The 54,952-nt window shown below is 32.4% G+C and carries 42 protein-coding genes and 1 pseudogene; 26 read left to right on the top strand and 17 right to left on the bottom strand.

Going from position 1 to position 54,952, the window contains the following annotated elements:
- Positions 1-332: 332 nt before the first annotated feature.
- Positions 333-1,049 (bottom strand): DUF4294 domain-containing protein, encoded by a 717-nt coding sequence (locus U0D62_RS25275; RefSeq protein ID WP_322290152.1) that lies wholly within the window; start codon positions 1,047-1,049, stop codon positions 333-335.
- Between the two features lie 110 nt (positions 1,050-1,159).
- Here U0D62_RS25275 and U0D62_RS25270 point away from each other — a divergent pair, with 110 nt between their 5' ends.
- The 3 genes from U0D62_RS25270 (at position 1,160) to U0D62_RS25260 (ending at position 6,523) form a co-directional block, all read left to right on the top strand.
- Complete coding sequence (locus U0D62_RS25270) at positions 1,160-2,251, top strand: M42 family metallopeptidase (RefSeq protein ID WP_322290151.1); 1,092 nt, start codon at positions 1,160-1,162, stop codon at positions 2,249-2,251.
- 104 nt (positions 2,252-2,355) lie between these two features.
- Positions 2,356-4,275 carry a transglutaminase-like domain-containing protein gene (locus tag U0D62_RS25265; protein WP_322290150.1) on the top strand — a complete coding sequence of 640 codons (1,920 nt, stop codon included), beginning with the start codon at positions 2,356-2,358 and terminating at the stop codon, positions 4,273-4,275.
- A 19-nt stretch (positions 4,276-4,294) separates the two neighbouring features.
- Positions 4,295-6,523 (top strand): hypothetical protein, encoded by a 2,229-nt coding sequence (locus tag U0D62_RS25260; RefSeq protein ID WP_322290149.1) that lies wholly within the window; start codon positions 4,295-4,297, stop codon positions 6,521-6,523.
- 61 nt (positions 6,524-6,584) lie between these two features.
- On the opposite strand, the gene U0D62_RS25255 is transcribed toward U0D62_RS25260, so the two are convergent.
- Positions 6,585-8,378: a sodium:solute symporter family protein gene (locus U0D62_RS25255; protein WP_322290148.1), complete on the bottom strand. Its 1,794-nt coding sequence runs from the start codon at positions 8,376-8,378 to the stop codon at positions 6,585-6,587.
- A gap of 7 nt (positions 8,379-8,385) precedes the next feature.
- The gene (locus tag U0D62_RS25250; protein ID WP_322290147.1) at positions 8,386-8,670 is read right to left on the bottom strand and encodes a DUF4212 domain-containing protein; all 285 of its coding nucleotides are present in this window, start codon (positions 8,668-8,670) and stop codon (positions 8,386-8,388) included.
- 156 nt (positions 8,671-8,826) lie between these two features.
- Between U0D62_RS25250 and U0D62_RS25245 the strand changes: the two genes are divergently transcribed.
- From U0D62_RS25245 to U0D62_RS25235, 3 genes are all read left to right on the top strand, one after another.
- Positions 8,827-9,381, top strand: a complete 555-nt coding sequence (locus U0D62_RS25245; protein WP_322290146.1) for an NUDIX hydrolase — start codon at positions 8,827-8,829, stop codon at positions 9,379-9,381.
- A 94-nt stretch (positions 9,382-9,475) separates the two neighbouring features.
- A complete protein-coding gene (locus U0D62_RS25240; protein ID WP_322290145.1) occupies positions 9,476-9,928 on the top strand; it encodes a Dps family protein in 453 nt (150 codons plus the stop codon).
- On the top strand, positions 9,906-10,781 hold the full coding sequence (locus U0D62_RS25235; RefSeq protein ID WP_322290144.1) for a hypothetical protein: 876 nt from the start codon (positions 9,906-9,908) through the stop codon (positions 10,779-10,781). The genes U0D62_RS25240 and U0D62_RS25235 overlap by 23 nt, the downstream gene beginning before the upstream one ends.
- 4 nt (positions 10,782-10,785) lie before the next feature.
- Here the strand turns inward: U0D62_RS25235 and U0D62_RS25230 are convergent, their stop codons facing one another.
- On the bottom strand, positions 10,786-11,331 hold the full coding sequence (locus tag U0D62_RS25230) for a GNAT family N-acetyltransferase (protein WP_322290143.1): 546 nt from the start codon (positions 11,329-11,331) through the stop codon (positions 10,786-10,788).
- 284 nt (positions 11,332-11,615) lie between these two features.
- Between U0D62_RS25230 and U0D62_RS25225 the strand changes: the two genes are divergently transcribed.
- On the top strand, positions 11,616-11,936 hold the full coding sequence (locus tag U0D62_RS25225; protein WP_322290142.1) for a hypothetical protein: 321 nt from the start codon (positions 11,616-11,618) through the stop codon (positions 11,934-11,936).
- Positions 11,937-11,964: 28 nt separating this feature from the next.
- On the opposite strand, the gene U0D62_RS25220 is transcribed toward U0D62_RS25225, so the two are convergent.
- Positions 11,965-15,669: a metallophosphoesterase gene (locus U0D62_RS25220; protein WP_322290141.1), complete on the bottom strand. Its 3,705-nt coding sequence runs from the start codon at positions 15,667-15,669 to the stop codon at positions 11,965-11,967.
- 56 nt (positions 15,670-15,725) lie between these two features.
- Here U0D62_RS25220 and U0D62_RS25215 point away from each other — a divergent pair, with 56 nt between their 5' ends.
- Entirely contained in the window at positions 15,726-16,907 is a 1,182-nt protein-coding gene (locus tag U0D62_RS25215; protein WP_322290140.1) for a Pycsar system effector family protein, read from the top strand.
- Positions 16,908-17,019: 112 nt separating this feature from the next.
- Here the strand turns inward: U0D62_RS25215 and U0D62_RS25210 are convergent, their stop codons facing one another.
- A complete protein-coding gene (locus U0D62_RS25210; protein WP_322290139.1) occupies positions 17,020-19,380 on the bottom strand; it encodes a GAF domain-containing protein in 2,361 nt (786 codons plus the stop codon).
- Positions 19,381-19,750: 370 nt separating this feature from the next.
- Between U0D62_RS25210 and U0D62_RS25205 the strand changes: the two genes are divergently transcribed.
- Complete coding sequence (locus tag U0D62_RS25205; protein WP_322290138.1) at positions 19,751-20,887, top strand: TlpA disulfide reductase family protein; 1,137 nt, start codon at positions 19,751-19,753, stop codon at positions 20,885-20,887.
- A 59-nt stretch (positions 20,888-20,946) separates the two neighbouring features.
- Here U0D62_RS25205 and U0D62_RS25200 read toward each other — a convergent pair whose 3' ends face one another.
- The gene (locus U0D62_RS25200) at positions 20,947-21,597 is read right to left on the bottom strand and encodes a rhomboid family intramembrane serine protease (protein ID WP_322290137.1); all 651 of its coding nucleotides are present in this window, start codon (positions 21,595-21,597) and stop codon (positions 20,947-20,949) included.
- A gap of 133 nt (positions 21,598-21,730) precedes the next feature.
- Here U0D62_RS25200 and U0D62_RS25195 point away from each other — a divergent pair, with 133 nt between their 5' ends.
- The 3 genes and pseudogenes from U0D62_RS25195 (at position 21,731) to U0D62_RS25185 (ending at position 24,673) form a co-directional block, all read left to right on the top strand.
- Positions 21,731-22,630 carry a lysophospholipid acyltransferase family protein gene (locus tag U0D62_RS25195; RefSeq protein ID WP_322290136.1) on the top strand — a complete coding sequence of 300 codons (900 nt, stop codon included), beginning with the start codon at positions 21,731-21,733 and terminating at the stop codon, positions 22,628-22,630.
- A gap of 111 nt (positions 22,631-22,741) precedes the next feature.
- Positions 22,742-23,656, top strand: a pseudogene (locus U0D62_RS25190) (lysophospholipid acyltransferase family protein); the annotation flags it as partial.
- 117 nt (positions 23,657-23,773) lie between these two features.
- A complete protein-coding gene (locus tag U0D62_RS25185; protein ID WP_322290135.1) occupies positions 23,774-24,673 on the top strand; it encodes a lysophospholipid acyltransferase family protein in 900 nt (299 codons plus the stop codon).
- Between the two features lie 48 nt (positions 24,674-24,721).
- Here U0D62_RS25185 and glmM read toward each other — a convergent pair whose 3' ends face one another.
- Positions 24,722-26,110, bottom strand: a complete 1,389-nt coding sequence (gene glmM / locus U0D62_RS25180; protein ID WP_322290134.1) for a phosphoglucosamine mutase — start codon at positions 26,108-26,110, stop codon at positions 24,722-24,724.
- A gap of 109 nt (positions 26,111-26,219) precedes the next feature.
- Positions 26,220-27,032: an SMP-30/gluconolactonase/LRE family protein gene (locus U0D62_RS25175; protein WP_322290133.1), complete on the bottom strand. Its 813-nt coding sequence runs from the start codon at positions 27,030-27,032 to the stop codon at positions 26,220-26,222.
- Between the two features lie 387 nt (positions 27,033-27,419).
- On the opposite strand from U0D62_RS25175, the gene U0D62_RS25170 reads away from it, so the two are divergent.
- The 3 genes from U0D62_RS25170 to U0D62_RS25160 are packed head-to-tail and all read left to right on the top strand — an operon-like array spanning position 27,420 to position 30,446.
- Positions 27,420-28,004: an acyl carrier protein phosphodiesterase gene (locus U0D62_RS25170; RefSeq protein WP_322290132.1), complete on the top strand. Its 585-nt coding sequence runs from the start codon at positions 27,420-27,422 to the stop codon at positions 28,002-28,004.
- Positions 28,001-29,716 carry a gamma-glutamyltransferase gene (gene ggt, locus U0D62_RS25165; RefSeq protein ID WP_322290131.1) on the top strand — a complete coding sequence of 572 codons (1,716 nt, stop codon included), beginning with the start codon at positions 28,001-28,003 and terminating at the stop codon, positions 29,714-29,716. The genes U0D62_RS25170 and ggt overlap by 4 nt, the downstream gene beginning before the upstream one ends.
- Positions 29,717-29,765: 49 nt before the next feature.
- Entirely contained in the window at positions 29,766-30,446 is a 681-nt protein-coding gene (locus U0D62_RS25160) for a DNA alkylation repair protein (RefSeq protein WP_322290130.1), read from the top strand.
- A 28-nt stretch (positions 30,447-30,474) separates the two neighbouring features.
- Here U0D62_RS25160 and U0D62_RS25155 read toward each other — a convergent pair whose 3' ends face one another.
- Together U0D62_RS25155 and dnaK are read right to left on the bottom strand one after the other, a co-directional pair.
- The gene (locus U0D62_RS25155; RefSeq protein ID WP_322290129.1) at positions 30,475-31,776 is read right to left on the bottom strand and encodes a phenylacetate--CoA ligase family protein; all 1,302 of its coding nucleotides are present in this window, start codon (positions 31,774-31,776) and stop codon (positions 30,475-30,477) included.
- Positions 31,777-31,978: 202 nt separating this feature from the next.
- On the bottom strand, positions 31,979-33,889 hold the full coding sequence (gene dnaK, locus U0D62_RS25150; RefSeq protein WP_322290128.1) for a molecular chaperone DnaK: 1,911 nt from the start codon (positions 33,887-33,889) through the stop codon (positions 31,979-31,981).
- A 232-nt stretch (positions 33,890-34,121) separates the two neighbouring features.
- Here dnaK and U0D62_RS25145 point away from each other — a divergent pair, with 232 nt between their 5' ends.
- Together U0D62_RS25145 and U0D62_RS25140 are read left to right on the top strand one after the other, a co-directional pair.
- Positions 34,122-35,546 carry an L-serine ammonia-lyase gene (locus tag U0D62_RS25145; protein WP_322290127.1) on the top strand — a complete coding sequence of 475 codons (1,425 nt, stop codon included), beginning with the start codon at positions 34,122-34,124 and terminating at the stop codon, positions 35,544-35,546.
- A 6-nt stretch (positions 35,547-35,552) separates the two neighbouring features.
- A complete protein-coding gene (locus U0D62_RS25140) occupies positions 35,553-36,224 on the top strand; it encodes a CPBP family glutamic-type intramembrane protease (protein ID WP_322290126.1) in 672 nt (223 codons plus the stop codon).
- Here the strand turns inward: U0D62_RS25140 and U0D62_RS25135 are convergent.
- Positions 36,221-36,700 carry a nuclear transport factor 2 family protein gene (locus U0D62_RS25135; protein WP_322290125.1) on the bottom strand — a complete coding sequence of 160 codons (480 nt, stop codon included), beginning with the start codon at positions 36,698-36,700 and terminating at the stop codon, positions 36,221-36,223. The two genes, U0D62_RS25140 and U0D62_RS25135, sit on opposite strands and share 4 nt — an antisense overlap.
- A 143-nt stretch (positions 36,701-36,843) precedes the next feature.
- On the opposite strand from U0D62_RS25135, the gene panB reads away from it, so the two are divergent.
- Both panB and U0D62_RS25125 read left to right on the top strand, forming a co-directional pair.
- Positions 36,844-37,662: a 3-methyl-2-oxobutanoate hydroxymethyltransferase gene (gene panB, locus U0D62_RS25130; RefSeq protein WP_322290124.1), complete on the top strand. Its 819-nt coding sequence runs from the start codon at positions 36,844-36,846 to the stop codon at positions 37,660-37,662.
- Between the two features lie 25 nt (positions 37,663-37,687).
- Positions 37,688-38,383 (top strand): RluA family pseudouridine synthase, encoded by a 696-nt coding sequence (locus U0D62_RS25125; protein WP_322290123.1) that lies wholly within the window; start codon positions 37,688-37,690, stop codon positions 38,381-38,383.
- On the opposite strand, the gene U0D62_RS25120 is transcribed toward U0D62_RS25125, so the two are convergent.
- The 4 genes from U0D62_RS25120 to U0D62_RS25105 all read right to left on the bottom strand — a co-directional run bounded on the left by U0D62_RS25120 (position 38,384) and on the right by U0D62_RS25105 (position 44,503).
- The gene (locus U0D62_RS25120; protein ID WP_322290122.1) at positions 38,384-38,827 is read right to left on the bottom strand and encodes a DinB family protein; all 444 of its coding nucleotides are present in this window, start codon (positions 38,825-38,827) and stop codon (positions 38,384-38,386) included.
- 12 nt (positions 38,828-38,839) lie between these two features.
- Positions 38,840-39,697 carry a DMT family transporter gene (locus U0D62_RS25115; RefSeq protein WP_322290121.1) on the bottom strand — a complete coding sequence of 286 codons (858 nt, stop codon included), beginning with the start codon at positions 39,695-39,697 and terminating at the stop codon, positions 38,840-38,842.
- Between the two features lie 6 nt (positions 39,698-39,703).
- On the bottom strand, positions 39,704-42,799 hold the full coding sequence (locus tag U0D62_RS25110) for a choice-of-anchor L domain-containing protein (protein ID WP_322290120.1): 3,096 nt from the start codon (positions 42,797-42,799) through the stop codon (positions 39,704-39,706).
- Between the two features lie 159 nt (positions 42,800-42,958).
- Positions 42,959-44,503, bottom strand: coding sequence for a hypothetical protein (locus tag U0D62_RS25105; protein ID WP_322290119.1), 1,545 nt, complete (start codon positions 44,501-44,503; stop codon positions 42,959-42,961).
- 204 nt (positions 44,504-44,707) lie between these two features.
- On the opposite strand from U0D62_RS25105, the gene U0D62_RS25100 reads away from it, so the two are divergent.
- From U0D62_RS25100 to leuB, 4 genes are all read left to right on the top strand, one after another.
- The gene (locus U0D62_RS25100; RefSeq protein WP_322290118.1) at positions 44,708-45,880 is read left to right on the top strand and encodes a 2-isopropylmalate synthase; all 1,173 of its coding nucleotides are present in this window, start codon (positions 44,708-44,710) and stop codon (positions 45,878-45,880) included.
- An 81-nt stretch (positions 45,881-45,961) separates the two neighbouring features.
- Complete coding sequence (gene leuC / locus U0D62_RS25095) at positions 45,962-47,341, top strand: 3-isopropylmalate dehydratase large subunit (protein ID WP_322290117.1); 1,380 nt, start codon at positions 45,962-45,964, stop codon at positions 47,339-47,341.
- Positions 47,341-47,928 (top strand): 3-isopropylmalate dehydratase small subunit, encoded by a 588-nt coding sequence (gene leuD, locus U0D62_RS25090; protein ID WP_322290116.1) that lies wholly within the window; start codon positions 47,341-47,343, stop codon positions 47,926-47,928. The genes leuC and leuD overlap by 1 nt, the downstream gene beginning before the upstream one ends.
- Positions 47,929-47,951: 23 nt before the next feature.
- Positions 47,952-49,067: a 3-isopropylmalate dehydrogenase gene (leuB, locus tag U0D62_RS25085; RefSeq protein ID WP_322290115.1), complete on the top strand. Its 1,116-nt coding sequence runs from the start codon at positions 47,952-47,954 to the stop codon at positions 49,065-49,067.
- Between the two features lie 62 nt (positions 49,068-49,129).
- Here leuB and U0D62_RS25080 read toward each other — a convergent pair whose 3' ends face one another.
- Positions 49,130-49,930, bottom strand: a complete 801-nt coding sequence (locus U0D62_RS25080) for a class I SAM-dependent methyltransferase (RefSeq protein WP_322290114.1) — start codon at positions 49,928-49,930, stop codon at positions 49,130-49,132.
- A 317-nt stretch (positions 49,931-50,247) separates the two neighbouring features.
- Here U0D62_RS25080 and U0D62_RS25075 point away from each other — a divergent pair, with 317 nt between their 5' ends.
- The 3 genes from U0D62_RS25075 to U0D62_RS25065 all read left to right on the top strand — a co-directional run.
- Entirely contained in the window at positions 50,248-51,480 is a 1,233-nt protein-coding gene (locus tag U0D62_RS25075) for a tail fiber protein (RefSeq protein ID WP_322290113.1), read from the top strand.
- 20 nt (positions 51,481-51,500) lie between these two features.
- Positions 51,501-54,743, top strand: a complete 3,243-nt coding sequence (locus U0D62_RS25070) for an RHS repeat domain-containing protein (RefSeq protein ID WP_322290112.1) — start codon at positions 51,501-51,503, stop codon at positions 54,741-54,743.
- Positions 54,744-54,748: 5 nt separating this feature from the next.
- Positions 54,749-54,952, top strand: a 204-nt coding sequence (locus U0D62_RS25065; RefSeq protein WP_322290111.1) for a hypothetical protein, incomplete at its 3' end; no start/stop codon positions are given.

Below are 54,952 nucleotides of genomic sequence, written 5' to 3'. Positions count from 1 at the left end.
ATTACATACTCCTCAATGAACTATCGCAAAAACCAATCCTCATATAAAACCTCATCCGTTTTGCGGGTGCAAACATATAACCATTTATTAAACTAACAATAACTTTTTTAAAGTATTTTTTAAGATAATAACAAAGCCTCTGATTTTAAAAAAGATAGAAAACGAAGATAAGAAAATTAATCAAAATAAAATCAAAAAGTTTTTAACAGTTTAAAAGCTCTTTTTAAACAAAGAATCCACCTAACACATTGACAATAAAATAATTGATTGTTTTTACCGCAAAGTTTAAATTAGATCGACATTAATACATAACTATATTCACAAGAATGAAATTACTTTTTCAAAGAAGATGTTTTAGTTGTATCAGACCACTTATTTCTTAAATCATAAAAACTAAAATCCAATGCTGTCTTTTGTTCATCTAGAATATTAGACTGAAAACTACGTTGCAAAATATCCTCGATCCAATAATCTTCTTCTACATTAATTGGATCATATTTTTCTTTTAAGGAGATACTAAACAGTTTTGCTGTATTATTATACCAGAAAGCTCTCCATCCACTCCTATATTCTTTTACAAGTTCAAACATCGTTTTTGCTGTTTGACGATGTATTAACTTTACTAGTATCTGTCCTTCTGTTCTTGTGAGTTTTTTTAATTCTACAGTAAACTCTTCTTCCATATACTTTTGAAGTATCTTAACGTACTTTTTACGTGCTCTCTTAGATTGGATTTTTTCTAATCTGTCATTTAAAGAAGTTAATCGATCCGCTGCCAATTTTGCATAAGGATAGACTTTTCTGGTTTTACGTCTTAGTATCAAATACTTTCTTCTGGCTAATTTATCTTTAAACTTTAATTTACCTAAAATCACTACTTCATCCAGATCAATGGCGTCATGCGGAATTGTATCTCCTTCGATAATATAATATTGTACATAACCACTAGTATCTACCTTAACAGTATCTATTGGTTTTTCACTTTCATTCTGAGCAAACAGTAAATGACCTAATATAAAGAATGATATGTATATTACTTTTTTAAACATAATAGATTATGAGACCTTCTAAAATTATTCCAAAATTAACAATTAACCTTTTGCAAACTGTAAAATGAATGTGAATATTATTATTTTAGCAATAAACCAAATATTTTATAATGGCAAAAAAAAGTATTCTTAATAAAAAATCTCTAGCTTTTCTTTCTACATATTTAAACAATCCTTCTCCTACTGGATACGAATGGGAGGGGCAAAAAATATGGATGGATTACCTAAAGCCTTATGTTGATGAATTTATAACTGACACCTATGGTACAGCTGTTGGGGTAATTAATCCAAAGGCTAAATATAAAGTTGTAATTGAAGGACACGCTGATGAAATTTCCTGGTACGTTAATTATATTACTGACAATGGTCTTATATATGTTATTAGAAATGGAGGAAGTGATCATCAGATCGCAACTTCAAAAAGAGTAAATATCCATACTAAAAAAGGAATTGTTCAAGGTGTTTTTGGATGGCCTGCAATTCATACCAGAAACAAAGCTAAAGAAGAAGCACCTAAGTTAGATAATATTTGTATTGATGTTGGTTGTTCTACTAAAGAGGAAGTTCTTAAACTTGGAGTACATGTAGGATGCGTTATAACTTATCCAGATGAATTTTTTACTCTCAATAAAAACAAATTTGTTTGTCGTGCATTAGACAATAGAATGGGAGGCTTTATGATTGCTGAAGTTGCACGATTACTTAAAGAAAATAAAAAGACATTGCCTTTTGGTTTATATATCACCAACTCTGTTCAAGAAGAAATTGGATTAAGAGGGGCAGAAATGATTACGCAAACTATTAAACCAAACGTAGCCATTGTTACTGATGTTTGTCACGATACCACAACTCCTATGATCGAAAAGAAAACGCAAGGAGAAACCAAAATTGGTGATGGCCCTGTGATTTCTTACGCTCCAGCAGTTCAAAACAGATTGCGAGAATTACTAATTCAATCAGCAGAGGATAAAAAAATACCATTCCAGCGTATGGCTTCTAGCAGAATGACTGGTACAGACACTGATGCTTTTGCATATAGTAATGGTGGTGTTGCATCTGCTTTGATTTCTTTACCTCTACGCTATATGCACACTACTGTGGAAATGGTACACAGAGATGATGTAGAAAATGTAATAAAATTAATCTACGAAAGTCTCCTCAATATAAAATCCGGAGAAACCTTTAGTTACTTCGCGAAGTAAAATAAAAAAACCACAAAACACATATTCGTTTTGTGGTTTTTTTATTCATTAAGAATCCTATATTTGTAACTGCCGAAATCCCCCCTAAACAAAATTCTTTTAAGATGATTCAAAAACTTAATCTATTAGTTTTTATACTAATCGGTACGCTCTCTTTTTCTCAAAAAAAAGTAGACCCTACTCCAGAAGATATTCAACTATCTAAAGAATTAAAGGAAAAATATTCTGAAGCTGATATTGCAATACTTTCTAGTACCGAAGAAATTACTTTTAGTTATGATAAAAAGACAAAAAAAGTAACTGTAAATCATACTCATTTACAAGAGTTAATCAATCTTGATTCAAGAAGTACTATCCCTCTTTTTATATTTTATGATGATCAATCCAGTATAAACAAGTTAAAAGTAAGTTACAGAAATAATAAAGGGGCAGGAATATATTTTAAAGACGAATATTACAATGATGATGATCTTTTTCATACAGATGCTCGAGTAAAATGGACTTCTTTAAGTTTTCCACTGAGAGGTTATAAATACAATTTTGAATATGCAAAAAAATACAATGATATAAAGTATTTTATAAATAGCTATTTTGATGATGTACATCCAACTATAAAAAAAACGATCAAAGTACAAGTCCCCGATTGGTTAGATCTCGAGATACAGGAAATTAATTTTAATGGTACCTCTATTACAAAAAACGAAACAAGAGATGATGAGAATCAAATAACTACTTTTACTTATACAATTGAAAAAATAGATGCTATATCTAAAGATAAAAACAAACCTGGACCTACCTATTATAGACCGCACTTATTGTTTTTGGCAAAATCCCATAGTAGTAATGGAAAAAAAACTACTCTCCTTAATAATACAGCGGATTTATACAAATGGTATCATTCATTAGTATTACAACTTGACAACAATACTGAAAGCATAAAAGAAAAAACATTATCTCTCATCAAAGATTGTAAAACAGATGAAGAAAAAATGAAAGCTATTTATTACTGGGTTCAAGACAATATAAGATATATAGCTTTTGAAGATGGAATTGCAGGATTCAAACCCGACGAAGCTCAAAATGTCTACAAAAAAAAATATGGCGATTGTAAAGGGATGGCCAATTTGACAAAGCAAATGTTGAAAATTGCTGGATTTGATGCAAGGTTAACCTGGATAGGAACAAAACGAATAGCTTATGATTATTCGTTACCAACTATTGCAGTAGACAATCATATGATCTGTACTGTTCTATTAAATGATCAAAAATACTATCTGGATTCTACAGAAAAATATAATCCTCTTGAATATAATGCTGAGCGTATCCAAAATCAACAAGTACTAATTGAAGATGGAGAAAATTATATTCTTGATCAAATTCCTGAAATGAAATCTGATCTAAACCTGGAAACCTTATCGGCTAATTTTGAAATTAGTGATGAAGAGTTAATTGGTGACATTTCCAGAAATTATAATGGAGAAAGTAAATCTTACTTTCTATATAACATCAATAATCTAAGAACTGATAGAAGAGAGGAAACGTTAGATTGGTACATTAGAAGAGATGATAAAAATGTTACTGCCCAAGATATAAGCGTAACTGATATCACAGATCGTGATGGTGATTTAAATTTATCATATAAAATCAATCAAAAAAATGCGGTTAGTGCTTTTGATAATGAATTATATATCGATATAGATTATTACAAAGAGTACAAAAACTTGGATTTAAAAAAGAGGGAAATTGATTATATTTTTCCTTATAAAATTTTAGAAAAGACAAATATTAATCTAAAAATCCCTGATAACTATAAAATTAAAGAACTTCCAGAAGATTTGGTTATTAAGAATAGTGATTTTGAAATATCCTTTACTTACAAAACCGAAGGTGATATCATCAAATATCAAAAAATTATTCATTTTAAAAATGCAAAAATAAGTTCCTCAGAAATAGATCTCTGGAGAGACTTTCACAACAACCTAAAAGAACAATACCAAAAACAAATTATTTTAAGTAAAGATTAAATCTCTTAACTGCATACCCATGAAAAAACATTACACCAAACCGCTAATCCACTTTTTTCTTTTTAGTTTCTTATTTATTTCATTCATAGGATACGCTCAACCAAAAAGAGCTGATAAGATTAAAGAATTTATTATTAATGAAAGCGTTAATTTTTCAGAAATCCCCTCTATCCCAGAAAAATGGAATAATGAATCCGCAGTTGTTATTATCGATCATCAAAATCATTATTACAATAAGACTAAAAAATCTTTAGATAATTTCTTTCTTACTAGAAGAGTTATCAAACTAAATGACAAAGCGGCTGTCGAAAGATTCTCTGAATTTAATTACCCAACTTTCCTTATTGAAGGCTCTAAGGATATAAAAACCTGGATGGGTATTAAAATTATAAAACCTAATGGTGATGTAAAAGAAATAGATGTTGAGAAAGAAAAAATAAAAACTTCTAATGATAGAAAAGCATATGTTTATGGTTTTATAGGAGTTAAGATGAAATCTGATGAGATTTACAAATTAGCTGTACCAGAGCTTGAAATTGGCGATATTATAGATTATTACATCTATACTTATGAAGAATACAGAACATACGGAGCTCATGTAATGGATCCAATAGAGACCACAGTTAGTGGAGAATATCCTACAATGGATTTTAGATTAAAACTAAAAGTTGAAAATGATTTCTTCATCAACTTTAATTCTTACAATGGTGCTCCAGAATTAGAAGATATTACTGCTCCTAAACAACGAGACAAAGAATATCAATTAGTTGCAAAAAACATTGAAAAAGGAGAACCTCTTCAATGGTTATATCCTCTTGTAGAGTATCCTAGTTTTAAATACCAGATATCTTTTGCTCAGAATGGCCGATACGAAAATATGACGTATGCTTTTTTATCAGAGAAAGAAGATATCATAAAAAAAGAAGTAAGCTCAGAAGATGTTCTGGAAGAACATAAGAATAGCTACAACCTAAAGTATATTGCCAAAGACATAAAGAAGTATTTTAAGGAAAAAGAACTCAGTAAAAAAGAATTAGTAGAAGAAGCGTATTATTATATGCGTCATGTATATCTTAACCAATATATAGAGGGAGTAGTTGCTACCGAAGAAAAATTAACTGATTATTACTATCCTCTTTCCTTATATAAAAACCCTATAGTTGTAAGTAAGCAAGGACAATTCTTATTACGTTTTGGTTCATTCTTAAAAAGAAACGACATTCCTTTTGAGATCATAAAAGCAAAGTATAGATATGATGGAAGCATTGATGATCTCTTAATTAGAGAAAATCTTGTTTCTATTATAAAAGTAAACCTTGAAGAACCAATTTATGTATACCCATTTAACAACAACACTTTTTTTAATTGGCTCCCTTCTACAATAGAAGGCACAGAAGCGTATAGTTTATCTTTTACAGATTCATATGATAAGATCGAAAATGTCGAAAAGATAAAATTACCTATTTCTAACTATAAGGATAATAATACGAGAGAGGTATCAAACATTAATTTTAATGATGATTTTTCTGAAATAACAATAGATCGAAACTCCTTTTTAAAAGGACACAACAAAGTAAATCAGATTAACAGAAGGTTATTCTTCTTTGATTACGTCTCAAAAGAATATGAAAAGTACGGAACTACCCAATTTTCAGATATTTTAAATAAAAAGAATAGAAAAAAATATGATCAATCCTATGCCGCTTATAAAGAAAAGATATCTCAAAAAAGAATAGAACGACTTGAAGAAAGTACAGAAGATGAATTTGATTTTACAATCGATGATTATCAGTACGAAGTTTTATCTACCGGAAGAGAAACAATAGATGACCTTTTAAGCTTTAAGGAACAATACATTATTAAAGATGATTTAATCAAAAAAGCTGGGCCAAACTACATTTTTGAAGTAGGAAAATTAATTGGAAGTCAAGTAGCTATTGAAGAAAAAGAAAAAAGCCGTATAGAAAACATTTATATGCCTTATCCAAGATCATACAACAACGAAATCAAAGTTGCAATTCCTGATGGATATACTGTATCGGGTTATGACAAGCTAAACTTAAAGGTTGAAAATGAAACTGGAGGATTTGTAAGTGAAGCAAACTTAGAAGGAAATATCTTGAATATTAAAACGTATAAATATTATAAGAACAATTATGAACCCAATAGTAATTGGAATAAAATGTTAGAGTTCTTAGAAGCTGGATTTCAATTTTCACAAGAGAAAATACTTCTAAAAAAGAGCTAATTATCAAGCATAAAAAATAAAAAATCCCGCTCAATAGCGGGATTTTTTATTTTTTATACTCTTAATGATCCTCTACTCCTTTCCCCGCATTATTAGGTATTCTTATATCTTCAACAATATCTTGCACCTCTTTTGGTGGTGGAGATGTTAAATGACAAACCACCAAAGAAACTATAAAGTTTATTATCATAGCAACGGCGCCAAAGCCTTCTGGAGAGATCCCAAACCACCACTCATCTGATGGTGGGAGTGTATCGTCAAACCAGCCTAATTTGTATTTAATCATGTATAACAACATAGATACAATACCTATTATCATTCCTGCTACAGCACCTTCTTTATTCATCCTTTTATAAAATATCCCCAACACAATTGCAGGAAAAAATGATGCTGCCGCTAATCCAAATGCCAAGGCGACCACCGCCGCCACAAAGCCTGGAGGATTAATCCCGAAATAACCTGCTACACATACTGCCGCAACAGCAGAAATACGAGCTGCAACCAATTCTCCTTTTTCAGAAATACTGGGTTTAATCATTTTTTTGATTAAGTCGTGAGACACAGAAGATGATATTACCAATAATAACCCAGCTGCCGTTGATAATGCTGCGGCCAATCCTCCTGCAGCTACTAAGGCAATCACCCAATTAGGTAAATTAGCAATTTCCGGATTTGCCAATACCATAATATCACGATCTACGAACAATTCATTCGTTGTAGCATTATTTATATTAGTAATTACCCGCTCTCCTTGTTCTCCCCTATTCTCACCATCAAAAACAGGTTTGTTTTTATTTCCTTCTACTGCGTGCCCATTTGCATACTGTACTTTACCATCTTTGTTTTTATCTATCCACCCAATCAATTCTGTATCCTCCCAGTTCTTAAACCATGCAGGAAGTTCTTCATAGTTTTTATTATGTACAGACTCTATAAGGTTTGTTTTTGCAAAAACTGCTACAGCAGGAGCTGTAGTATATAAAATAGCAATTAAAAGCAAAGCGTATCCTGCTGATTTACGTGCATCTTTCACCTTTTTTACTGTAAAAAATCGAACTATCACATGTGGTAAACCTGCCGTTCCTACCATTAAGGCCAACGTAATTGCAAAGACATCTAATATTGATTTGGAACCATCAGTATAAGCTGCAAAACCCAATTCTGTACTTAATCCATCTAGTTTATCCAATAAGTATGTTCCTGACCCATCTACAACTGTATCTCCAAACCCTAATTGAGGGATTGGATTACCTGTCATCTGAATGGATATAAAAATTGCGGGTACCATAAAAGCAAATATCAAAACGCAATATTGAGCCACCTGGGTATATGTAATACCTTTCATACCACCCAATACAGCATAAAATAAAACGATAATCATTCCGATCATTACTCCGGTATTGATATCCACTTCCAAAAACCTTGAAAAAACAATCCCTACACCTCTCATTTGCCCTGCTACATATGTAAAAGACACTAGGAGTGCGCAAAAGACTGCTACAGATCTTGCTGTTTTTGAATAGTAACGATCTCCTATAAAATCTGGCACGGTAAACTTTCCAAATTTTCGAAGATAAGGTGCTAATAACAATGCCAGTAAAACATATCCTCCTGTCCATCCCATTAAATACACTGCTCCATCATAACCAGCAAAGGCAATGATTCCTGCCATCGAAATAAAAGATGCCGCACTCATCCAATCAGCGGCTGTCGCCATTCCATTAGCTAAAGGAGAAACTCCTCCTCCTGCCACATAAAAATCTTTTGTTGATGATGCTTTAGACCAAATTGCAATTCCTATATATAATGCAAAAGTGAGTCCTACCAGAATATAAGTCCAAACTTGAACGCTCATAAATATCTTATTTAGTGGTTACATTTTCTTGATCTACATCGTATCCGTATTTTTTATCCAGCTTGTTCATCAGCCTTACGTATACAAAAATCAAAACAACAAAAACATAGATAGAACCTTGTTGTGCAAACCAAAACCCTAATCTAAAACCACCAAGACGTATTTCGTTAAGAAAATCTTTAAATAAAATCCCAGCTCCATAAGAAACTAAAAACCAAATGGTAAGTAAAACGAGGAGATATTTAAGATTTTCTTTCCAGTAAGCTTTGGCTCTATTCTGTTTTTCGGACATAATATTAAATTAAAATAAGTTGTATTTGAGTCATTGAATTTAGTCAATATTTATAAGTAAGTATTCCTGAATTTGGTTTTATTAATTCTAGTGTCTTAATTTAGGTAATTATATAGTAGATTTAACTCTAATTGAAACGCACACTATACAAATAAAATGGCTGATGAACTCATTGATATTTTAGATAAATCAGGAAATCCTACAGGAAATGTGCAACTAAAATCCAAAGCGCATCAATTAGGTTTATACCATGCCAGTGCACATATTTGGTTTTATACAAAAGATGGACAGTTATTGTTTCAGAAAAGAGTTGATAACAAAGATACTTTTCCAGGATTATGGGATGTATCAGTTGCTGGTCATATAGGTACTGGTGAAAAGCCAATAGATGCAGCTGTTAGAGAAATACAAGAAGAAATAGGATTGACCGTTTGTAATGAGGATTTAGACTTTATTGGAATATATCTGGCAGAAAAAAAACCAAAACCTTATCTTTTTGATAATGAATTTCATCATATTTATCTTGCTAAACTATCTGTTTCTACAGATCATCTCATTCTTCAAAAAGAAGAGGTTTCCGATATCAAATTAATACCAATAAGTGACTTTAAAAATATACTTAAGCATTCTGCTTTGATAAAAGAATTTGTGCCTCACGATGATGTATATTATAACCTTATACTTACATCTATTTTAGATAGATTAAGATAATACTCCTATTGCAACTAACTATAAGAACTGAATATTTTCGATTTCTTATTATAGTATTTTTGTATTGAAATTAAAAAATCAATAAACAAAAACTATGAGTACTATAAACAAAGAAACAATAGCAGCACTTAATACACTTCTATCTGATTATCATTTACACTACCAAAAACTACGTAATTTTCATTGGAATGTTACCGGACCACATTTTTTTGAGCTTCATGAAAAATTTGAAGAACTTTATGAAGATGCAAAGCTAAAAATTGACGAAATTGCAGAAAGAATATTAACCTTAAGAGCAAAACCCATAAGTAATTTTAGCACTTATCTAAGTACATCTAATATTAAGGAGTCTGAAACAGATCTTAAAGATCATCAAATGGTTTCTGCCATTCTTGAAGATCATGATGTTTTATTAAAACAACTTAGAGATGTAACAAAGAAGGCAGAAAAAGCAGATGATGATGGAACCTTAGATATAACTGGTACCTATATTGGTGAGCTCGAAAAAACAAGTTGGATGCTCAATGCGTGGAATCATAGAAATTAAATTAATAAAAGTCATTTGTCTTATCCTTTTGACAACTATAACAGCAAGTTGTCAAAAGGTTGGCAATACTGATTTAATCAAAATCAACTCGTTATCTAACGATATACGAGAAATCTCTGGTATTGCTACTTTTTCAAATAGTAAGATTTATGCTATTAATGATTCTGGTAATTCTAATACACTATTCTGTCTTGATTTTAAAGGCAAAATCATAAAAGAAATAAAAGTTCCGGATTCTAAAAATGTAGATTGGGAAGATTTGGCATATGATCAGAAAGACAATATCTATATTGGTGATTTTGGAAATAATGCAAACAATAGAAAAGATTTAGTTATATATAAAGTATCAGGAGTTACTTCTAATAACATTTCTGTATCCAACATCGAATTTATATTTGAGGATCAAAAGAAGTTTCCTCCCAAGAAGAAAAACTTAAATTTTGATGTAGAAGCATTCATTCATTTAAATGGTTATTTATATCTCTTTACTAAAAACAGAGAAAAAAAATCTACCGCTACTACCAAATTGTATAAAGTACCTGCCAGTCCAGGAAAGTATATGGCCAAATTGATCGGCAAATATGATACTTGTAATGATAAAACTGATTGTCTTATTACAGCTGCAGCCATTAATCAAAAGAAAGATAAAATCGCATTATTAACTCACAACAAAATATTCTTACTTAGTAATTTTAAAGGAGATAGTTTATTTGCTGGAGATATTGAAAAAATAAAACTTAATCACAAATCTCAAAAGGAAGGTATTAGTTTTAAAAATGATTCTACACTTTTTATAACTGATGAAAAGACAAAACACAGTAAGGCTTCTTTATACGAGTATCATCTAAAATAATTAATTATTTCTTAAACCAGTCTTCTTCTAAAATAGCATACTCATAATTGTCTGCCCAGCCAGTTATGAGAGGTAGTACTTTACGTTTACTCCCTTCTCTGAGCATTCCTATTTTCTCTAGGACTTTAATTGATCCTACATTATCTACAGCACATCCTGCCTCGATTCTATGCAAATTCAACTCTTCAAAACCTAATCTGACAACTTCTCTTGCCGCTTCTGTTGCATATCCTAATGACCAAAACTCGGGTGATAATTTATACCATAATGATCCTATTTTATATTTTGGATTTCCAATTTTCAAAGATATTAAACCGACAAAGCTGTTATCAACTTTTAACCTAATTGTAAAAACAAATTCCTTTCGCATTTTAAAGTTTTCAACCCATTCTTCGAGATAAACACCTGTTACTTCCTTATTAGTTGGTATTCCTAAAGTATTATATTGATCAACTTCAGGAGTAGAATGTAATTTATGAACTTCAGACAACTCTGATAATTGAACAATTTTAAGTTCTAGTCGATTTGTATTGAGCAGTAAAGATTTCAATATTATGTAGCGTTATATTTTAAATTAAAATTATTCTCAAAAGTTATTAACACAACAACACTTAAACTAAAGGTTTAACCTTTTATCGATAAAAGCACATCAAATCGAATAATAACGGTTTTTAAACGTAGTATAAAACCTACTTATTAACAATATGCTTAAGATATAAACATTTACTTGTTCGACGAATTGCATTTCAAATCCCTATAAATCACTAAATTAGCTATGGTTTTACCGTAAACACGTAAGCTCAATTATCAACAAACCCCAAATAATAATTTTATATGAAGACTGCCCCAAAATGTCTAATATTTATTGCTTTGTTATCCTCATCAGTTCTTTTATCTCAAGAAAACATTTCTATAAAAAACAATAAAGATGTTTCTACAAACACGACCAATACATCAGAAAATTATGATGTAGATACAAGAAACAAAACTGTTGTTGTGTCTAAGTCAAAAATGACCAAAGTTCAAAAGATTGTTAACAACAAAAAAAGCGATAAAAAATCTGGTTTAGATAAAAATGCTACTGGTAAAGCTAAGTTAGAAATGTCCGAAATATCTTCGGTATCAGTGCCAAGAACTACAATAGACTTTTTCTAGTAATAAATTATCTTAAGGTTTATTTTACTTAAAAACTTAGGCCTAAACCAAAAGTAAATCGCAGTCCATCATCACTATTAAATGCACCAAGCTGTCCTGCAATTGCATCAACACCATTTATCCATAAACCACCTCCTACAGAATCGTGCCAGGTAGAAGAATCTTCACCATCTAACCATACACGACCAATATCATATCCACCAAATAATCCAAGTTGCAATGGTAATAATCCTGTTTTAAATTGATTAAAGCTATATCTTAAATCACTGCTAAATGCTAATGCACTTTCTCCGGTAAAACGTTCTTCTCTATACCCTCTTAGCCCTTTAGTTCCTCCAAGATTAGCACCTTGATAAAATTCAAAACTATCACCTATATTAATCTCAGCCATAACATCTGTTTTTAATACCAGCTTTTGATTTCTTGTAATAGCATTATAAAAACCGATTTTAGGATTTATATATCCATATGTTCTATCTGTATCTTCAACATTCATACGCGCACCAGTTTGAACACTAAACAACATACCTCTGGCAGGGTTTACTGGATTATCATAGCTTTCAAACTTATATTGCACATCTAGATTAGTAAAAAACTTTCTCTCAAAGAAATCTGGATCTGCATTTACAATACCTAATCCCGAAGTAATAAATCTATCTCCAGTATTCTGTACTTCTATTCCTTCATAAGAAGCACTAATACTTACTTCTGAACCATAGTATCCTTTTTTAGAAATCCCTAACCCTACAGACCATATACCGGTTTTAACTCGATTATAATCTAAACCTAACTCATCATCGGGATTAACAGTATTATTACCAAATCCAAAGAAATTTTGAGCAAAATTCTCACTCGTATAAACCCCATTGAGCAGAATATTCCAGTTACCTATAGCATCTGCAAATTCTCCAGAATAAGATAAAGCATATCCTTCAGTCGCAAAGTAGTAAGCTCCAGTAAATTTATGCTTACTATGATATGGATCATTCTTAAATCCTCTTACAGTATAGGTATCTGTTACATTAATATTAAGCCCGTCATCGGGATTAAAACCTATAAAAGGAGTAAAGACATTAGTTCTGTCAATATATTTATTATAGTCGTATATATTGTAACTATAGATATTACTAAATATAAATTTTGCTCCTCCTTTTTTCTTAACTGTATTAGGTTTAGATTTATGGTCATAAATCTTTATTTTTCTGCCATTTTCTATAGTATATTCATCATTATTTTGACCTCCGACGATTCTTATTTTTATAGGATTACTCCCTTTTCCTTTTACCAAAAACTTATCATCATCATCTAATCCATAAATCCATATTTCTTTGGTTTCTCCAGAATTAAAAACTCTTTCATAATGAGGCTTCTCGGCTTCTCCTCCCTTAATTCTTGAGATTCGAACAATGGTCTTTTTATCTTCTCTAACGATCTCAAAATAATCATCTTTATCAGTTCCTTTTATGATCACATGTTTTGAGAGATATGTATAATAACGATTGGCAATATCAATAATCTGATCTCTTCTGGCTCTAAGATCTCTTTTTATTTTTTCTGCGGTTTCATCCTGCGTTTCTTCAGGTAAGTTATTAAATGCTTCTTCAATAATCTTATCAGAAAGGTTTTCTTTAATATAATTAGCTTGCTTTAGCCAAGTTTCTCTTCCTGAGTTCTGAGCTAATGTTCTATCCAATCGTATCCCAGATTCATTAATCCATCGTATTTTTTTTAGTTCATCATCATAAACTTGAAATTTTCGAGTAATCGGAACTACAAATTTCAAAATATCAAGAATTACTCCATCATAATTAGAAAACACCTGATCCCTATCTCTTGGAATCGGTCTATATACTTTTTCTCCCTCTTTATCAAATCTTGCCCATCTCCATTGATCTGGATGTCGATCCCAATCCCCGAGTATCATATCAAAAAGCCTAGCCTTTATATAATTCTCTTCGTCCATTTGATATTTCTCATCTCTTCGCATTTTGCGCAAGAGGTCATCTGTACTTTCAATATCATCTGGTTTCCCAAAGGAAGCCAGATCCCCATATTCTTTACTGGGGCGTTCTTCTAAAAAGTAAATTTCATCTCCAAAATTTTCATTGAATTCGCCTAATGCAGGGTGTTTAGGAACATAATATAATTTTGGATTTGCATGATATACTCCTATTGCATCTGCTAATGGTCCTACTGTCAAAAAAGCATAGGGATAACTAGATGTATAAAAATCTGATAATAAATCTTCTGTTAAGGTGTCATCAAAACCATCTCCCACATATGTGTTTTTAAAAGCTCCTTTTTGTAAAAACTGCGCTACACTCTTTCTCATAGCTCTTAGACTATATTGCTTACCATCTTTATCTATAAGTCGTAAAGATCTGGTAACCTGTCCTCCTCCTTGTCTATCTATTGTAAGTCCACCTAACAGAGTATCCAGTGTTGCTACAGGAACTGTAATATCTGTACCATATAAGTATCTATAGTGGTCTCCCCACATAGATTTAAAGAGCTTTGATTTTTCTACTTCCTCTTTTGCGTAAATAGAAGCAGTAGCTTCTTTATCAAAAGTATTTGATACTCCAGTAAAATTATAAACCTCTTTCTTCTTATGTATCTCTGTTTGATATACAAGTTTAGGCTCACCTTTTTCATTACCATAAAATCTTACATTGGATGAACCATCAGTATATACATCTAAAATGGCAAAACCCTGACCCGGATAAGAAAACAATCCATCTTTTCCTAAGGAAGCTGCAGATACCTTTGCTCCAGAGCCAGATACAATTTGTTTCACTCCTCCATCCTCTATGTATTGCAAAGAATGTTCATGACCCGATACATACACAACTTTATCCAAACCTTTTGTCATTGTAGTCAATCTGCGTTTCAAACCATTGTACATGACATTTGAAAGATCTTGAGCCGTAACTCCTCCTTGTGAACGAATTAATGTAGCTAGTGATCCCAAAAAAGGTAATGGAATTTTCTTTTTTGATGGAAAAATATGTTTATCAAAACTATATTTACCTCCGTGAGGTCCATTAGTATACATTGGGTGATGCATTGCGATCACTATGGTTTTCTTACTATGTTTTTTAAGCTCTCCTTCTATTTCAGAAAAAAACTTTTCCCGAGTTTTGATTTCACAATTATCATTAATAGTAGGGTTTTTATCCCAATTAGCAAGATACCATTGTGTATCCAGAATTAATAAATGTACTTTATCGCTTATTTTTACACTTTCAATAGGGCATCCTTTTTCTGGTAAGAAAGCATTTTTAGTATTAAGTTTTTTAGCTACATATTTTTCCTGCCTTTTTAAACCTTTTAACCCTTCATTATACCAATCATGATTTCCTGGTATAAAAATCATTTCTCCTTCAAAGTTTTTGGCCGCATCAACTTGTGCATTAATCCTATGTTCAGACAGCTCTCTTTCAGGTGATTCTTTTTCAGGCATACCTTTTTGATATATGTTATCTCCTAAAAAAATTAAATAATCATTCTTTGTCTCTGACGTGTCCAGTACTTTTTTTAAAGCTATAAGACCATTTGTACTTTTGTTAATTTTGGCATATCCTGCATCACCTACCAAATAAAATGTTTTTTCAATCTCTTTGACTGGTAATGTTTTATCAAAATTTTCGACTTTATATTTAGGTGAATAAGAAGCACAAGAACTAAGTACTAGTGCAACGGTAATCCCGATAATCTTTATATTTTTATTCATTGTTTAGAGTACAATCTCTTTTTTTTAATTAATTTGGTTATTGAAAAATCATAAACATGTCTTCATTACTTGAAAAAACAGACAGCTATGTTTTGGAACTTTTTGAAAAAGAGCTCCCTAAAACATGCATCTATCATAATTACGATCACACCAAAAGGGTATTTAAAAGTACAAAAGAAATTATTGATAATATTAATATATCTGATGAAGATCAGCAAATTTTATTATTAACAGCTTTATTGCACGATACCGGGTATTCTAAAAGTTCTGATAATCACGAAGAACGAAGTGCAGAAATTGCAAAAGAGTTTTTATCATCACAAAATGTTTCTCAACAAATCATTGATAAAGTTTCTGAACTGATCATGGCTACAAAGATGGAACATCAACCTATTAATCTATTAGAAGAAATTATACGAGATGCGGATGCTTCGCATTTTGCAAAAGATTATTATGGAGAAACCAGTGAATTATTAAGACGTGAATTTAAACTTCATGAAGTAAACAACCTTAATAGTTCTCAATGGCTCAAAGCAAACATTGATCTATTCAAAAACAAACACCAATACTATACTGATTATGCCATAACGCATTGGAAACCAAAAAAGGAAGAAAACCTTGTTAAAATGCTAGAAGAACAAACCACAATTAAAAAAAATAAAAAGAAGGAAAAAGAGAGATTGAAAAAAATACTCAAAGAAGAAAGTCCTGAAAAAGGAATACAAACACTGTTTAGAGTTTCGCTTAGAAACCATCTAAAACTTAGTGACATTGCTGATACAAAAGCCAATATTCTTCTTTCGGTAAATGCAATTATTATTTCATTAGCTTTATCTAACTTGATTCCTAAACTTGACAACCCTTCTAACCAATATTTAATATTTCCTACTTTGGTATTTCTGGTTTCAAGTATTGCATCTATGTTGTTGTCTGTTTTGGCGACAAGACCTAATGTTACTGGTGGTGAATTTACACGCAAAGAAATTGAAGAAAAAAAGGTGAACTTATTATTCTTTGGTAATTTTCATAAAATGCCACTTAATGAATATAAATGGGCTATGCATGAGCTCATGGAAGATAAAGAGTATATCTACGATACTATGATAAAAGATTTGTACTTTCTAGGTAGGGTTTTACATAGAAAATATAAATTACTTCGAATAACCTATACTGTATTTATGGTAGGAACAATAACCTCTGTAATCTGTTTTATAATTGCATTTAATACTTTACAATAAAGGTTATAATTTTATACAAACAACCCCATAAAACATCTTGTTTTATGGGGTTGTTTATTTTCAATAAATTAAATAGTAATGTTTTCCTTATATCTTAATTTTTATCAAGGTCTTAATTAATCTCTTTCATAAGATCTTCATATGTATAGTACTCTTTATCTTCTTTACTCTTATTATAAAGGATATTCACTCTTAGAGCTTTTAAACCTGTTACTCCTTGCAAGTCATCTAACTCAACCACTTCGATTTCTTCTTCCAGGTAATTTTTAGATTGTAAGAAGTTTATATACTTAACATACTCTCTTTCATCAGAGCTTTGAGAGTATACAATTACCAGTTTTCCTTTTTCAGTAATTCTTTTATTAGTTCCTTTTATATGAGCTTTATCTACACGTTTTTTAACCACCTCATAGCGCGCATTATAAGTACCATCTACATCGAATCGTTTTTCATCCATTCTAAAACGCACTGACAATGATGCATTAAATACTAAAACCATAGAAGCTACATCTAATGCTACAGGAAGATCTTTTTTAAGTTGATAGTATTCATTTTCCATCTCACACATCACCTGTAACTGCCACAACCTAAGGTTATAAAGGTAAATTTTATTAAAACTATCCTTCTTAGTAATAGATTCTCCTATATATAAGTTATGCTCAACCCCATCTGATTTGAATCGCTCAAAATAGTGAGGATACATAGCTTGTGCTTCTTCTTGTTTTTTATCCAGTAATGCTGCCATTTTTTTGTTGATCAGCATAACCGAATCGTCATAATCTTTACGATGCTTATATACGGTCTTTAAATTTTTATCAAGTTTTTGATTATACTCACTTATCAAACTATCCAAATCATTATTTTTTTGTTTTAGATGTTTAAACAAAGGGGTAATTTCTTTCTTAATAAAACTCAAGATTGTTTGTTCACTATCAACTTGCAATCGCCCAGTAATGGAAGTAAGATATTGATCTGTCCTAAATTTTAATTGCTCATATATAGGTAGAGAATCTGATTCTATAACCTTATTAATTATTTTAGAAATCCCTCTAAGCTGTAACGCCAAATCTTTTTGAACAGCTGTATTACGAGCATCTGAGGATCCTTTAATATCAATTTGGCCAAATAACGGGTATACATCTTCAAACACCACTTCTTTAAAAGAAATAGGGTTTTCATCAATCTTCGCCCTCATAAATTTTTTAGCCTCTTGTCTAAACTTCCAATATACACTAGGATGAATAGAAGTACACTCTTGTTGTATTATTAACTCCAATTCGTTTTCTGCTTTTGCTTTAGAACGAAGCACAGAATCCACAAGATATGGCATTACATCTTGTAATTTGTTAGCGTTAATACTATTAAGCTCATGGATATTGGGAGATACAATTTCTAAAACTCCCAAAATAGCCCCTCCGCTCTCTATAGGAGCTATAATTGCACTATTGATTCCTTGAGCGATGAGATTTTTATACATTTTCTCACCTGGTGCAGACTTTTGATAATTCTTTACATTAGAAATAGCAAAGTATGTAGATTCTTCAAATAAGTAATGATAGGTTCCTTTACAAAGCGCAGCATCACAAGAATCAGAATATTGATCATACAAAATATAACTATCTATATTCTTAAAAGGTACTCTTTCAAAGGTTTTATCCTCTTCGTTATAATTAGAAAAACCAACTTTAATTTCGGGAAGGTTGAATATTGCTCTAAAAATCTCTTGAAAACTTCCTACAAAGTCACCTCTGGTTTTATCATATTTAAGAAGACTTGTTTTAAAATCAGATAAAGAAACATCTGTAGTAACATCAAACATATTTGCAATGACTACACCTTTAAAAATATAACTGTTAGGAGGAAATTTTTCTTTCCAAACTTCTATATTATTAAAGTTATCTAATAACTCTGCAACATCTTTTTCTGTAATATCTTTTACATTTTCCTTTTTTGCAATTTCAATAAAATCGCCATTATACAGCAATCTGTAATGTCTCATAATTCCAGAAACATCTGGAATACTATAAAAGAATGGTCGCCTAAAATCTATATTATACCCATAACAAGACCCTAATATAATACTACAGCCCATAATGTATAAATGATCCTCATCCAGGTTTTTGATTGCTGGCTCAAAATCCTTACCAGCTGCATCAATAATGCTTTGATATCGTTTAGATGATTTTAATACATTATTAGTAAAAGGTATTGTTGCAATTTTAATTTCATTTTGTTGCAAAATCTGAGAAAAAGAATCTTCTAGTATAAGATCTATTTGTGGTAAAAACTCTTCAACTCTATCTTCTGTAATACCTTCTTCCAGTTCTGGATGGTCCTGAGCTATCTTTAAAATACGAGTTGCACGGTCTTTCACTAATTCATTAGTGCCGTTTAGAAAACCCTTATATTGCTCAAAAAATTTGGAGAAACTAATTCTAATATCTAGTGGAAAATCCTGCCCAATTACCTTCATAACTTATCCTTTACCATAGGTTAACAAAAATACAACAAAACCGTTTGTTTATAATGTTTTCAACAATAATTAATCAATTTTTAGTACATTTTAATGGGGTCTTTAAAGATATGACGAACAGGATGAGAATTATTGGACAAATGGTCTGAAAAAATACCTATCCTGCATTCTTTTTATAAATATACCTGATTTTTTTTAATACCCCAAAATTAAATCGTTTACGTATTAGACTAATGAATCTCCTATTTTGTTACATCAAAGTGTTGTTTTTTTCTTTATTTTTTTAAGCATTAATTATATTAAAAAAGTTAATTTTTGGAGTATCTATATTTGATTCATTATTTTTACTGCTTTATAATCCTAAAACGCTATGAAAAAAATTGCCTTACTTGCTGTAATTATCCTGCTTGCTGCTTGTGAAAAAGAAGAAAAGGGATATGTCATATCTGCTAATGCTCAAAACTTTGAAGAGGGTACTGTTGTTTATGTAAATGCTATTAGTGTTTCAAACAGACCGGTTATTATAGATTCTACAACAATCCAAAAAGGAAAATTTAAAATAGCTTTACCACCACCAGAAAGTAATGACTTTAATTATCTAACTTTCAAAAACGTACCAGGAAATGTGTTGTTTTTAGGAGAAAACAATCCTATAGAGATGACTGTTTACAAAGATAGTTTACGATCTTCTATTGTAAAAGGTGGTGTAGAGAATCAATTATTCTTTGACTACATTAACAAAATAAATACCTATGGTGAGGAAAAGGTAAAAATGAATAATCAGTATCACGTTGCTACCAAATTAAATGAAACTGATAAAGCCTTGAAAATTGCTGCTAAAAAAGAGGAGTTAGAAGAAAAAGAAAAATTGGCTCGTACAGAATTTGCTAAAAACAATCAAAGCAATCTAGTATCCGTCATGGCGCTGACAGATTTGGTTAATCTTAAACTTATTCCAGTCAAAGAAGCTCAAGAAATCTATACTAGTATTGATGATACCTTAAAAACTTCAAGACTAGGAAAAAGACTGAATTCAATAATCAACAATGCTATTGCGCTTTCGCAACAAAAAAGAATTGATATTGGTTCTGAAGCAGAAGACTTTTCTGCTCCTACTCCTGATGGTAAATTATTGTCTTTAAAAGAGTCCTTAGGAAAAGTTACAATTGTTGACTTTTGGGCATCGTGGTGTAAACCTTGTAGATTAGAAAACCCAAATGTTGTACGTGTATATAACAAGTACCATGATAAAGGGCTTAATATTATAGGAGTTTCTCTTGACAAAAGAGAAAAATCCTGGACACAAGCTATCGCTGATGATAACTTAGAGTGGAATCACGTATCTAATTTAAAATATTGGCAAGATCCTATCGCCAAAGCTTATGGAGTGAGATCTATACCTGCTACTTTTATATTAGATGAAAACGGAAATGTAATTGCTAAGAATTTAAGAGGTCCCTCACTAGAAAAGAAAATCTCAGAACTATTAGATGAAAAGTCTTTATAAAAAGATAAAAATAATCATAAAAAAAACGGCCTTCTGAGCCGTTTTTTTTATAAGTTATATTACAGTTTACCTAGCCGCTGCATTATAAAAAGTATAATAATGGGTATTGCTAGTAAACCAACCATAAGTGTGTTTTGCTCGATTAACGAAGGCATAAATAGTAATGTAATTACATATCCTCCTACAGCACCTCCAAAATGAGCATCGTGACCAATATTGCCAGTCCTTGTCTTCATACCAAAAATTGAATATAGTAAGTATCCAATACCAAAAATATATGCCGGAATAGGTATAGGTATAAACATAAGATATAAACTCATATCTGGTCTAAACAAGATCCCTGCATAAATAATTCCAGAAACTGCTCCACTTGCACCTACAGCACTATAATGATATTCATCTTTATGAAAGAATAACGAAAATAAGTTACCCACTAATAAACTACCAAAATAAATAATCAAGAACTTAACTCCACCTAAGCTCTTGATAACCTCTGGAGCAAAAAAATACAAAGTGAACATATTAAAAAACAAATGCATTGTATCTACATGCAAAAATCCAGAAGTGAGCATTCGTATTTGTTCACCTCTCCGAATACCTCCAATATTGAATTTGTATTTTTCAAAAAAAGAAAAATCGTTAAACCCTTTTAAGGAAACGATTACATTTAATGCTATAACGACTATTATAACAGGATCAAGGTTCATCATGTAAAGTAATTTTGTTCAAATATACCATATTTTTTATCGTCTAACTCTAGATAAAAGTAGTCTCAATATTATATTAAGTTTATAAAAATTTCAGCAAATAGAGTTATATTTGCAGGCCTTAAAGCTATTTTTAATGCAATTATTAATATATCGTTTGGTATATCCTATATTGTGGGGAATTTCTAAATTACCTTGGCGTATATTTTACCTGTTTTCTTCAGGTATTTATCTCTTTGTCTATCATATTGTAGGTTATAGAAAACGTATTGTTACAGAGAACTTAATCCTTGTCTTTCCAGAAAAATCAAAATCAGAAATTAGTAGAATCCGAAAAGTTTTTTACCAGCATATGTGCGACATGTTTTTAGAAATGATTAAAACCATGTCTATTTCTGAAAAAGAACTAAGTAAACGATTTAAGATTTTAAATCCTGAAATACTCAAATCTCTTGAAGTTAAAAAGAAAAGTGTTATCGTATTAATTGCTCATTATGCCAGTTATGAGTGGTCAATTGCGGTTCAATTCCTTGGTAGTTATCCAATCGTAGGAGTTTATAAAAAAATTGCAAATAAGCATTTTGATCAACTCATACATCGTATACGTAGACGTTTTGATGCACGATTGATCTCTAAACATAATACCATTAGAGAAATTACTCGTGATAAAATTCAAGGTAAACTTTGTGCATATGGCCTAGTTACCGATCAATCACCTCGTTTAAAAGGCGCATCCTATTGGACAGATTTTATGGGAATAAAAGTTCCCGCATATCCAGGCGGAGAAAAAATTGCAAAACGATTAGACATGCCTGTAGTATACTTAAAAGTAGAAAAGGTAAAACGTGGACATTATGAAGCAGAATTCATCCCGATAACAGAAACTCCTAAAGACTGTGACGATTATTATATCACAAAAAAATACTTACGCTTATTAGAAAAACAAATTTATAATAAGCCAGAATATTATTTATGGACACATAAACGATGGAAACTGAGAGATGCTAAAATCCCAAAAACTGCAATCGTTGATTAACATATCTAAATCTAACCATTTGTCATACTTACTGTTGCTGTATTAAGTAATATTCAGACTTTTTTAACGATTGTAAGTCAAATTTGACAAAATACCTGTACTTTCGCGAAAAAAGTCCACCTACTTATGCAATTAATTATTTATAGATTGGTCTACCCCATTTTATGGCTAATTTCAAAGCTTCCGTGGAAGTTATTTTATGCATTCTCATCCATTATTTTTTTTCTTGTTTATTATGTAGTTAGGTATCGAAGAAAAACAGTAACAGAAAACCTCAAATTAGTATTCCCAAATAAAAAACCTAAGGAGATCAATAGAATACGTAAAGAGTTTTACTGTCATATGTGTGATATGTTCCTGGAAATGATCAAATCTATTTCTATTTCTAATAAAGAAATGATGGAACGTTTTAAAGTTACTAATCTCGAAGACATACTTGAATTAGAAGCCAAAGGAGAAAACATCATGGTTTTTATGGCACATTATGCCAGCTATGAGTGGGCAAATGTTATTGATATGCAAACCGGATTTCAGGCGGTTGGTATATACAAACCTGTTGGAAATATTTATTTTGATAAACTAGTACGTAGAATTCGAGCTCGTTTTGGATCTAGGTTAGTTCCTAATAGAGATGCTATGAAAGAAATTACTAAAGATCAAACAAAAGAAGGACTATCAATATATGCATTAATTTCTGATCAATCGCCAAAACTACATAAAGCCTTGTATTGGACAGATTTTTTAGGAATTAAAGTGCCTGTATTTTTGGGCGCAGAAGTACTGGCAAAACGTTTTGATCTAAATGCTTATTATCTACAGGTAGAAAAAATAAAAAGAGGATATTATGAAGCAACTTTTGTTCCTGTAAGTGAAGATTCCAAAAATTGTGAAGATTATTCAATCATCAAAAAGTATCTACAGCTTTTGGAAGCACAAATAAGAAATAAACCTGAATACTATCTTTGGACACATAAAAGATGGAAACATCGTAATGCTGAAATTCCTGAAGGAGCCACTGTAGATTAACCAACGGATAGTTGCTACTATAATAAACAAAACTTATTCATTGACAATAATATGAATAGTTTCTTTTGATACTAATTAATAAGTATATCTTTACTCACTTACCTAAATCAATAATCTATGCAATTACTAATTTACTGTTTAGTATATCCTATATTATGGGGAATCTCAAAATTACCCTGGCGTTTGTTCTATATGTTTTCTACAGGAATCTATATACTTATGTACTATATTGTAAGATATCGTAGAAAAACTGTAACAGAAAACTTAACCCTGGTTTTTCCTGAAAAATCCCAAAAAGAGATTAAAAGCATAAGTAAAAAAACATATAAACACATGAGTGATATGTTTTTAGAAATGATCAAATCAATATCTATAAGTAGTGAAGAAATGAAAGATCGTTTCAAAATCACTAATCTAGATATGCTCAAAAGATTAGAAGACGAAAACAAAAGTATTATTGTTATGATGGGGCATTATGCCAGTTATGAATGGACTAATGTTGTTGATTTAATTTCAAAATTTGGTTGTGTTGGTATTTACAAACCAATAGAAAACAAATACTTTGATAGGTTGGCACATCGTATTAGAGCTAGGTTTGGTTCTCGTGTAATCGCAAATAGAATTGCTTATAAAGAAATGATTAAGGACCTTAATGATAACAGACTTAGTCTATATGGTTTGTTTTCTGACCAATCGCCAAAAGCTACTACATCAAAATACTGGACAAATTTTATGGGAGTTAGAGTTCCTGCTTTTACTGGAGGCGAAGTCTTATCAAAACGATTAGGTCTAAGTATATTTTACCTAAACGTAGAAAAAGTAAATAGAGGATATTATGAAGCATCATTAATCCCTATTTCTGAAGACCCAAAAAACACTGAAGATCATGTTATTACAAGACGTTTTTTGGATTTACTAGAAAAACAAATACACAATAAACCTGAAAACTATCTTTGGACACATAAACGATGGAAACATCGTAATGCTGATATTCCTAAAGGAGCAATTATAGGATGATAAAAAACACTTGGCTAGACGTTAAAAATCTAGCCAAGTGCTTTTTTATTAAATTCCTGCTATCTCTTTTAATACTGAAATTGTCTCTTCTGCTAACTGATCTGCTTTTTCTTGACTAAGCGCCTCAGTATAAATACGAATAATTGGTTCTGTATTACTTTTACGCAGATGCACCCAACTATCAGAAAAATCAACTTTTACTCCATCAACTGTTGACACTTCTTCTGAGTCATTTTTTTTATGAAACCCTTTTAAGATTGCATCTACATCCAGATCAGGTGTTAACTGAATTTTATTCTTACTCATAAAATAAGAAGGATAGCTATTTCTCAATTCACTAACCGTACATTTTTTTTCTGCAAGATGGGTAAGAAATAGTGCCACTCCTACTAATGAATCTCTTCCATAATGTGATTCTGGATAAATGATTCCACCATTACCTTCTCCTCCAATAATAGCCTTATTGGCTTTCATTGTAGAAACTACATTCACCTCTCCTACTGCACTCGCTTCATAAGTGCCATTATGTTTTTGAGTTACGTCACGCAATGCTCTACTCGAAGATAAATTAGAAACGGTATTACCTGGTGTCTTTCCTAAAACAAAATCTGCACAAGCTACTAATGTGTATTCCTCTCCAAACATTTCTCCATCTTCACTCATAAAAGCTAGACGATCTACATCTGGATCTACTGTAATTCCTAAATCCGCTTTTTCTTCTACAACTAATTCTGACAGATCGGTAAGATGTTCTTTAAGAGGTTCTGGGTTATGAGGAAAGTGACCATTTGGTTCGCAATATAACTCTACTACCTCAACTCCCATTTTTTTAAGTAGCCTAGGAATTGCAATTCCTCCTGTAGAGTTTACAGCATCTACTACTACCTTAAAACCTGCTTCTTTAACTGTATCAGCATCTACCAAAGAAAGTTTTAAAACTTCTTCAATATGCTTATCTATATATGTGTCGTTAACAGTAATACTACCTAGATCATCTACTTCTGCAAAAATGTATTCATCATTTTCTGCAATGTCAAGTATTTTTTTACCATTTTCAGCATTTAAAAATTCTCCTTTATTATTTAATAATTTAAGAGCATTCCATTGTTTAGGATTATGACTAGCTGTCAAGATAATTCCACCATCAGCATTTTCTAATGGCACTGCTATTTCTACCGTAGGAGTCGTTGAAAGTCCAAGATCTACTACTTTAATCCCTAACCCCACTAAACTATTCATTACCAATTGCTGAATCATTGAGCCAGAAATACGAGCATCTCGACCAACAACAACCGTTGGATGAACTTTATTCGTTTCTTTCTTAAGCCAACTTCCATACGCGGAAGCAAATTTTACTGTATCTACAGGTGTAAGGTTATCTCCTACAACCCCTCCAATTGTACCTCGAATCCCTGATATTGATTTGATTAGTGTCATATATCTTGCTTAATTTATTTCAATTTTGAACAAATGTACAAGATACAGTGAACTGCTACAATTTAATGTAGAACAAAGTTTTGAAAAGAAGAGGTTTCTTTATTTTATGTTATAACGTATTCTTTACTTTTTCGATATTACCTCTATCAGCAACAGTTATATAAAACTCTTTAAAATCATTACTAAAAGTAATATTTGTTGGTTTCTTTCCTTTCAATATAAACTCTTTTAACAGTTTCCCTTCTGGTGACAACACTACAACGGTACCTTTGTCATAACGACATATATAAAGATTTCCTTTATGATCACATCTCATTCCGTCTAAGCCATGATCATTGAATGAGAAGAACAGTTTTTTATTTTTTAAAGTACCATTCTCTGCAATATCATATACCCACACTTTTCTTTGAACCGATTCATTAACATACAATCTTTTTTTATCGGTACTTACCTCAATTCCGTTAGTGGTTCCCATTCCGCTTTCTAATAACTCAAAACCTTTTTCTTTGGTTACTTTCCAAATATTTCCAGTATTATCAGACCAATTAGGGTCACTGGCATATATAGTTTCATTCTCTCCTATTGCCAAATCGTTTGGCTGATTTGCCAAGGGTTGATGCGCAAAGATCTCTAGTGCTTTAGTTTTCAAATCAACCTTGAGTATATTATGATTTTTATAATCAGCTATATACATTTCATTTGTACTTCCAAATCGTATTCCATTTCCTATACTTCCCGACGGAAGTTCTAAAAATAAAGTAGCTACTCCATCAGGGGTTATTTTTCCTATGGTTCCTTGTTTCTGATAATTTACTGCATAAACATTTCCCTGATAATCTGTAGCTGGTCCTTCTACTCCATCTGTAAATGTTCCTTCACTTGTAAAATCAATACTTTTTCCTTCTTTGTCGCATGAACTCATAAGCAGAATAAAGGTTAACATTGAGCACTTAAAAACATTCTTTATCAATATATCTGAGTATACTTGATAAAATTCAGTTTTTATACTCTTGAAATCATAGAAAAATATATGCATATTAAGTATCATTTATACCTACAAAAGTAATTTTCTGAAGTATAAAACACATTTTTTTTGTACCAACAACACAGATTTAATTACAAACAACGATTTAACGTAAACTATTATTAAAAAACAACTACTATAAGTGCAAAAAACGTGAGAAATTTATGTTAGGTAATAATTTTATAAAATCTATAAATATACACGAACCAGGAAGCTTGTATTTCTAAATTTTAAAATTTATCTAAAATAGCCTTTGTGAAATATAAAAAATTGTAAATTCCCCTAATGAATTTTTTAGCTCATATTTATCTTTCCGGGGATGATCCGGAGCTTAAAATCGGTAATTTCATAGCCGATTCTGTCAAAGGAAAAAAATACCTGCAATTTCCTGATCGAATACAACAAGGAATTACCTTGCATCGTAAAATTGATTCTTATACAGATAGTCATCCAATTGTTAAGAAAAGCACTTCTCGTTTACATTCAAAATATGGTCATTATAGTGGTGTTATTGTTGATATCCTTTATGATCATTTTCTAGCCGCCAACTGGTCTGATTATTCAGCATTTCCACTAAAAGAATATGTAGATGATTTTTATTCTTTACTTCAGGAGTATTATGAAGTATTACCACAACGTATACAACATTTTTTACCCTATATGATACAAGATAACTGGTTATTTAGTTATGCTACAGTATCTGGTATTGGAAATATCTTATATAGGATGAATCAAAGAACAAAAAACAAATCTAAGATGAATTTTGCCGTCATCGAACTTGAGCAATATTATTCGGATTTTGAAAAAGAATTTCGTTCTTTTTTTGAAGAACTTGAACTATATACTAAAAATGAAATGAGAACACTATGAGCGTAAAATTCTTAAAACACTTATCTTTTCTAGCCCTTCTTATAATAAGTTTTTCTTGCAAAACTACACCTGATCAAAAATCAAAACGCGAACCCATAAGAGGTATTATAACACAACGTGCTATGGTGGTTTCTGCTCGTGAGGAAGCTTCAAAAATTGGCGCTGCCATTATGGAAAAAGGCGGTAATGTTTTTGACGCAATGGTTGCTACAGAAATGGCATTGGCTGTAGCGTATCCATATGCAGGAAACCTTGGCGGTGGTGGTTTTATGGTATATCGAAAAGCTAATGGAGAAACAGGAGCTCTAGATTATAGAGAAAAAGCACCACTAGCGGCCACAAAAGATATGTACATAGACGAAAATGATGAAGTTGTTCCCGAAAAAAGTCAACTAGGAGCATTAGCAGTAGGTGTTCCTGGAACAGTAGCTGGTATTTTTGAAGTACACAAGAGGTTTGGGACTTTGCCCATTGAAGATATACTAAACCCTGTAGTTGAACTAGCTAAAAAAGGATATGTAGTAACTGATAAACAACAAAAACGTTTTGAAAAATTTAAAGAGTTATTTATACAAGTAAATAAAGACACTATCTTTTTTGCCAAAGACCACAAATCAAAAGACACTATAAAGAACCCTCAATTAGCCAGAACTCTGGAAAGAATTATCAAAAACGGAAAAGACGAGTTTTACAAAGGTGAAACCGGACAAAAACTTGTAGATTTCATACAATCTCATGGAGGAATTATCACCATAGATGACCTTTCAAAATATGAGGCCAAATGGCGCACACCCGTAGAGTTCAATTACAAAAATCTTACTATTACTTCTATGTCTCCTCCTTCTAGCGGTGGAGTATGTCTGGCACAAATTATGAAAATGATAGAACCTTATGATCTTGCAAAGTATGGTCATAACAGTTTAAAAACTGTACAGGTAATTACTGAAGCCGAAAGAAGAGCCTATGCGGATCGTAGTTTTTATCTTGGAGATCCTGATTTTGTTAATATCCCGTTAGATACTTTGATTAATAAAGAATACCTTAATGACCGTATGAAGGATTTTAGTTTTGACAAAGCTACGTTATCCTCTGATATTAGTTACGGAAGTATTCCTGGATACGAAAGTGATGAAACTACACACTACTCTATCGTTGATCAATTTGGCAATGCTATCTCTGTTACAACTACATTAAATGGTGCATATGGTTCTAAACTTTATGCTTCTGACTTAGGGTTTTTCTTAAATAATGAAATGGATGATTTTAGCGCTAAGCCTGGAGTGCCCAATATGTTTGGACTTATAGGAGCAGAAGCTAATGCCATAGCTCCTGAGAAAAGAATGTTAAGCTCGATGACACCAACTATCGTGGAGAAAAATGGAGAATTCTGGATGTCTGTAGGAACTCCCGGAGGTTCTACTATTATAACATCAGTATTACAAACCGTTTTAAACGTAGAAGAATTTGGTATGACAATGCAAGATGCCGTAAATGCACCTCGTTTTCATCATCAATGGTTGCCTGATGTTGTTGTATTTGAACCAGATCTTTTTGACACCGATATGCTGGACAGTTTACAACAAAAAGGATATAAAATCAATCAAGAAAACTCAAGGATTATTGGTAAAGTTGATGGGATTCTTGTTCTTGAGGATGGCACATTAGAAGGTGGAGCTGATAAAAGAGGCGATGACACAGCTGTTGGGTTTTAGTATTCTATTTATTATCGTATATATAAAGTATAAAAAATAGCTTGTAATTATGGATTTTGTTTCCTCACTAATTTTAAAATTTGAAGAACACGCTAATCCTAAAAATGCTATAGCTATGGAAACGTATATGAGGAATTTATTTCCTTATTATGGAATAAAAGTACCGCTACGCAGAAAACTATATAAAGGTACTTTTGAAGAATTTAAAACTGGATTCACGAGAGATCGAGTTATCAAAATAACCGAAACTTTGTATCAAAAACCTCAGCGAGAACTGCATCACTGTGGTATAGAACTGGTAGAGCGACTTTTTAAGAATAAATATGAGATTTCGGATATTGATCTTATACGTATGTTTATCACAACGAATTCTTGGTGGGATTCAGTAGATATGATTGCAAAAAATATTTTGGGTAATTATCTTTTACAGTTTGAAAATAAAACTGAGTTGGTAATAAAGGAATTTTCAGCTTCAGAAAATATTTGGCTTAATCGCAGTGCCATAATATTTCAATTAGGATATAAAGACAAAACAAATGCAGACTTGTTATTTGCTCAATGCGAAAAACATAAACATTCTGATGAGTTTTTTATTAAAAAAGCAATAGGATGGGCCTTGCGCGAATATTCAAAAACAAATCCTGAAGCTGTTCTTTCATATGCTTCTACTGCAAAATTAAAACCATTATCAAAAATAGAAGCATTAAGAAAAATTAAATCTAATCTTTGAAGATAAGATGTTAAAACACCTAAGATTCTTATGTATGAAAAGTATTTCTAACTTCTTTTCTTTTACCTGAAGATAATAGAGGGATTTCATCAACATACTCAATTTTGATTTGTGCATCTTGGCCAAAATATCCTTTAAACTCTTCTATCATTTTATGCTCATCTACCTTCTTATCCGTGTTCAATTTAATTAGGTACGCCTTCTCGCAATATTGTATCAATTGAAATTGTTTATAATCACCATATTTACATAACTGAGAAGAAATATGAGAAGGAACCATATTACCTTTTGTATCGTATATTAAATCTAATTTCCTTCCTTCTACAGATTTTAAGAAAAGTACTCCATGCTCATCTTCATCCATAATACCTATATCTCCCGTATCATAACGTAAGAGTGGCATTGCATAATTATGAAGATCTGTCACTACAATCCTACCTTGTTTGCCTTTAGCAATAGGGATATCTTTTTCCATATCCAAAACCTCTATATAGTAACTAGCAGAATTAATTGTAAAGTTTCTGAATTTACTACGTTCTTCCTGAGCAAGAATTCCATTCTCATTATTAGAATACCTGGATACTGCACTAACTCCAAAATATTTCTCCATACTATGCCTGGTATATTCGTTTAGACTTTCAGACATGGTAATTACTGATTGCACATTACATGATATTGGTTCTGAATTGATCTTATCAAGATATCTGCATATACGTTCAAAGGCAGACGTATATCCTAAAAAGCTTTTTTGTGACGAATCATTTTTTAATGTTTTTATTAATTCATCGATGTCCTGATCTTTAAGCTTAAAAACGCTATGAGGAGATATATTTTGAATCCAACTTCTAGAAAACATTCTTCGATTAACAGATTTTGGCCATATTTTTACATACACTAGTTTTTGACCAATGTTATATCCTGATCTTTTAGAAAAATAAAGGTTATCTGCTGTATTCCTACAGCGTTTACTCATATTTTGTAAAACGGAGAAAGGTGCTCCAGTAGAACCACTTGTAGATACTAAAACACAGTTCTTAACCTTATATTTTGAAGATTTATAATCTTCAAAATTATCCCTTATCATATTTTTATTAATAATAGGGAAATCTGAAATCGAATTATAATTTGTATAAGGTTGATAAAAGTTAGTTGTAGCTACTGCGTGGTCAAGAATACCTTTAAGATATTTCTCTTTCTTACTTTGTGAGGGTGCCGAATGAGGATTCTCAATTATTTTTTTGATATCCTCATAATGATTTTTAATATCATCACCTCTTAGAAAGTCATAAAACCAAAAGATGTTTTTACGAAAAACTTGCGATAGATTCATTAATATATTCCCATTACAAAAAACAAACCCGCAGGACTATAAATCCTTATAAAATTAAGTACTAGATCGTGTGAAAATCAGCATTACAAAAGGGGGTATAAAACAAGGATTAATAAAAACCCGTTCCTTCTTTTATATTAAAACAAAGGTATAAAAAAAATGCGCAGCTTTTAGCTACGCATTTTTATAAAAGTTTTATTATTTACTTTACTTCTTCGAAGTCAACATCTTCTACATCGCTTCCTTCTGATCCTCCTTCAGAAGATTGGTCTGCCGCTTCTGGACCAGGTTGTCCATTTTGTTGAGCTTCTGCTTGAGCTTTATACATCTCTTCACTAGCAACTTTCCAAGCTTCATTGATTTTATCAAGTGCTGGTTGGATTACTGCTAAATCTTTAGATTCATATGCTTTCTTAAGTTCTTCTAAAGCATCTTCAATTGGTTTTTTCTTATCATCTGACAATTTATCACCAAATTCTTTAAGTTGCTTTTCTGTCTGGAAAATCATCCCGTCAGCTTCATTCAACTTATCTGCAGTTTCTTTTGCTGCTTTATCTGCCTCAGCATTTGCTTCTGCTTCTCTCTTCATTTTCTCTATTTCTTCTTCTGTTAATCCTGAAGAAGCTTCGATACGAATATCCTGAGATTTATTTGTTGCTTTATCTGTCGCAGAAACCTTAATGATACCATTTGCATCAATATCAAAAGTTACTTCAATCTGAGGTACTCCTCTTTGCGCTGGTGGAATTCCATCTAAATGGAAACGACCGATTGTTTTATTATGCGCTGCCATAGGACGTTCTCCTTGCAACACATGAATTTCTACAGATGGTTGATTATCTGCTGCCGTAGAGAATACTTGCGACTTTTTTGTAGGTATTGTTGTATTAGCTTCGATAAGCTTTGTCATTACATTACCCATAGTCTCAATACCAAGAGAAAGTGGAGTAACATCTAATAATAATACATCTTTTACATCTCCTGTCAATACTCCTCCTTGAATTGCAGCTCCTACCGCTACTACCTCATCAGGATTCACTCCTTTACTTGGCGCTTTACCAAAGAATTTTTCTACTGATTCCTGTACCGCAGGAATACGTGTAGATCCTCCTACTAAAATAATCTCATCGATATCACTTGTAGATAATCCAGCACTTTCAAGTGCAGTACGACAAGGTTCGATAGTACGTTTTACCAAATCATCAATTAACTGATCAAACTTAGATCTAGTTAATGATCTTACTAAGTGTTTAGGACCACTTGCAGTTGCAGTAACATATGGTAAATTGATTTCTGTTTGAGAAGAAGAAGATAATTCTATTTTAGCTTTCTCAGCTGCTTCTTTAAGACGCTGTAATGCCATTGGATCTTTACGAAGATCCATATTTTCTTCAGATTTGAATTCTTCAGCTAACCAGTCAATGATTTTTTGATCTACATCATCTCCTCCTAAGTGTGTATCTCCATCAGTAGATAATACTTCAAATACACCATCTCCTAATTCAAGAATAGATACATCATGAGTACCTCCACCAAAGTCAAATACTACAATCTTCTGGTCAGTTCCTTTTTTATCAAGACCATAAGCCAAAGCTGCTGCAGTTGGCTCATTAATAATTCTTTCTACTTTAAGACCTGCAATTTCTCCAGCTTCTTTAGTTGCCTGACGCTGTGCATCATTAAAATATGCTGGTACTGTAATTACAGCTCTTGCAACATCTTGTCCAAGATAATCTTCTGCAGTTTTCTTCATTTTTTGAAGTGTCATTGCAGATAATTCTTGTGGTGTATATAAACGCCCATCGATATCAACTCTTGGGGTGTCATTATCTCCTTTTACTACTTTATAAGCAGCTCTTTCTGCTTCTTTTGAAGATTCAGAGAATTTATTTCCCATAAATCTTTTAATAGAAGAAATCGTTTTAGTTGGATTTGTAACTGCCTGACGTTTTGCAGGATCTCCTACTTTAATTTCTCCACCTTCTACAAAAGCAATTACAGAAGGAGTTGTTCTTTTTCCTTCAGCATTAGGGATCACTACAGGCTCATTACCTTCCATTACAGAAACACAAGAGTTGGTCGTCCCTAAGTCTATACCTATTATCTTACTCATAATTTATATTAAATTGTTATAGTGTTGTTCATAATCATTCATCGGTGTTAAGTCAATGATTATGCCATGTCTATCTGTCTGACAGGATGTCATTATATCACGTACAAATCTTACTTTCTGGCCGTTAATCATTCTAGTAAAAATACCTTGCTAACTATTTAGCAAAAAAAGAGTTTGTTTATTGCCAAAATCATATATTTACCCCCTAAAATTTATTCAATAGTTATCAATTATGGAATGCATCAGTATTTTTGATATGCTGAAAATCGGAGTCGGTCCTTCTAGTTCTCATACCTTAGGTCCCTGGAGAGCAGGACGACGATGGATTTCCGAATTAAAGAAAGATGAACATTTTGAATCTGTAAACTCTATTACGATAGATTTATTTGGTTCTTTATCACTTACCGGAAAAGGACATGCTACCGACATCGCTGTAATTCTGGGATTATGTGGATATGATCCGCAGACCATCGATGTTTCAACTATACCCACAATTATCGAATCTATTAAGAGTTCTAAACAATTCTTATTTAACCAGGAGAAACAAATAACTTTTGATCCTTCTGTGCAGATTATCTTTAATAAAGAATTTAAAGAATTTCACCCCAATGCTATTACTTTTCATGCAGAATTGCAAAATGGCTCAAAAGTGTCATCTTCTTTTTATTCAATAGGTGGAGGTTTTGTCATAAAGGAAGAACGAAAACGACAGGAAAAGAAACTGGAAGAGTTTCAATGCTTTCCACTCCCTATACAGAAAGGATCAGATCTTTTAGAATATTGCAAAACTAGAGGTAAAAAGGTTTCAGAAATTGTTTTGGAAAACGAACGCTCCTTACGAAGTGATCAGGATATAGATGAAAGAATTGCTCAGGTATGGAAAGTAATGTTAGAATCTATTTATACAGGTTGTCATACTGAAGGTTCTTTACCAGGAGGTTTAAATGTAAGAAGAAGAGCTTTTGACACTCACAAAAGACTTATTGGTGATACTCCATACACCAATCCTACAGAATGGGTTGAGGCTATAAGAGATACCAAAGTAAAATTTAGACAAATACTCAAATGGGTTTCATGTTTTGCTCTTGCAGTTAATGAAGTAAATGCCTCTTTAGGAAGAGTAGTAACTGCTCCTACTAATGGTAGTGCTGGAGTTATTCCAGCTGTGATGATGTATTATATGGTCATTGAAAATCATGATGCTAATTTTGACGATGTTAAGCAATTCATGTTAGTTGCTGGCGAAATAGGAAGTTTATTCAAAAAAGGAGCTACTATTTCTGCAGCTATGGGTGGCTGTCAGGCTGAGATAGGTGTATCATCAGCAATGGCTGCTGGGGCTCTAACAGAATTAATGGGCGGAACACCAGAACAAGTATTAATGGCTAGTGAAATTGCTATGGAACACCATTTAGGCCTTACTTGCGATCCCATTGGAGGTTTGGTACAGATTCCTTGCATAGAAAGAAATGCTATGGGAGCTATCAAAGCTATAAATGCTTGCGAAATGGCTTTAGATAACGATGCTGCAAATGCCAAAGTTCCTCTTGATAAAGTAATAGAAACTATGTGGGAAACTGCCAAGGATATGAATACCAAATATAAAGAAACCAGTGAAGGTGGTTTAGCTATAAAAGTGAGTTTGAGTGATTGTTAAATAAAGATGAGTAAAAACAATACTTCAAAACTCAAGAAGCTTTTTCTTTATTTTGCGATTATAGTAATTTTTATTATCGTATGGGTTGGAGTTCAAAAACTAATCAGTAATTATTTTCCTACTATTGATTTCTCACTTTATGAGGATCGACAAAATAGCAATGCTTTTAAAAAGAATATTTTAGAGAGTTTTCTTTCCTTAGTCATAATAATGCCTATTCTGGAAGAATTAGTTTTTAGATCATTAATAAAGCCTCAAAAAGATGATATCCCTCTTTTTATTAGCGGTTTATCTTCTTTTGTAATGCTTTTTGTTTTAAAACCATATCTAGATTGGTATTATATATACCCAATCATAATTATTCTCTTTGCAATTATATTCTTTATCCTAAAAAATTATGGTTATAAATCGTTAACTCTTTACAGGTTAAAAGAAAGTTTAGAAAAGAAAAATACTACTACGCTCGTATTAGTAATCACATCTCTCTTATTTGGATTATCACACGCTCTTAATTATGGAAACATTTCCGCAATTAACATTACTATAATACTCTTGACAGTTCCAAGAATTTTTTCGGGTTTTATTTATGGTATTTTCAAGAAAAAACATGGAATACATTGGTCTATAGGCTTACATTCTTTTCGAAATTTTTTACCATTTCTAATCAGTCTAATCTAATTACACCCTTCTCGTTTACGAGTATCGGCTATAGAAATAATTTTCCATGATGTACCATCATTAAATAATTGAAAGGTATTTACTCCACAATGACTAAAATTATCATTGACATAAAACTCATAAGGCGTCCATACTTGTGCAATACGGTCATTAGCATTAATCGTATACCCTAAAATTTTCTCATACCATTTTTGTTCTGCAGGTCTATTATGTATTGCCATCACAAATTTAGCAACTTCAGTTTTAAATGTTTTTACTTCTCCTTCTTTCGTTTTGGCAATAGTTCTTAAAACCATATCATTATCCATCGTTTTTTTCATCATTATGGTATCTCCTTTATGAAAACCTTCAAAAAAATCTATCACCGTCTGTTTCGCTCCTTCTTGATGACGATCCATATCTTTTGCAGAAGTTTCTTTCTGAGAAAAAACATTAACTGTTATAAGTAGAACCACTAACACTTTTAATTTATACATATTCTTCATTTTTTGATTTATGTAAAAATAAGTTTTTAATTAGTTTTTCATAATTACCTGATACAAAAGAAAAATCAAAAACCTTATACACTTGTTACGATATAGGTAAATCATTACTTTTACATTTCTAAAAACAATTTATAATGTCTACAGCAAAAAAAGATTACAAAAGAGTCACAGTAAAATCTCTGGTTGAGATGAAATCCAACGGAGAAAAAATATCAATGCTTACTGCATATGATTATACGATGGCTAAAATTGTAGACGGCGCTGGAATAGATGTTATACTTGTAGGTGATTCTGCTTCTAATGTTATGGCAGGTCATGAAACTACACTTCCGATTACATTAGATCAAATGATCTATCATGCATCTTCTGTTATAAGAGCTATTCATCGCGCTTTAATTGTTGTAGATATTCCTTTTGGAAGTTATCAAAGTGATCCTAAAGAAGCTTTACGATCTGCAATTCGCATTATGAAAGAATCAGGAGGTCATGCAGTAAAAGTTGAAGGTGGTAAAGAAGTAAAAGATTCTATTAAAAGAATTCTAAACGCGGGGATTCCTGTTATGGGGCATTTAGGGCTTACACCACAATCTATATACAAATTCGGGACGTATACTGTTAGAGCTAAAGAAGAAGAAGAAGCTCGAAAATTAAAGGAAGATGCTTTAATGCTGGAGAAAGTAGGATGTTTTGCTATTGTTTTAGAAAAAGTTCCGGCCAAATTAGCTAAAGAGGTTGCAGAAAGTTTAACTATACCTATTATAGGGATTGGAGCTGGAAACGGAGTTGATGGACAGGTACTAGTTACTCATGATATGCTTGGGATGACTCACGAATTCAATCCTCGTTTTTTAAGAAGGTATCTTGACCTTTATACAGAAATGACAAATGCTTTTAAAAAATATGTCTCAGATGTGAAATCTGTTGATTTCCCTAGTGATAGTGAACAATATTAGTTGTTAGATAAACATAAGATCCAAAGTGTCTAAAATCATCTCTAATAAAAATAATCTGCAGGTTCTTTACGAAGACAATCATATTATTGTTATTAATAAACGTCCTGGAGATATCGTTCAAGGCGATAAAACTGGCGACAAACCACTAAGTGAAATCGTCAAAGAATATATAGCTGATAAATACAATAAGCCCGGAGCTGTTTATCTGGGAGTGGTACATCGATTAGACAGACCCACCAGTGGTATTGTTGTGTTTGCCAGAACTAGTAAGGCTTTACCTCGACTCAATAAGTTATTTGCCAATAAAGAGGCTCAAAAAACGTATTGGGCAGTAGTCAAAAATAAACCTCCAAAAGATAGCGACTTACTAACGCATTGGCTCAAACGTAATCCCAAACAAAATAAGTCTTATGCACACAAAAATGAAGTTCCTGACAGTAAAAAAGCAATTTTGGAATACACTACTATTAAAAAACTTGATAGCTATTATGCTTTGGAGGTAGACCTTCATACCGGTCGTCATCATCAGATACGATCTCAATTATCAAGTATTGGATGTTCTATAAAAGGAGATCTGAAATATGGTGCTAATCGTAGTAATAAAGACGGAAGTATTCATCTACATGCCAGAAAACTGACTTTTATTCATCCTGTTAAAAAAGAACCGTTAACAATCCTCGCTCCTCCTCCTACAGATCCAATCTGGGATGATTGTATTTGATTAGTTTTTAATCTGATTAAGGTGATGCTTCATATGTATTACATAATCTTCTATCAACCATTTTAAAGTCTTACTATTATTGTGATCAACATCAATCTTTAGATCTAACATATCACGATCAAGGTTACTAATTACAAAAAGAATTTGTTGATTTAATGAAATCCACAACTGTAGTAAAGATGATATTTCTTTATCTTGATATTTATTTGCTACCACTAGATCACTTTGAGCATATTTTCTAATCACATATGGTTTAGGCATAAATTGAACTTCTGTAAACCTTTGTAAATTGTTTATTGCCGAATCTATTAAATGCCCTAAAATTTCTTTTTTTGACCATTTGTTACTAGAAACTTTATATTCGATGCTCTCTTTATCCATTTCTAAAACTAACTTTTCAGTTTCTATCAATAAACCTCCTAATTGCTTTGTTATCTTTTCCATAATATAGATTCACTATCGATATGTTCTAATACTCTCTATAACGACAGAAGTTAAAATTAAAACTCCTCCAATAATTGTTGAAAGTACAGGAATTTCTCCTAAAAAAATAATTCCTATGATAATTCCATAAACCGGTTGCACACTACTCATAATACTGGCGGCTGTAGCAGAAAAACGCTTAAGACTAAACAAAAACAAAGTATGCCCGATAGCTGTGGTTAACAGAGCTAAAACCAACAACCAAGGCCATTGATCTTTTATTCCTGAACTATCCATTATAAATAGAAACGGTAAAAGCATAACACTAATTACTACTAGCTGATACCACATCAACATCGATCCATGATAATTGGTTACTTTAGTTTTCATAATCAAATTTCTCAAAGCATAGCATAATGCTGATATAACGCCAAACCCAACCGCTTTTGCATATGTATTTTCAAAACTAAAATCTGGAACCAAAAAATAAATTCCTAATAAAACCATGATCCCTAATACAAGGTGCATTTTTTGAAATTTAGTTTTTAGAATCAAGGGCTCTAAAAGAGATGTAATTACAGGATATGTAAAGAGAGAAATCATCCCGATCGCAACATTTGATAGTCGTAAAGCATAAAAATAAGTGATCCAATGCAATCCCATTAAGATCCCTCCAACCATAATGGTCACTCTATCTTTACTTTCTATATGTAATGAGATTTTCCTCCATTTACAAAAAAGAAACAATAAAACTCCTGCTAAAATCGCCCTAGACCCTATGGTCACTGGAACTGGCATATCTATATATCTTCCTAGAGCTCCTGAAGTACTGATCAATAACATTGCCAGATTCAGTTCCAGTACATTGCGCAAGTGTCTATTTTGAGACATTAAAATTTATCGTATTAAGGAAAAACTAGCTTTAAATTCTTTCATTATATTTTCTTCAGTATAAGAGACTACAAACCAATAGTCATTAGACGGTAATACTCGACCGTTATAAGTACCATCCCATCTTCCTGAAGTCCCCAAATCTTTAAGTAATTTACCATATCTATCAAAAATCTGAATTGATCCTATTGATACGTTATTACTTCCTGTAATTGTCCAATCATCATGAAAACCGTCTCCGTTAGGTGTAAAATATCTTGGATAATCTACAATGGGTTCTAATTCAAACTCTAACTCTCCGCACAATCTTAAATCCCTAACAAATACTGTATGCTCACCTCTGAAAACATTTGCAAAAATATTAGATTCCTGCCAACTTCCGTTATCTAATCTAAATTCATATTCCCCATTTCCAACTACAGTTACCTCAATAGTTGCATTATTAGAGAAAGCACCAGATAACAATTCTGCGGTTATACTTTCTGGAGGATATGATTCTATAACCGTTGTATTTCTAGATAACGTACAACCGGTTGTTATTCCGGTAACCAATACAGAGTATTCTCCTGGAATACTTGGTGAAAATGTAGCTCCTGTTTCTCCAGGAATCTCATTTCCTGCTGTAGTAGTTGGACCTACAAACCATTGAAAACTATATGTTGACGGATCTAATTGTGTATCTATAATATCAACTGGTAATAAGTTAATAGCAGTACCATCACCTCGTAAACAAATTATGTATTCATCTTCAAATTGAATTGGTTCAAATGGATTTACCTGTAATGTTATATGATTTCCTAATCCCAGACAAGCATTATTACTACCGTCTTCTACTCTCACATATAATTCTTGTAAAAAAGGAGAAGAAGTATTTCTATAATTAGCTATATCTGTAATTTCGTTTTGTTCTGCCAGCGCATCAGCTTCATTTTGATAATACCTAATCGTTAAATTCTGACCACCTGGGTATAATTGAGATATTTGATTCGTTGCATCACTAAAATTAAATGTAGCAATACCATCAGTTGGATCATCATCAATATTCTCTGATTCACATATGGTATAAGTAAGATTAAAATTACTAGGAATTTGAGTAGTAGACACCTGTAAATTAATTTGTGACGTTCTAAAGCATCCTTTATCAGATTCTATTCTAGAATATACTATACTATTAAGTGATGTAGGGTTAGGATACGTAGTGAAATTTGTTATTTGATCTGCCACATTACCATTTATCGCTTGTTGTGCTGTCAAATAATAAGTAAAAGTTTCATTTGCAGCGTTTGTAGAAATTAAAGTATTTGCTTCAGACAAATTAAATAATGAAAAACCATCAATATCATCATCACACTGTAATAAAGCAACTGTACTTGCTACCGTAGGAAGCGGATTGACTATAAGTTGAAAAGAAGTTGTTTCATAACATTGTCTATTAGTAACGTTTTCGATTCTTGCAAAGATTTGTTGAGGAGTACTGGTATTTGTATATAACGCGGGTAATTCTGTACCTGCCACTCCTGCATCGGCAATAGCTTGACTCTCATAAAATAAAACAGAAAAATCCGAAGCATTTTGAGTTCCCAATACTTCTGTCACTTTTGTAGATAAATCAAATTCTACAAATCCATTGGTATCATTACCATCATCATCATTATCACAAAGTTCAAAATCTGTTGGTGTATTTGCTACTGGATTTCCTATCACCTCTAGTGTAAAAGAAGCAACCTCAAAACACTTTTGATTAGTTTCTGCAATTCTTAACCATACTACTTGATTTGCAGAAGTATTCGTATAATTATCTGGTGTATCAATTCTATTATCCGTAGTTGCTCCTGTATAATCTTCTGCATCTTGTTGTGTTAAATGATACGTGACCTGAAATAATGTTGCATCCTGGGTTCCAAGAGCCAAACTAGTATTTGCTGTTAGATCAAAAGGACTAAATCCATCTCCATCAACATCGCAAGACACCAGGTTATTAGGAGAGTTGGCAATAACCGGAGCTATAATAAACTCAATATCTATAGAATCTGAAGCTGTACAACCACTTGAAATTGCTATTTCTACACTGTAAGTACCATCCTGAGTAACCTGTAATTGAGCTCCACCAGCTAGTACTGTTGTGCCATCCCCAGGTGATAAAGGTGCTCCATCTTTCATCCAGGTATATGTAGAGTTATTACCTAAGGTTGCATTTAAAATTATAGGATCTCCTGTACAACCAGGATTACCGGAGACTAAGGTTCTATCTTCTCCAAGATCTCCTCCAAGATTAAAACTACCTGCTGCCAAAAATACTGCAGAATCATAAGCTCCGTCTCCATTATCAGCAATTACCAGTTTTATGGTATATGTTTCTCCAGAGGTAACGGATCCAGATGCTGTAAGTACTTGAGTATACCCATTAAAATCTATAGGAGCAGCTGTTCCTGGTGGTATTGTTCTATTATAAAAAGCTTCGTTTTGTGGTGGACATTCGTTAGCATCATTAAAATCCCCATCCCCATTTGAATCAACACCAGCATTGATAGTTGTTACTCTAATCGGTACAGGAGGGTTTGTTCCTGGAACAACAGCTAGATTGGTTGAATTCCCCGCCGAATCCGTAAGAATAAAAGCAAATACATCTGAAAAAGTACAAGGAAATGTACCTACATATTCTTCTGAAGCAAAAAGAAAATCAAAACTTATAAAATCTACTGAAGGAACAAAATCAAATTGAATATAACTTGCATTAAATAGATTGGGAGTATTAGTAATACTCGATAGATCTGCATCTCCTATCCATCCAGAACCATCTCCTTCACTTAAAGGTGCCTGCCCATTAGGTCCAGCGGCACTTGTTGCATTACCAGAACTTAAAACTACTCCTCGATCTACTTCAAATCCCGATCCGTTCCCTTCAAAATATCCAATTCCGTTAAATCCTTGTGCTGTTCCTGTAAAAGATGAAATGTTACTTACCTGAGCACAGGGACTATCAATTAATACATTTTCTACCAGTTGATCAACTGTAAATGAAGAATCGTCTACAGTTATTTGTGCAAAACATGGTAATCCTAATACAATAAAAAAAAGCCTTAATAAAGTAGTTTTGTTCATTCTAATTATTTCCATTACTAATTATATCCCATATAATAAACAAGGTCTATCAGAAAAACCCTACTCAAAACTATAAAAAGAAATTACTATTACCACAATCATTTATTAAATATTCTGTGCATTTATCATAAAAAACAGTAATTGATAATTTTTAACAACCTATCTAATCAGTTTTTTTGACTTTTCTTTAATGATATCCGCTACCGGTCTTCCTTCTATATTACTTTCTAACCAAGAAAGGATGTCCAAGTATAAAAAAGCACGTTTCTCATAAGGATGATCTTCATACTCCTTTAATCTTTTATGAAGCTTTCTAAACTCATCCTTAATTTGATGAGGAAATATATCTCCCAGGTTTTTAAGAAACTTGATCATTTCTTTTTGCACTTCATGCAGATCATCCATTTTAATTAAAAATCGGTATGTTTCCTTTAATTGGCTTTCTAAATGATAATCCATCCCTGCTTCATAATGAGCCACCAAGCTTAACACTCTAGAAAAACACATCAAATCTTCTCTCATTTTTAAAGACTTGTTATTGATAATCTTTGCGAGATACTCAATACATTTTCTGTGATTTGCCATTCCAAAATATAAACAACCTATTTTGTAGTATAAAACCATTATATGATGATCATCAAGTCGGTTTTTAAATTCCGAAATACCTTTTAATATTTCTGTAACGAGATACTCTCCTTCCTCAAACGAGCCTTCTAAAAAATGTATGTTTAGTTTATTATTATAAATAAATTGAAATGAAAGTACATCTATATTATCATCCTTAGGAAAAGTATCAGACGATATCGTTTCCTCAAATCTATTTAATGTGGATTTTAACTGTGTTTTATCTTTTATCAAATAAAGAGATTCTAACAAATAATGATTTCCTCTTAAGAAAAAAACAGGGTTAAGAACCATCATTTTTGAATGTTCATAGAATAGATCCACCCACTTTTTTGAATACTTATAGCAGGATAAAAAATCCTGTACAATAAAACTATACCACAAATGTGCTTTATACAACCATAGTTTTTCTCTAAAACCCAACATATTCCATTCATATTTGGGTAATTTGCTATTAAAATAATTTGTAATTACGTTATGTTCTTTATCATTTCTAACATATCCGCTTTTTAGCATTAAACCATATAATTGTAGAGAAAGGTTAGATAATTTACTAGTAAGTACATTCTTTACGCTTAACATTTTTGCCTCAACCGTCAATTCATCTGCTCTATTATTGATACTTCGTGTAATGTATTGTGTTTCAATAATTTTTTCAAGCTCTACAATTTCATAAGCAATATTATGTTCTTCATTTTCTTTTGCTTGTGACTTTGCTTTGTCTAGAATTTTAAGACTTTGTTTATATAATCCTTTATGATATAATATTGAAGCAAAATCTAATTGCTCTCTTATCTGCGATCTAATGTTTTGATGCAACGGACTTAGTCTAAGACTAATAAGAATTTGCTTATATAAATGTGCTTTTAGGTTCGAAATCTGTTGCTTAGTAACAAAGCCTTTTTTAACAATAAGATCTTCATCTAAGGTATCACTCTTATCCAGGTGGTTAAAAAGTGCCAGAAATTTAGAATCTGAATTCACTCCTAACCGACCAACATACACCTTAAATTGTCGTTTTTCGGATTTAGAAAGCGACTTTACTAAAACAAACAAAGGATCTTTTTGATCATTAGTCATTGTAAGAAAATATATTGTAATTAATTGATTAAAAGAAGATTAAGTTTTTATTAAAACTTTTTAGCATTGTAAAACCAGTTGCTAAATACTTCTCTTTTGAATTCCCAAAATATAAATTCGTAAGAGATTTAAGAAACATCTTATAAGAATATTTTAAAAAGAGTTTTTTCAATAAGCACTAAATTCATAATTCACTGAATTCCTATGAGTAATAATAAGGTCCAAATATTTGACACTACATTAAGAGACGGAGAACAAGTCCCTGGATGTAAATTAAACACACAACAAAAATTAGTCATTGCGAAGCAATTAGATTTTCTTGGAGTAGATGTTATAGAAGCAGGGTTTCCTGTCTCTAGTCCGGGAGATTTTACTTCTGTAAATGAAATTGCTAAAATCGTTAAAAACGCTACAGTATGCGGTTTATCGAGAGCAGTAGAGAATGATATCAAGATCGCGGCAGAAGCGCTTAAACATGCAAAAAGGCCAAGAATCCATACCGGTATCGGTACTTCGGATTCTCATATAAAACATAAATTTAATTCTACTCGGGATAAAGTAATCGAACGCGGTATTGCAGCAGTGAAATATGCTAAGTCTTTTGTCGAAGATGTAGAATTTTATGCTGAAGATGCCGGTCGCACCGATAATGAATTTTTAGCGCGAGTTTGTGAAGCTATGATCAAAGCCGGGGCGACCGTTCTTAATATACCTGATACTACAGGATATTGCCTTCCAGAAGAGTATGGCGCAAAAATCAAATACCTTAAAGAAAATGTAAAAGGAATTGATAATGTGACCATTTCGTGTCATTGTCACAATGACCTGGGATTAGCAACTGCTAATTCTATTGCTGGAGCAATCAATGGTGCGAGACAAATAGAATGTACTATTAATGGAATCGGAGAACGTGCTGGTAATACTTCTCTAGAAGAAGTAGTTATGATCATGAAACAACATCCTTATCTAAATCTTAATACAGAGATTAATTCTAAGTTGCTGTATGAAACCAGTCAAATGGTATCAGATCACATGGGAATGATGGTACAGCCTAATAAAGCAATTGTAGGAGCTAATGCTTTTGCTCATAGTTCAGGAATTCATCAGGATGGGGTTATCAAAAACCGAGAAACTTATGAGATTATAGATCCAGCAGAAGTAGGTGTTACCGAATCTGCAATTGTACTAACCGCTAGAAGTGGTCGAGCTGCCCTTGCGTATAGAGCAAAAAAAGTTGGTTATGAATTAACTAAGCTTCAACTTGACGATGTGTATAAAGAATTTTTAAGTTATGCAGATCGTAAAAAAGAAGTGATCGATGAAGATATACATCAGATCATGAAAAGCACAAATGTAGTTGGTGCTGCAGTAGTTTAAACAAAATGATAATTATCCTGCAAGTTTTACCACGAAAGCGTTTTTCGGTTTCTTAATCCTTGCAGGTATTTTTAATAAAATATGAAGACATTATTTGACAAAGTTTGGGATGCACATGTCGTCAAAGAAATAGAAAACGGGCCTCAAATCTTATATATAGACAAACATTTAATCCACGAAGTTACTAGTCCACAAGCATTTGGTGAATTAGAGCAACGTGAAATCCCTGTTTTTAGACCTGATCAGATCGTGGCAACTGCTGATCATAACACCCCTACTATTGATCAGCATCTACCCGTAAAAGATGTTTTATCTCGTAACCAGCTAGCACAGCTAACAGAAAACTGTAATAAAAATAACATTACGTTATATGGTCTTGGCCATAAATACAACGGTATTGTACATGTAATGGCTCCTGAACTAGGAATTACGCAACCAGGTATGACCATGGTTTGCGGTGATAGCCATACCTCTACTCACGGAGCGTTTGGTAGTATTGCTTTTGGTATTGGAACCAGTCAGGTTGCTCAGGTATTTGCTAGTCAGTGTTTGCTACTTCAAAAACCTAAAAGCCTTCGTGTAAATGTAAACGGACAATTAAAACCTGGGGTACTTCCAAAAGATGTAATATTATATGTTATTGCCAAATTAGGCACCAATGCTGGTACAGGATATTTCTGTGAATATGCGGGTAATGTATTTGAAGAAATGTCGATGGAAGGACGTATGACCGTTTGTAATATGAGTATTGAAATGGGAGCTCGTGGAGGAATGATTGCTCCAGACGAGACAACATTTGAATATGTAAAAGAACGCGAATTTGCTCCTAAAGGAGATGAATTTGACAAAAAAGTAGCGTATTGGAAAACATTACCTACAGATGAAGGTGCTGTTTTTGATAAAGAATACCACTTTGATGCTCAAGATATAGAGCCAATGATCACTTATGGTACTAACCCAGGAATGGGAATCAAAATAACCGAAAACATACCATCAGAAGATAATGCCTCATTCGAAAAATCATTAGCTTATATGAATTTCGAAAAAGGACAATCATTGGTTAATCAAAAAATCAACTATGTCTTTATCGGAAGCTGTACCAACAGTAGGATTGAAGATTTTAGAGTTGCCGCAACTTATGTTAAAGGAAAGAAAAAAGCTGAGAATGTAACAGCTTGGTTTGTACCTGGATCACAGCAAGTAGCACAGCAAATTGTTGCAGAAGGACTTAAAGATGTTTTTGAAGAAGCTGGATTCATGCTTCGACAACCAGGATGTTCTGCTTGTTTGGCTATGAACGATGATAAAATCCCTGAAGGAGAATATTGTGTCTCTACCTCCAATCGTAATTTTGAAGGACGTCAGGGACAAGGATCGAGAACTATATTAGCAAGTCCTCTTGTAGCTGCAGCAACAGCGATAGAAGGAAAAATTATTGACATTACTAAACAATTAAACTAATGGATAAGTTTACCAAACTCACATCCACCGCAATACCATTATCTATAGAAAATGTAGATACTGATCAAATTATTCCTGCTCGTTTCTTAAAAGCAACAAGTAGAGAAGGTTTTGGAGAAAACCTATTTAGAGATTGGCGTTTTCATAAGGACGGAAACGCAAATGAGGATTTTGTATTAAACGAACCTAAATATCAAGGCAGTATCTTGGTAGCAGGAGATAACTTTGGATGTGGTTCCAGTAGAGAACATGCCGCTTGGGCAATCCATGATTATGGTTTCAAGGTAGTTGTTTCAAGTTTCTTTGCAGATATTTTTAAAGGAAACGCTTTAAATAACGGTGTATTGCCAATACAGGTATCTCCAGAATATTTACAAGAATTGTTTACAGAAATTGAAAAAGATCCAAATACTCAAATAGAAGTTGATCTTGAGAAACAAAAAATAACTCTTTTGGCTAACCAATCAACATCAAATTTTGAAATCAATCCCTATAAAAAAACCTGTTTGATTAATGGATATGATGATATTGATTTTTTAATCAGTAACAAAGCCGAAATTGAAGCATTTGAACAAGAAAGAATATAACACTAAATAGACAATATACATCTATGAAACTAGATATCGCCGTATTATCAGGTGACGGAATCGGACCTGAAGTGACCGCTCAAGCTATTAAAGCTTTAGAAGCTATAGCACATAGTTTTGATCATACTTTTGTTTTTAAAGATGCTTTGGTTGGTGCCATTGCCATCGATAAAACAGGAAACCCTCTACCAGATGAAACCTTAGAACTCTGTGTAAATACAGATGCTGTTTTGTTTGGAGCAATAGGTGATCCTAAATATGATAACAACCCAGATGCTCCGGTTCGTCCAGAACAAGGGTTATTAAAATTACGTAAAGAGCTTGGCCTTTATGCAAATATTCGACCTGTAAAAGCCTATACTACCCTAGTTGATAAATCTCCTCTTAAACGAGAAATTATCGAAGGAACTGATATTTCGATATACAGAGAACTTACTGGTGGTATTTACTTTGGAAAAAAGGAATTAAGTAAAGATGGAACGGTAGCATCAGATTTATGTGAGTATTCACAAAAAGAGATTGAACGTATCGCTCATCTTGCATTCAAAGCGGCTCAAAAACGTAAGAACAAGGTAACTTTAGTTGACAAAGCAAATGTTCTGGAATCATCTAGATTATGGCGTAGAGTTGTGTCTGAAATAGCTAAAGAATATACTGATGTAACATTAGACTACTTATTTGTAGATAATGCTGCTATGCAGATGATTTTAAACCCAAGCCAATTTGATGTCATCCTGACTGAAAATATGTTCGGAGATATTATTTCTGATGAAGCTAGTGTTATTGGTGGTTCAATAGGGCTTCTTGCATCTGCATCTATAGGAGATACTTGTTGTATGTTTGAACCTATTCACGGATCGTATCCTCAAGCAACCGGTAAAGGAATTGCTAACCCTATAGCCGCAATATTATCGGCAGCTATGCTATTAGAGCATTTTAATCTTGTAGGAGAAGCTAGTGCAATTAGAGATGCTGTAGAAAAAGCTCTGGAACTGGATTTAACCACTTCTGATCTCAATCCGGTTAATCCATTAACTACAGAAAAAGTAGGTGATTTTATCTACGATTATATTCTTAATCCAGAAGATTCAAACATCAATTTTGAAAATATACACGTGGGACAATCCACAATAATTTAGTTTAAACTGTTTTGTTTTAGCAAAAAGCAACCGAGGAATCTATTCTTTCTTTGGTTGCTTTTTTATTGGATTTTCTTAACAATCCATTGATCCTGAGGAATCCAATCGTTTTGAGGTTCATCAACAATATGATCAAGAATCTGTACATCTTTAAAAAATATTTCCATAAATTTTTTAGGTTGAAAAGCTGAAAAAGTGCGATGTCCTTCTTTTACTTTTCCTCTTACTACTAACTTTCCGTTTTCATAACGTTGTTTTTCGCTTGCAGATAATTTTATTTTAAAACCATCTCCTTGTGCAGTAACTAATAAAATACCTCCTGGCTTTAACACTCTTAACAACTCATTCAGCCAACTATAATGCATTTCTTCAGATAAATGTGTAAAAATTGATATTCCATAAATAACATCAAAAAAATCATTAATATACGGTAGTTTTGGATTCAATGAATTATGATTAAACTCAATGTCTTTTAAATTACTGGAACACCAATCTATTGATTCTCTATTGTAATCAGTTCCATAAAATTCGCAATTGTTAAGTAGTTTAGGAAAATGCCTTATTATTCTACCAGGTCCACACCCCCAATCTAATATCTTTTTTTGATCAAAATCAATATATTTTGAAAAAACAGAAATTAACTCATTAGCGTTTTTTTCGCCACTTTCATAATACGCGCGATAATCCATATGAAAAGATTCATAGATCAAATACGCTGGAGGAATTATTACATCAGGGTGTTCTTTTAAAAACAAGCTGTTCTTTTTTGATTGTTTAACAGATAACACATAATATCTGATCTTATCAACAATAAAAATCAAACCTATATTTCTCAACATATTAGAAGCCCAAACTTTGATCATCTATAATAGAATTTTACATATTTAATTATCGTATAAAACTAAGTATAAATTCAAATATGATAATAATATATTTTCAAAATATAGATTTAATATTTATTCCTATTTCTTTTTGCTTTTTTACAAAAAAACTAACCCTTCCCTTAAATACATCTATACCATTTATTTCATTAATGATTTTTATAAAAAATCAAATTTCTATGGTAACAAATGTTTTTCTCATGACACATACCTATGTAAACTATACCCGAATACATCTATAAAGGTATAATCGGTAAACAAATTATTTGTCATTTACTATTATTTCAAACTCTTAAATTATGAAAAAATCATTGTTATTCTTAGGTCTAATCATATCAAGCGTAAGTATTTTTGCGCAAACTACTACTAATGCCTTTCCTCCTTCTGGTAATGTTGGTATAGGAACCATAAATCCTGAAGAAAAACTTCACATATTAGGTAGTATTCGTGGTAATGCATCTGGAGGAGCATTAAGAATAAATACTACAAGTGGATATTTAGATGTAGGTTCGCAAAATTCTGGGTGGGCTCATATTTATACAGATCGACCTAAAATAATTTTTAATAAGGATGTATACACTACAAGTAATGCCTTTTCATCTTATAATAGTGATTTAATTTTAAAAACAAAGGGAACAGAACGATTTAGAATAAATGATGTTACCGGAAATGTTGGTATAGGAACCACTAATCCAGCTGAAAAACTTCACGTAAATGGTAATATTCTTAGTAATGGAGTAAATATTAATTCAATTGGAACAAATAATTGGAAACCACTAACCATTGGAAGAAAGACAGCTACAAACAAATATAATTTTGAATTTATCGTCGATCCTAATAATGCTAATGGTTATTTAGCAATGGGACTTATAGATGATAATGATATTATCCGTTATAACCTTTGGACAAAACCAGATCAAACGGTAATGAAATTAAGTGATCAGAATAATTTTGAATTTTTTGGTATTCAAAACAACTTAGTAAATAATCAAAAGTCCACTTTTATTCATCTACCTAATCCTGATTCAAGAATTGTCATTGGACAATATGGTGGTTATAAATATGATGAAGGACATAAATTAGTGGTAAAAGACGGAAGTGCTCTGATTGAAGGTAATGTATTCGCAACCGGAAATGTAGGCATCGGCACCACAACTCCTGACTCTAAACTCACCGTAAAAGGAAAAATTCATGCAGAAGAGATAAAAATAGATTTGAGCGTTCCTGTTCCCGATTATGTATTTCTAAAGGATTATGATTTAAAATCTATTGGTGATGTTGAAGCGTATATACAACAAGAAGGGCATTTGCCTAATATTCCTTCTGCCAAAGAAATGGAAGCTAATGGAGTGGAATTAGGGATCATGAATATGAAACTCCTTGAAAAGATCGAAGAACTTACCTTATATACCATTGCTCAAGAAAAGCAATTGGAACAACAGAATGCCATCAATCAAAAACTACAAACTCAAAACCAGGAATTAGCAGACAGATTAGCAAAAATCGAAGCTTTGTTGGTTGCTAAACAATAATCTCTGAAAAATTATCTGATATGATACGAAAAACACTTCAAATAATAACGATGACCTTTTGTTCTTTTGCTTTTGCACAAGAACCTGAGTTGCCCAATGTCATACCTCCTTCTCCAGAGGCTTCCAGTATAACCAAGTATGTCGATATGAAAATTAACGAATACCAAGGTATGATCCAACATCAAATCCCTATTTATCAAATTACTGATGGAAGTATTCAATTGCCTATAAGTTTAAGCTATCAATCTGGAGGGTTTAAAGTTTCTGAATCTTCAAGTTCCATAGGTTTAGGTTGGTCTTTAAGTGCTGGAGGGGTGATATCAAGAAACACTCAAGGTTTACCAGATGATGCTGACTCTTCTAGCGCCACAAAAGGGTTCTTACAACTTAGTAATGAAGTAACTTATAATTATTTATTGCAAGGAAATCAGGATGCAGTACGATATGATTATCTGCAAAATATTGGTAACGGTTGTTACGATTCTCAACCTGATATCTTTAATTTCAATTTTAATGGATATTCCGGGAAATTTCATTTTGATTGGAATGGAAATATTATAGTTTCTTCTGAGAATCCTATAACCATAACACCTATTCAACCAGGTGGTAACTTATCCCGGATTACAGGATGGACCGTCAAAACTCCTGATGGTTTTACTTATACCTTTACAAGTGCTGAAACCACAACAAATATTAGTACTACCGGAGCTAGTTTTTGTTACAGCCCTACCCAGAGCTTTTTATCCTCCTGGTATCTTACTGAAATCAGCGACGGGTTGGGTCAAAGAAAATTAACTTTTGAATACGACACCTACCATATCAATGATCATTATATTTTTAGAAGTGAATCCCGACAACATCAGATAGGAGGAGCTTCTCAGTGTGGGGGAAGCATTGCAGGTTCTTTGAGTAATTCTACTTCAAATGTTTCTATCACAGGAAAAGCTTTACGAAGAATAACCTCTAACACCTCTCTCGTAGAAGTTTTGTTCGTTCCAGGAAGTACAGCTGTTATGAATACAAGTACTGATTTTTATGCAATCTCCGAAATTCAAATACGAAATAAAACAGAAAATAACTTAATTAAAAAATATGTATTAAATCATTCACAGAGTACAGGAAGACTAACATTAGCTTCTGTTCAGGAATATGGGGCATCGAATCAAACCCTACCTCCATATGAATTCTTTTATCACGGAAGTCTTCCTACCAGAACTTCCATAAAAAAAGACCATTGGGGTTATACCAATAACAATACATCTACTAGTCTATTACCTCCATACATTATTCCTGTTGGGGAAAAACTATTTAGTTTTGGATTAGCAGATAGATCCCCTGATTTTACCGGATCAAGAAACGGTATCTTGTATAAAATTAAATACCCAACAGGAGGATATGATCAATATACATTTGAGCAAAATACTTTTGGTTATGTTGCAGGAGTTGCCATCGATGAATTTGAAACCACTTCTATTGAAAAAAATGTTCAGGCACAAGGTAATTCTGCTTTTAGTTGTACTTCAATTGTTACCAATACCGATACGGATACCTTTACAGTAACAGCAAACCCTTCAAACCCTAATGATAAAGTAGCAGTTAGAGTAAGAGGAACTGCACAAAAACACACTGGAGATTATTTTTCAGGAGGAAAAACACCTAAAGCCACGGTAAAAAATAGTCAAGGAAACATTATTGTAAGTATAAGTCTTACCAATGCTGATGTACATAAATATTTTTACCTGGATCCTGGCACATATACGATACAAGCAGAAGCTACCTGGAGGAATTGTGAAAACACTTCTTTTGATAAAGCTTCACTTACCGTATACTATGACACATATACAAATACCCGATTGTATGAAAAACCAATAGGAGGTGTTAGGGTTAAATCTATTGATAAATACGACCATACTGGTACAATATTACTTTCGCAACAATACAGCTATACAGATGATCAAGGGTATTCTTCTGGTTTTACACATAAACTCCCTAACTATGTTTTTGACAAAGAATCATTACAATGGATCCCTTCAGGAAGTGGTGGGTATAATATTACTTGCCAATCTTTACTTGCCTTAGATTCTGATAGATCAGGCCTGGGAATGACCACTGGTGGACATCTGGGATATAAGAAAGTTACTATTACCCAACAAGGGGGTGACAATGGAAGTACTGAATTAAACTTCACAGGATCAGCTAATATTATAAATGAAACAGTTCCTTTTCCTCCTCCTATCGACAGAAGTGCTGGAAATGGTAAACTTCTTACTTCTAAGGTTAAAAATAAAGACGGAAATACGCTTCAGGAAAATACTATGACCTATCAAAACAAGGAAGTATACACTAATGCTATTAAAGTACAATTTAAAGGAGGAATAATTGTAAGTATGGGAGAAAGTCATTTCTATTTTGGTCCATACCGAGTCCTGATGGCGCACAATAAAGTTAGTGCTGAAGAAAATACTTCTTTCTTACATGGAAATGCTCTGAATACCAAAACAGAATACACGTATGATAGTTCATTACAAAGAGTAAAAGAACAAAAAGTATATCATAGTGAAGGAACGAACCGGGAAGTTTTTTATTACCCCGAAGAACATACCCAATTACCAGGTGTAAGTTCTACTGAAGCATCTTCATATCAAAACCTTGTAAGTGATTTTAGAATATCTCAACCTATTCAAGCAGATATATATAGACAGAATACCGGGGAACCGGAAACATTGTTGTCTACCCAACGTACTGTTTTTAGTTCAGCTTCTAATATAACTTCGGGGTATACATTACCTGTAACCATTAAAACGGCAAAAGCAGAAGGTTCATTAGAAAACCGTATTCAATACCATCGTTATGATGATTTGGGTAATCCCGTAGAAGTCTCCAAAACTAATAGTAGTCATATGATATATATCTGGGGATATCAGGATCAGTTTCCGATTGCTAAGGTTGAGAATGCGACCTATGCTGATGTAGCTGCTTATGTAACGAACTTAAAACAAAAATCCAATGCAGATATTGATAGAACGATTGGTAATACTGGTACTGAAGGAGCTTTGCGTTTAGATCTACAAGCCTTTAGAGGTGCATTACCGAATGCAATGGTAACAACCTATACCTATGATCCACTGATTGGAGTAACTAGTATCACCGATCCTAGAGGCTATACGATCTACTATCAGTATGATCAGTTCAACCGATTGCAATATGTAAAAGATGCTGATGGTAATCTGGTTAGTGAAAATCAATATAACTACAAAAACTAATGAAGATGATACAGAACATTCTAAAATATATCAGCGTTGCATTACTTTTTGTAAGTATGGCAATGCAGGCACAAACACAGTCTACCATCACACTTTCTACCGCTACTTCTGGTAATTATACCGCTACAGAAAGTATTATACTGGCACCAGGGTTTCAATCCACGAGTTTCTCTGCTTCTATTATAGCAGAGCCTTATTTTGATCCTACG

The organism is Aquimarina callyspongiae (assembly GCF_034322225.1).
In the GTDB taxonomy this organism is placed as follows: Bacteria; Bacteroidota; Bacteroidia; order Flavobacteriales; family Flavobacteriaceae; genus Aquimarina.
Note: the sequence above shows the minus strand (reverse complement) of the source record. Positions and strands in the feature narration are given on the sequence as shown.

What these genes read in the sequence shown, in the direction of transcription:
- U0D62_RS25120 (WP_322290122.1), bottom strand. Translation starts at nt 38,827, where the DNA reads ATGGAAAAGATAACAAAGCAATTAGGAGGTTTATTGATAGAAACTGAA.
- U0D62_RS25245 (WP_322290146.1), top strand. Translation starts at nt 8,827, where the DNA reads ATGGCTGATGAACTCATTGATATTTTAGATAAATCAGGAAATCCTACA.
- leuD (WP_322290116.1), top strand. Translation starts at nt 47,341, where the DNA reads ATGGATAAGTTTACCAAACTCACATCCACCGCAATACCATTATCTATA.
- U0D62_RS25275 (WP_322290152.1), bottom strand. Translation starts at nt 1,049, where the DNA reads ATGTTTAAAAAAGTAATATACATATCATTCTTTATATTAGGTCATTTA.
- panB (WP_322290124.1), top strand. Translation starts at nt 36,844, where the DNA reads ATGTCTACAGCAAAAAAAGATTACAAAAGAGTCACAGTAAAATCTCTG.
- U0D62_RS25140 (WP_322290126.1), top strand. Translation starts at nt 35,553, where the DNA reads ATGAGTAAAAACAATACTTCAAAACTCAAGAAGCTTTTTCTTTATTTT.
- U0D62_RS25170 (WP_322290132.1), top strand. Translation starts at nt 27,420, where the DNA reads ATGAATTTTTTAGCTCATATTTATCTTTCCGGGGATGATCCGGAGCTT.
- leuC (WP_322290117.1), top strand. Translation starts at nt 45,962, where the DNA reads ATGAAGACATTATTTGACAAAGTTTGGGATGCACATGTCGTCAAAGAA.
- U0D62_RS25240 (WP_322290145.1), top strand. Translation starts at nt 9,476, where the DNA reads ATGAGTACTATAAACAAAGAAACAATAGCAGCACTTAATACACTTCTA.
- U0D62_RS25135 (WP_322290125.1), bottom strand. Translation starts at nt 36,700, where the DNA reads ATGTATAAATTAAAAGTGTTAGTGGTTCTACTTATAACAGTTAATGTT.
- U0D62_RS25145 (WP_322290127.1), top strand. Translation starts at nt 34,122, where the DNA reads ATGGAATGCATCAGTATTTTTGATATGCTGAAAATCGGAGTCGGTCCT.
- glmM (WP_322290134.1), bottom strand. Translation starts at nt 26,110, where the DNA reads ATGACACTAATCAAATCAATATCAGGGATTCGAGGTACAATTGGAGGG.
- U0D62_RS25270 (WP_322290151.1), top strand. Translation starts at nt 1,160, where the DNA reads ATGGCAAAAAAAAGTATTCTTAATAAAAAATCTCTAGCTTTTCTTTCT.
- U0D62_RS25260 (WP_322290149.1), top strand. Translation starts at nt 4,295, where the DNA reads ATGAAAAAACATTACACCAAACCGCTAATCCACTTTTTTCTTTTTAGT.
- U0D62_RS25070 (WP_322290112.1), top strand. Translation starts at nt 51,501, where the DNA reads ATGATACGAAAAACACTTCAAATAATAACGATGACCTTTTGTTCTTTT.
- U0D62_RS25225 (WP_322290142.1), top strand. Translation starts at nt 11,616, where the DNA reads ATGAAGACTGCCCCAAAATGTCTAATATTTATTGCTTTGTTATCCTCA.
- U0D62_RS25235 (WP_322290144.1), top strand. Translation starts at nt 9,906, where the DNA reads ATGCGTGGAATCATAGAAATTAAATTAATAAAAGTCATTTGTCTTATC.
- U0D62_RS25100 (WP_322290118.1), top strand. Translation starts at nt 44,708, where the DNA reads ATGAGTAATAATAAGGTCCAAATATTTGACACTACATTAAGAGACGGA.
- U0D62_RS25265 (WP_322290150.1), top strand. Translation starts at nt 2,356, where the DNA reads ATGATTCAAAAACTTAATCTATTAGTTTTTATACTAATCGGTACGCTC.
- U0D62_RS25200 (WP_322290137.1), bottom strand. Translation starts at nt 21,597, where the DNA reads ATGATGAACCTTGATCCTGTTATAATAGTCGTTATAGCATTAAATGTA.
- leuB (WP_322290115.1), top strand. Translation starts at nt 47,952, where the DNA reads ATGAAACTAGATATCGCCGTATTATCAGGTGACGGAATCGGACCTGAA.
- U0D62_RS25195 (WP_322290136.1), top strand. Translation starts at nt 21,731, where the DNA reads ATGCAATTATTAATATATCGTTTGGTATATCCTATATTGTGGGGAATT.
- U0D62_RS25110 (WP_322290120.1), bottom strand. Translation starts at nt 42,799, where the DNA reads ATGAACAAAACTACTTTATTAAGGCTTTTTTTTATTGTATTAGGATTA.
- U0D62_RS25205 (WP_322290138.1), top strand. Translation starts at nt 19,751, where the DNA reads ATGAAAAAAATTGCCTTACTTGCTGTAATTATCCTGCTTGCTGCTTGT.
- U0D62_RS25155 (WP_322290129.1), bottom strand. Translation starts at nt 31,776, where the DNA reads ATGAATCTATCGCAAGTTTTTCGTAAAAACATCTTTTGGTTTTATGAC.
- U0D62_RS25175 (WP_322290133.1), bottom strand. Translation starts at nt 27,032, where the DNA reads ATGAGTTCATGCGACAAAGAAGGAAAAAGTATTGATTTTACAAGTGAA.
- U0D62_RS25185 (WP_322290135.1), top strand. Translation starts at nt 23,774, where the DNA reads ATGCAATTACTAATTTACTGTTTAGTATATCCTATATTATGGGGAATC.
- U0D62_RS25160 (WP_322290130.1), top strand. Translation starts at nt 29,766, where the DNA reads ATGGATTTTGTTTCCTCACTAATTTTAAAATTTGAAGAACACGCTAAT.
- U0D62_RS25115 (WP_322290121.1), bottom strand. Translation starts at nt 39,697, where the DNA reads ATGTCTCAAAATAGACACTTGCGCAATGTACTGGAACTGAATCTGGCA.
- U0D62_RS25105 (WP_322290119.1), bottom strand. Translation starts at nt 44,503, where the DNA reads ATGACTAATGATCAAAAAGATCCTTTGTTTGTTTTAGTAAAGTCGCTT.
- U0D62_RS25220 (WP_322290141.1), bottom strand. Translation starts at nt 15,669, where the DNA reads ATGAATAAAAATATAAAGATTATCGGGATTACCGTTGCACTAGTACTT.
- ggt (WP_322290131.1), top strand. Translation starts at nt 28,001, where the DNA reads ATGAGCGTAAAATTCTTAAAACACTTATCTTTTCTAGCCCTTCTTATA.
- dnaK (WP_322290128.1), bottom strand. Translation starts at nt 33,889, where the DNA reads ATGAGTAAGATAATAGGTATAGACTTAGGGACGACCAACTCTTGTGTT.
- U0D62_RS25250 (WP_322290147.1), bottom strand. Translation starts at nt 8,670, where the DNA reads ATGTCCGAAAAACAGAATAGAGCCAAAGCTTACTGGAAAGAAAATCTT.
- U0D62_RS25075 (WP_322290113.1), top strand. Translation starts at nt 50,248, where the DNA reads ATGAAAAAATCATTGTTATTCTTAGGTCTAATCATATCAAGCGTAAGT.
- U0D62_RS25215 (WP_322290140.1), top strand. Translation starts at nt 15,726, where the DNA reads ATGTCTTCATTACTTGAAAAAACAGACAGCTATGTTTTGGAACTTTTT.
- U0D62_RS25210 (WP_322290139.1), bottom strand. Translation starts at nt 19,380, where the DNA reads ATGAAGGTAATTGGGCAGGATTTTCCACTAGATATTAGAATTAGTTTC.
- U0D62_RS25080 (WP_322290114.1), bottom strand. Translation starts at nt 49,930, where the DNA reads ATGATCAAAGTTTGGGCTTCTAATATGTTGAGAAATATAGGTTTGATT.
- U0D62_RS25255 (WP_322290148.1), bottom strand. Translation starts at nt 8,378, where the DNA reads ATGAGCGTTCAAGTTTGGACTTATATTCTGGTAGGACTCACTTTTGCA.